Below are 57,671 nucleotides of genomic sequence, written 5' to 3' on the forward strand. Positions count from 1 at the left end.
AGATCCGAATAATAGAGGCCCAGCGTGTAGCGGAACCGATCCTTGCCCGGCGCGACGAGCCGGAATTCCTGGCTCCAGCTGTGCGTGTGGAAGGTGCCGAACTGGCGATTGTCGAGCGAGGCGACCGGGCTTTCGTCCTGATCCAGAATGTCGAACTGGCGGAACTTGTCATAGCCGGTGATCGACATCAGGCTGGCGAAACCGAGATCCAGCGACGCGCGCAGCGACGCCGAATAGTCGTTATAATCGGTGCCCGAATTGATGTTGTTCGTGACCTTCGTGTTGTCTTCGGTCGCGACGATGCCGGGCGCGAACACGGCCGGCGTGTTGGCCGCGACGCCGCGCAGGCGGGCCGCGCCGCCGAGGCGGATGAACGGACGGCCGATCGTGGTCGTGCCGTCGATATAGCCGCCCGAGACCGCGATGTTCAGGTTGTCGGTCGGATCCCAGACGAGCTTGCCCTTCAGCGAGAGCGTGCGGAAGCCGTTGACGCGATCGCCGGTCGTCAGGTTGCGGACATTGCCGTCGAACTTGTCGTAATTGGCGTTGAGGCGGAAGCCCGCGGTCTCGCCGAGCGGACCCGAGACCGCGCCGTTGATTGCATATTCGCGATCGGTGGTGACGACACCGCCGATGCGGCCGGTGAAGGTCGTGGTCGGCGCCTGCGTGATGATGTTGATCAGGCCTGCCGAGGCCGAGCGGCCATAGAGCGTGCTTTGCGGGCCGCGCAGTACTTCGATCCGTTCGATGTCCGAGAGATCGGCGAAGGCGCGGGCGATGAACTGGACGGGGACGTCGTCGATCTGGACCGCGACGCTTTGCTCGACGCTCGGCGAGAAGGCGAAGGTGCCGACGCCGCGGATCGAGAGCGAATTGTTGACCGGCTGCTCGGAGGGCCGGATCAGCAGCGACGGCGTCGCCTTGGTGAGATCGGAGAATTGGCGGACGCCCTGCGCGGCGAGCGCCTCGCCGGTGACGACCTGAACGGCGACGGGCACGTCCTGGACGCGCTGCGAGCGCTTCTGCGCGGTGACGACGATATCGGCACCCCCGGCGGCGGCGACAGGTGCGGCGGTGTCGGTGGGAGCGGCTGCGGTCTGCGCGACGGCGGCGCTGCCAAGAGCGGCCATTCCGACGACGATCAGGCACCGGGCCATGGCGGTCGTGTTCGAAAGAATCATCGTTTTCCTCCCCATGTTGAGCGCCGACTCTGATCGCCGGCTTATCTCGCCCTCTAGATCCGCATTTTCACGCGTTCAAGTGTTGTATGACAACTTTTCGACGCTTGGCCGCAAAACGCCTACGAAAAAGGCGTTCTCGAACGATTTGAATGCCAAATCCAGAACCCCCGTGGCGCTGGCACCACAGGAAGCTGTCTTGTTAAAGTGCGCGCACCGCCGCGACGAACCGCGCCGCGTCGGCGGCGACCTCGGCGGCCGGCTTGCCGGCGCGATAGAGGTTGGAGCCGAGGCCGAACCCATCGGCGCCGACCGCGCGCCACTCGGCCATGAGCTCCGGCGTGATCCCGCCGACTGCGAGCACCTTCGTCTCCTTCGGCAGCACCGCGCGCTGCGCCTTCAGGAAGGCGGGCGAGGCGCCTTCGGCCGGGAACAGCTTGAGCCCGTGCGCACCCGCGGCGAGCGCAGCGAAGCCCTCGCTCGGCGTGAAATAGCCGGGCAGCGAGACCATGCCCGCGGCCACCGTCGCCGCGATCACGGCGGTATCGACATTGGGCGAGACGACGAGCTCGCCGCCCGCCGCCTTGACCTGCGCGACCTGCGAGACAGTCAGCACGGTGCCCGCGCCGACGAGCGCCTTGTCGCCATAGCGCCGCGCCAGCCGCGCGATGCTGTCATAGGGATCGGGCGAGTTGAGCGGCACTTCGAGGATCGTGAAGCCGGCCTCGACGAGCGCATCGCCGACCACTTCGCTCTCGCCCGGCGTCAGGCCGCGCAGCACCGCGACGAGCGGGCAGGCGGCGAAGGCGCGGGCGAAGGTGGCGGTGGGATCAGTCATCGATCATGCTCCAGATATGGTGGATGCCGGCGACGAACGCCGCCTGGCCGTCAATCGCGGTGGACGTGCCGCCGAACGCTTCGATCGCGACCGCATAGAGAGGCCCGAGATTGGGATCCGACAGGATATGGACAAGGCGGCCCGCGACCTCGCGTGCCGCGACATCGGCGCCGATCAGCAGCCCGCTCGTATACGCCGCGCCATCCTCGCGCGCGCGTCGCCCGAGCAGCACCGAAGCGCGCACGCCGAACAGGCGTGAGAGCAGATCGCCGCCCGCTGCATCGGCGATGCCGGCGCGGAAGGCCGGGCCATCCTCGACCGGGCCCGTCATCATCTCGGCAAGGATGCTGTGATCGCGCAGCAGCGCGAACAGCTCGCCGGTCAGCGCGGTCGTGACGCTGGTGATGCGCGCGTCCTTGAGCCCGATCCACTTGTTGTGCGTGCCCGGCTGACAGAACAAAGCGTCGTGCGGGGCGAGGCCGGAGAGGCACGCGCCGACCGCCTGGACTTCCTCGCCGCGCATGACGTCGGCATGATCGGGCGTGTCGTAGGCGACGCCGGGGACGATGAAGAAGCGCTCCTCGGGGATGCGGCCGATGCCTGTCGCGAGCTCGGTGACGCCCGCCGGCGCGATCACATAAGGGATTTCGCGCCAGCCGCGTGTCGATCCCACCATGCCCGCGGCGATCGCCGGCAGATCGCCGAAGCGCGCGCGGATACCCGCCAATTCGTCGGCCCAGCACCCGGCTTCGACGGACTTGATCCCGCGATCGTCGCGCGCGGTAGCGAGGACGCTGCCGTCGGCCGCCATCACATAGACGCGCCGATTGGTGGTTCCCCAGTCGATCGCCAGATAGGCCGCGGCCGGGCTCGCTCCGGCTTTGTCGTCGCTCATCGTCTCGGCCTGCTTCCTGCGTCCTGCATCGCGCCGCCATCCGCTGGACGCGGCGGCAAGGCAACGCCATATCGCTTGCTTTATCGGGACTTGTCATACAAGTCCGCTTCCCAAGCACAAGAGGATGCGGCACGGCATCCACGGCTTGATACAAGCGGACAGGGCGCACGAGCGGCCGCGCCCCGGAGAGGATTTCATGCAGCTCGCCACCCTCGATATCGCGATCGTCGTCCTCTACGGCTTCGCCATCTTCGGCCTCGCCCAATATGTGTCGCGCGACAAGGCCGGGGCGGGTCCCAAGAACACTACCGATTACTTCCTCGCGTCCAAGGAGCTGCCCTGGTGGGCGATCGGCGCCTCGTTGATCGCGGCCAACATCTCGGCCGAGCAGATCGTCGGCATGTCGGGATCGGGCTATGCGATCGGCCTCGCCATCGCCTCTTACGAATGGATGGCGGCGCTCACGCTGCTGATTGTCGGCAAATTCTTCCTGCCGATCTTTCTGAAGAACGAGATCTACACGATGCCGCAATTCCTGGAGCGGCGCTACGGCCCCGCGATCCGGACGTTGATGGCGGTGTTCTGGCTCGTCCTTTACGTGTTCGTGAACCTCACCTCGATCATCTGGCTGGGCTCGATCGCGGTGACCAAGGTCGCGGGCGTCGACCAGAATATCGCGTTGATCGGCCTCGGCGCCTTCGCCTTGCTCTATCAGTTGCGCGGCGGGCTGAAGGCGGTCGCGCTGACCGACATCGTCCAGGTGACGTTGCTGATCCTCGGCGGCCTCATCATCTGCTGGCTGACCTTGCAGCAGATCGGCGCGGGCGCGGGCGTCATCGCCGGCTGGCACAAGCTGGTCGGCGCCGCGCCCGACCATTTCCACATGATCCTGAAGAAGGGCGATCCGCATTATATGGATCTGCCCGGCCTCTCGGTGCTGATCGGCGGCATGTGGATCGCCAATCTCAGCTATTGGGGTTTCAACCAATATATCATCCAGCGCGCGCTCGCCGCGAAGAATCTGCACGAGGCGCAAAAGGGCGTGCTGTTCGCGGCGTTCCTGAAGCTGCTGATGCCGCTCATCATCGTCGTCCCCGGCATCGCCGCGGTGCTGATTTCGCCCGGCCTCACGCGGCCTGACGAAGCCTATCCGGCGATGATGCGGCTGCTGCCGACGGGGCTGCTCGGCCTCGTCTTCGCGGCGCTGATCGCGGCGATCATCGCTTCGACCGCGTCCAAGATCAACTCGATCGCGACGATCTTCACGCTCGATATCTTCGCCAAATTGCCCTCGCAGCGCGGCGGCGCCGGGATCAGCGAGCAGGGCCTTGTCCGCGTCGGGCGAATCGCGGCGGTCACCGCGATCATCCTCGCGGTGCTCACCGCCAAGCCGCTCGTCGGGCAATCCGAACAGGCGTTCCAGTTCATCCAGGAATTCACCGGCTTCTTCACGCCGGGCATCACCGTGATCTTCCTGCTCGGCCTGTTCTGGAAGCGCGCCAACCAGGCGGGCGCGATCGTCGCCGCGGTCGCCTCGGTGGCGCTGTCGTGGCTGTTCAAGGAGATCTGGTCGGATCTGCCCTTTATCGATCGGATGGGGGTCGTCTTCCTCGCCTCGCTCGCGCTGGCGGTGATCGTCTCGTTGGCCACACCCGCCAGCGGCGACTCCGACGTGATCGAGATGGGCGATGTCAGCTATGCGACGCGCACGAGCTTCAATGTCGGCGCGCTCGCCGTGATCCTGTCGCTGATCGCGCTCTACGCGACCTGGTGGTGATCCCGGCTCGGCGCGTCGCATCCGGCTGGACAGCGCGCGCGCCGGCTGGCTAACGGCGGGCATGGCAGTTGTCGCGACCATCATGAATTCGGCCACAGGTCAGCCGATCCAGAAGATGACCTTCGGGCGGATGCCCAAGCCCTGGGCTTCGTTCACGCTGGAAAATGGCGAGCGGGTCACCGCCGATCGCGTCGATGTCGGCAAGCCCGCACCGGGCAAGGTCGTCGTCCCCGTCTCGGTCTGGGTCACGCCGAAGACCTAGCGCTTCGCCGTCCACGCGTCGGCTATCCGAGACCCCGCGGAAAATGCTGGCGAAAAGGCTAACGGTTCGTTAAGTCGTGCGCCTTTGCGTGGCTTAAGGGGTGGGACCATGAAGACTATCATTCGGATCGCGGCGCTGTTCGGCGCCGGCCTGGTGGCATCGAACGCGAACGCCACGCTCCTCGATTTCACGTACACGACCGGGTTCGGCACGCCCGTGTCCGCGAACTTCCAGATCGACATCGCCGATACGGCCAACGTCCTCGGCGGCTACACCGTCCAGTCCGTCGCGGGCACGGTGAATGGGCAGGCGGTCGCGCTGACGCCTTATACGCAGACCTTTCCGGTCTCGAGCGTCGGCAATTACGTCTTCAACGATACGATCTACAAGGTCGGCAGCAGCTACTTCCTGTCGGTCTCGGGCATGCTCGTCCAGACGGCGTCGGCTTATTACAATTTCGGTGAGGGGGGCTTCGCCGATTATGCGGTCCGTTCGACGACGCCGTCGAGCATCGCGCGCGCGAGCATCGGCAGCTATACGCTGCACCTCGCCGCGACACCCGTAGCGCCTGCTGCCGTTCCCGAGCCGGCGAGCTGGGCGATGATGGTTGGCGGCTTCGGGCTGCTCGGCGCGGCGCTGCGCTCGAACCGTCGCCGCGGGACGGCCGCGATTCGCCTCCGCGCCTAAGAAGGCGCTCCGTTCAGGAGGGCGGCGGCGCGCCGCTGTCGATCCGATACACCTGCAACGGGCTCGATCCGGGCAAAGCGATCCGTCTCAGCCAGGGCACGCCGCCGTGCGCGATCGCGGCCGCCAGGCCGCGCGGGGCGAACGCCGCCATCACCGCGAGATCATGATCGCCGGGGCAGAAGGCGAGCAGGGTCGCGTGGCGCCCGAGCGCAACGGCGCGGGCCTCGTCCGGCGATGCGGTGAAGAAACGCAGCAGATCCTCCAGCGCCTGCGGATCGCGATGATAGGGTCCGGTGATCGCGCGCTGATGGCTCGCCGCGATGATCGACGGCCCCTCGCCGAGCGGTGCGATCACAATGGTCGCGGGCAGGCGGTTCAGGATCGCGAAGTCGTCGCTGCTCGCGCAGGCGCGCTTCGGTGGGGCCAACGGCGCCTCGGGCGTGCGCTGCGCGGCGATCAGGCCGCACGCCAGCGCCGGCCCCCAGGGCGAGCAGACGAAGGTCGCGATCGTAATCGTCACGATCCGTACCGACGGCGTGGCGCGCTCGACCGCGCGGACGATCGCGAGCAGCAGCATCATCGCCCCGGGCATCGCCAGCATGTTCGAGAAAGCCGATGCGCGCATGACGAATGCGCCGATGCCGGTCGCGGCGGCGAGCAGCACGATATAGGTGGCGAGTGGTGCGCGGATTGACCTGTCCGTCCGTACCCAGGCCAGCACCGCGCCGGCGAGGCCGACGATCGGCAGCGGCCCCCACAAGGCGAACAATTCGAGCGGCAGCCGCCACAAGGGCATGCCTTCGTTGACGCTGCGATACCAAAGATGCTGGCCGAGCGGGCCGAGCTGCCCGAACGGTCCGGCCATGCAGCTGCCCGCACCGATCCGGTAGAAGAGCGCGTCCGCCGCCGCACCCGCGATCAGGATCGCGATCGCCCAGCCGCGCGAGGCGCGTGCCGCGATTAGGCTCGTCAGCGTCGCCGCGCCCAGCGCCGCGAGGTGGACGGTCGAGATCGCGTCGCAATGGAGTCCCGCGAACGCGGCCGGCCCCTTCACCGCCAGCAGCAAGGTCGCCGCGCCGATCGTGAAGGCGGCGAGAAAGGCCGAGAGCCGGTCGATATCCGCCTTCGTGCCCATGATCGCGCGCAGCCCCAGCCACGCCGCCGCGGCTGCGCCGAACGGTAGCCCCTCAAGTGAAATATGCGTCCACAGTGCCGCGCACAGGCCGGCGATCGCGGCGTTGCGCCGTGCGGGTGCCGCGGTCAGCGCCGTGACGATGCCGAGCCCGGCGACGATCTGCCAGCCATGATGATCGATCCGCATCGGCCTGAGCGCGAACCAGACCGCGGCGCTCATCGGGCAGATCGCGCTCCCGAACAGAGCCAGCGGCGCGGGCGTCCAGCGGCGCGTCAGTGCCGCCACCAGCGCCATCGCACAGCCGAGCGTCAGCATCGGCACCGCGACCGCGGCGAACGTCTCGGCGCTGCGCTCCGTCCCAAACAGCCGCGCGACCGCGATCAGCGCGGCGACGGGCAGGTCGACGAGCCGCGACCAGTGCATCGAGAGGCCCGCGGGCGGATTCATCCGGTGCTGGCTGACATCGAACCAGCTTTGGCCGCCCATCCAGTCGCGGACTTCCACCAGCCGCATGATGTCGTCGGGATCGGGGATGCGGAAGCCGCTGATGGCGCTCCAGGAAAGCGTGACGATCCAGCCGACGGTGACGATCCAGATCAGCAGGATCCACCGCCAGAAGGCGCGCTCGACGCCGGGCATGCGGGGACTAGGCCGCGATGCGCTGCGGCACGACGCGCACGGAATTCAGCGCCTCGCGCTCCCCGTCGGACAAAGGTGCTGCCTCGCGCGTCGCGTCACCCATATGTCCGGCTTCGTGATATTCGGCATCCTCGTTGACGTTCCAGATGTCGTAGAGGCGCTCGCCGGCGAGGATGTTGCGCACGGTCAGCATCGCCGTCATCATGGCATGATCCTGATTGTTGTAGCGATGCATGCCGTTGCGGCCGACGAGGTGCAGGTTCGGGCAGCTTTCCTCCAGCTCGGCGCGGATCGCCGCGACATGGTCGGCATAGCTGTCGTCATAGACCGGATAGGCCTTTTCCTGGCGCACGACCGTGCCGCCAAGTACGAGCCCCGGATCGCACAGGCCGAGCGCGGCCATTTCGCGCGTGGCGAGCGCGACGAGCTCGTCATCGGGTGCGGACCACAGCCCGTCGCCCTCGAAGCAGAAATATTCGAGGCCGACGCAGGCGACGTCGGGTGCGGGCACCATCTCGGGTGACCAGGAGCGGAAATTCTGAATCCGGCCGACCTTCACGTCGGGCTCGTGGATGTAGATCCAATTGTCGGGGAACAGGTCCGCCGAGCGGATCTTGAGCGCGACCGTCAGGAAGTCGCGATAGCGCAGTGCGCCCGCGCGCGGCGCCGTCGCCGGCAGCGGGTGGATCCGCGCGAGCAACTCGCGGATCGGCGCCGATGAGATGACATGCTTCGCCTCGATGACGCGCTCGCCGTCGGGGCCGGTCGCGATCAGCCGCCAGCCTTCGCCGTCGCGTGACAGACGCGTCAGGCTGTGGCCCATCAGCACCGCGTTGCCGCCCTCGACGACGCGATCGCGCGCCGCCTCCCACATCATTCCTGGCCCGCGGCGGGGATAGCGGAAGCTTTCCAGCAGCGTCTTGGTCGCCATCCCGTCATTCGGCATCCGGTTGAGGCCCAGGCTGCGGCGGAGCCCGTCGAGCACGGCCTTGCCGAGGCTCAGCCCCTTGATCCGCTGCGCCGCCCAATCCGCCGAGATCGCGTCGCAGGGCATGCCCCACACCTTCTCGGTGTAGCTTTCGAAGAAGATCGAGAAGAGCTTCGCGCCGAACTGGTTGATCGTCCAGTCCCGGAACGAGCGCACGTCGCGCTTCGGGAACAAAGTCCGGCGCGCATAGCTCGCGATACAGCTCGCCGAACGGAACAGGCCGAGATTCCGCAGCGCTTCGAACGCGCGCAACGGATAGGAATAGAAGCGGCCGTCATAATAGATGCGGCTCATCCGCGGCCGATCGATGAAGTCGTCGGGCAGCAGTTCGTCCCAGAGCTCGACGACTTCGCGGCTCTTCGAAAAGAAGCGATGCCCGCCGATGTCGAAGCGGAAGCCCTCATGCTCCACGGTGCGGCTGATCCCGCCGACATAGACCGGATCGCGCTCGATCACCGAGACGCGCAGGCCCGCCTTGGTCAGCAGATAAGCAGCGGTCAGCCCCGCCGGGCCGGCCCCCACGATCGCGACGTCGACGGGCGAGGAAAGGGCAGGGGATCGCATCGCGCCGGTCTGCCCGCTAACCCATAAAATAGGGTTAACCCGGCGTTCGCATTCCTGCCGCGCGGTCGCCGGCCGGCAGTTCAGCGGAGTTGGCAGATGTCCTTCACGTCCATGTCTTCATAGTCGAGATTCTCGCCCGCCATCGCCCAGATGAAGGCATAGTTGCGCGTCCCAGAGCTCATATGGACCGACCAGGGCGGCGAGATCACCGCCTGCTCATTCTCCATCACGATATGTCGCAGCGCGTCGGGCTGGCCCATATAATGGAAGATGCGGTCGTCCTCGGCGAGATCGAAATAGAGATAGATCTCGCTGCGCCGCTCATGAACGTGCGGCGGCATCGTATTCCAGACGCTGCCCGGCTTGAGCAGGGTCATGCCGAGGCAGAGCGACGCGCTGGAGCAGGTATGCGGCAATACGAGCTGGTAGATGTCGCGCTCGTTCGACGTCTCGAGGCTGCCGCGCTGCATCGTCGCGGCATCCGCCAGCGTCATCTTCTTCCGCTCGAACGCGCGGTGCGCGGGCACGCTCAGCAGATAGAAGCGCGCGCCCTCGCCGGTGAACAGCACGTCGGCAGTCCCCATCGGCACATAGAGCGATTCATATTTGGCGAGCGCGATTTCCTCGCCATCCAGCGTCACCGTGCCGGGACCGCCGATATTGACGATGCCGAGCTCGCGGCGCTCCAGCAAGGGATGGCCCGCCGCGCTTGCGGGTTCGCGCTGGCGGGGCAGCGCCAGCGGGCTCGCGCCGGGAACCGCGCCGCCGATGATGAAGCGCTCGCCATGCGAATAGGTCAGCACCACCTCGCCCGCGCGGAAGATGTCCGAGACGAGATAGCGGTCGCGCAGCTCCTCGTTGGAGACGCACTCCATCATGTCGGGATGCGTCGCGTAGAAGGTCTTTTCGAACAAGGTGTGCGCTCCAGGCTTTAGCGGGCGGGGCGGTCGAGCGCGTCGATCGCGGTCGCGGCGAGCAGGAAGGCGCCGACGCCATAATATTGGGTGTCGGTCGGCAGGACCTTCTCGGGCTGATCGCTCACCTGCTGGACCCAGCCGAGCCGGCCGTCGGGCTGGATGCTCTTCACGAGCGCGCCCCAGCCCCGCCTTGCGACCGGCTCGTAGCTCGCCTTGTCGAGCAGGCCGGCGCGGACGCCCCAGGCCATGCCGTAGGTATAGAAGCCGGTGCCGCTGGATTCGGGCGGCGAGCCTTCGGTGGCGAGCAGCGAGGGCGCCCAATAGCCGTCGGGCTTCTGCTGCGTCTTCAGCTTCGCCGCCATCTCGACGAACAGCGCCTCCAGTCGCTTGCGATCGGCGCTGCCCTCGGGAAGCAAGGGGATCATTCGCGCGAGGCCGGCGAACACCCAGCCATTGCCGCGGCTCCAGAAGAGCTTGTTCTTGGCCTCGTCGCGCTTCTCGAAGAAGCGGCTGTCGCGATAGTAAAGATGCTCGGCCGGATCGAACAGGAAATCGGTCGTCGCCCAGAATTCCTTGAGCGCGAACTCCTTGTAGCGCGGATCGCCCGTCTGGCGGCTCAGCTCCAGCATCGCCGGCGGCGCCATGAACAGAGCATCGCACCAGCACCAGCGCTTGAGGCACTCGGTCTGATCATATCCTTCGGGCGGCTGGTAGAAGGCCAGCGTCACGTGTGCCGGATTGGCGAGAATGAAGTCGAACGCCTTCTTCGTCGGCGCAATCGCCTCCGGTCCCGCGCCGTGCTTGGCCGCCCAGAGATAAGATTGGGTGATGACGAGATCGTCGGCATGATAAGGCCGCCGCGCAGGCAGCCACTCGTTGGCCTTGCCCATCGTTTGCACCGCCTGCGCGATTCGCGGCGGGGCGCCGGCATCGGCAAGCGCGGTCATGCCGACCCAGAACACGGCCTGCTCCCAGGCGCGCGGATTGCGCGTCTCGGTCGTCACCCGGGCGACATGGCCGGAATCGAGCCGGCCGAGCTGCCACTCGGCGAGCTTGGCGGCGAGCGCGAGCGGCGCGGTCTGCGTGGCGGCCGTCGGGGCCGGCTTCGCCATCGCGACGGCGGGAGTCGCTGCGGCGAGCAGCAGAGCCAAGGTGCGTGCGATCATCCGGGATCCTACGAAGCTGGAGCGTCGAAGCGGGCGCGCACGAAGCGCGGGCTGAGCAAATGAAGCGCGATGATCGCGAAGAAATAGGCGCTGCCCGCGACCGCGAAGATCGGGGCATAGCTGTCCGATATGTCGAGCACATAGCCGATGAACTTGGCGATCAGCATGCCGCCGATCGCGCCGGCCGTGCCGCCGATGCCGACGACCGAGCCGACTGCGGTGCGCGGGAAGAGATCGGAAGGGAGCGTCAGCAAGTTCGCCGAAAAGGCCTGGTGCGCAGCGGTGGCGATGCCGAGCAGCAGCACGGCGAGCCAAAGCGAACTCACATTCTGGACGAAGATCACCGGCAGGATCGCGATCGCGCAGACCAGCATCGTCAGCTTGCGCGCGCGGTTGGCCGAGGCGCCCGCCTTCATCATCCGCGACGACGCCCAGCCGCCGGCGACGCTGCCCGCATCCGACATCAGATAGATGACGACGAGCGGCGGGCCGAAGCTCTTGAGATCGAGATGGTAGCGCTTGCCGAGGAAGTCCGGCAGCCAGAACAGGAACATCCACCAGATCGGATCGGTCAGAAACTTGGGCACCGCATAGGCCCAAGTTTCGCGCTTGGTGAAGAGCCTGCGCCACGCCATCCGGCCGACCGGCTCCACCGGATCGCTCTGGATCAGTGCCAATTCGGCGGCGTTGACGTGTTTGTGCTCGGTCGGGCGGCGATAGAGCGCGAGCCAGACAATCACCCAGACGACGCTGAACAGCCCCGTCGCGATGAACGCCATCCGCCAGCCATAAGCGATCGTGATCGCGGGCACGAGCAGCGGCGTGATGATCGCGCCGACATTGGCACCCGCGTTGAAGATGCCGACCGCCAGCGCGCGCTCGCGCTGCGGAAACCACTCCGCGACTGCCTTCAATCCTGCGGGAAAATTGCCCGATTCACCGATGCCGAGTGCGAAGCGCGCGAAGCCGAAGCCGGTGATGCCGCGGACGAAGCCGTGCGCGATATGCGCGACGGTCCAGAAGCCGAAGGCGATCGCATAGCCGAAGCGCGCGCCGACCGCGTCCATGAAGCGGCCCATGAACAGGAAGCCGATCGCATAGGCCGCCTGAAACCAGAAGACGATGTCCGCATATTGGCTCTCCTTCCAGCCGAGATCGGCCTGGAGGACGGGCTTCAATACGCCGATCATCTGGCGATCGATGTAATTGATCGCGGTCGCGGCGAAGAGCAGGGCGACGATCGCCCAGCGGTAGCGGCTGGCGCGGCCCGCAGCGCGCGCGATCGTGGCGTCGGGGGCAATAGGCGGCGTCACGGCCTCGGGCCCGACATCGTCTTCGCCTGCTGCTCATTCCACGCTGGCGCCACAGAACCTCCCGGCGCGAACTGAGGTCGCGTTACGGGATGTTGTAATACAACCTAACGATGTGGGTCAATGTCGGCACTGGCCGCTTTTTACCGCCCGCGCAGGCGCTTGATCTCGCTGAGATGGCTGTGCCGGCTCAGGCTTTCCTGCATGTGGTGTCGCGCCGCCTCGCGCGCCTTGGCCGAGTCCATGCGGACGATCGCGTCGACGAGGGCGTCATGCTCGCCCCGAACCTTTGCCGCATAGCTCGCATGCGCCTCTTCGGACTGGTCGCGCAGATACAGGTTGCGCGGCGGCACGAGGCGAACGCCGAGAAAATCGACCAGTCGAACGAAATAATCATTCTGCGTCGCGCGCGCGATGGCGAGGTGGAAGGCGCTGTCGGCACGCGCCGCCGCCTCGGGATCGTCGCTGACGGCTTCCATCTGACGGAGCGCGTCGCGGATATCGCCGATGTCCGCGGTGGTCCGGCGCGCGGCGGCGAGCGAGGCCATTTCGGTTTCGACGGCGAGCCGCATTTCCAGCAGCTTGATCACGTCGGTCAGCTCGCTCATCTCGTCGCGCGTGACCTGGAAGGCGCGATAGGGCGCGGTCTCAGCGACGAACACGCCGGATCCCTGGCGCGACGTCGTCAGCCCTTGGGAAGCGAGCCGTGCGACCGCTTCGCGCACCACGGTGCGGCTGACATTCTCGGTCGCCGCAATATCCTTCTGGGTCGGAAATCGCGATCCGGGCGCCATCTCGCCGGACGTGATCCGGCTCTGGAGCTTGCGGAACAGGCTGTCCGAGAGAGAGCCTGCACTTCCCGCCACCTGTGTCTCCCCAATGACCTATCGCTTGGCCCTTCCGCGACTTGTATTACCAATTCGACGGATGTAGCCAGAGCCTAACATCGAAGAGCGCACCGGTCGAGAGAACGGGCCAGCGCCGCGGACAGCGAGAGGCCCGGATTCCGTGCATATTCCTTCCCGTTCCCTGCTCGCCTGTCTCGCCGGGCTGTGCGCGATGCCCGCTATGGCCGAGGTCTCCGCGCCCGCGCTGCCGATCCAGCCGCAGGTCTCCGCCGATCGCCCCGATTGGGAAAACCCCGCCGTGTTCGCGATCAACAAGGAGCCGGCGCGCGCGACGGGCTTTCCGTTCGAGAGCCGCGCTAAGGCAATCGCCGGACATCGCACCCAATCGGATCGCTTCCTGCTGCTGACCGGCCTGTGGTCCTTCTCCTTCTCGCCCAATGCCGATGCCCTGCCGAAGGGATTCGAGAAGCCCGATTTTGACGTGTCCGGCTGGAAGCAGATCAAGGTCCCCGCCGACTGGCAGGCCGAAGGCTATGACCAGGCGCGCTACTTCAACATCACCTATCCGTTCCCGGCGAACCGCCCGCTGATTCCGCACGCGACCGATCCGGTCGGCTCCTATCGTCGCGACGTGGATGTTCCGGCGGGCTGGGCGGGGGAGGACGTGATCCTCCATATCGGCGCGGCAGGCTCGGCTTATTATGTGTGGGTCAACGGCCAAAAGGTCGGCTATTCGGAGGACAGCAAGCTGCCGTCCGAATTTGACGTCACGCGCTTCCTCCATCCCGGCAAGAATGTCGTGGCGATTCAGGTCTATCGCTGGTCGGACGGCTCCTATCTCGAGGATCAGGATTTCTGGCGCGTCTCGGGGATCGAGCGCGAAGTGTTCCTGATGGCTGCACCGAAGACGCGCATCCGCGACTTCTTCGTCCATGCCGGGCTCGACGATGCCTATCGCGACGGCAAGCTGGCGGTGGACCTCGCTGTAACCCCGTCGTCCGCCGCGGCGACGGCGCGCATCGTGCTGCTCGACGCGGACGACAAAACGCCATTGCTCACGGCGTCCGCTTCCGTGAAGCCGGGCAAGGCCGAACGAAATGTGACGCTGAACGCCACGCTGCCGAACGTCCGGGCCTGGTCGGCCGAGACGCCGAACCGCTACATGCTGCTGGTCGAGCTGTACGACGCCAAGGGCGCCATCCTGCTATCGACGTATAGCCGGATCGGCTTCCGCTCGGTTGCGATCCGGAATGGACTCGTCTCCGTTAACGGCAAGCCGATCACCATCCGTGGCGTCAATCGCCACGAACATGATCCCGAGACCTTCCACGTCATCTCGCTGGAATCGATGGAGCACGATATCCAGCTGATGAAGCAGAACAATATCAATGCTCTGCGCACGTCGCATTACCCGAACGATCCGCGCCTCTACGAGCTGGCCGATCGCTATGGCCTCTATGTGATGGATGAGGCCGATATCGAGAGCCATCATTATATGGAATGGTCGAACAACCATCCGGCGCTCCGCGGAAAATATCAGATCGGCTTCGATCCCGCCTGGGAAGGCGCGCATGTCAGCCGCGTGATGAACATGGTCGAGCGCGACAAGAATCACCCGTCGGTGATTTTCTGGTCGCTCGGCAACGAGGCCGGCATCGGCCCCAATTTCGCCAAGGCCGCCGCTGCGGCGAAGGCGCGCGATCCGGGGCGGCTGATCTCCTATCTCGGCTGGGGCACGTGGGACGGCGTCGATCAGCATCGGCCCAACGATTATGCCGATATCTACGCGCCGATGTACGACAGCGCCGCCAAGCTCGCCGATTATGCGACCAACTTCAATTATCGCCAGCCGCTGATCGAATGCGAATATGCGCATATGATGGGCAATTCGGGCGGCGATCTGAAGGACTATTGGGACGTCATCTACGCGCATCCCGACAAATTGCAGGGCGGCTTCATCTGGGACTGGGTCGATCAGTCGATGTACCGCAAGACCGCCGATGGCCGTCGATATTGGGGGATGGGCGGGGAGTATGGGCCCAATCCCGGCGGCGAGCTGGAATTCGGCGACGGGCTCACCCAGTCCGATCGCACGCCCAATCCGCAATTGTTCGAGCTGCGCAAAGTCTATGCGCCCGTCCAGTTCGCGGATTTCGATGCGGCGACCGGCAAGGTCAAGGTGATCAATCGCAACGATTTCGTCGATCTCTCGCGCTATGTTCTGAGCTGGCAGATCGCGAACGACGGCGTGATCGTTGCGCGTGGTGATCTGCCGGTCCTCTCTACGCCGGCGCATGGGCAGGAGACGATCGCGCTTACGCTGCCGATGATCAAGCGGGCTCCCGGCTCGGAGCTTCTGCTGACGCTCGTGGCCAAGGCGAAAGCAGATACGACGCCCGCCGTGAAGGCCGGCGCCGTGATCGGCTGGGAGCAGTTCGCGCTCGGCCCGGTCGAGCCCGCTTCGCCAGCGCCGGTTTCGGGCGGCGTCACCCTGTCCGACGCGCGCGGCCAGGTGACGCTCACGGCAGGCGGCGCCGAACTGGCGATCGATCGCAAGACCGGGCTCGTCGATCATTACTCGGCAGGTGATAAGCTTCTGCTCAGCGGCGGCGCGCCCAACTTCACGCGCGCGGCGACCGATAACGATATCGGTACCAAGGTCGTGACGACCCACGCCGTCTGGCAGCAGGCATCGACGGTGCGCAAGATCGAAGCGATCGAACCTCACCGGCTCGCCGATGGACGGGTGGACGTGATGGTGCGGTACGCGGTCGGCGTCGGCCTTGCCCGTTTCGTCACGCACTACACGATGAGCGGGGACGGCGCGCTCGCGGTCGAGGGCGAGATGACGCCACTCAAATCGGACGCGCCAGATCCGCTGCGCGTCGGCCTTGCGTTCCGCATGCCCTTCGCCTTCGACACGCTGGAATGGTACGGGCGCGGGCCGCACGAAACCTATTCGGATCGCAAGACCGGCGCGCCGATCGCGCTCTGGCGCGGCAAGATCGCCGAGCAGAACCACGATTACATGCGGCCGCAGGAAACCGGCAACAAGGTGGATGTGCGCTGGATGGAGCTGAGCCGTCCCGGCGCGCCGGGTCTGCGCGTCGAGGGCGCCGCGCCTCTGTCGATGAACGCGCTCGCTTTCCCCTATGAGGATCTCGCGCGCCGCGCGCCGGGCACGGCGCGAAGCTCGGATATCGTGCCGCACGATCAGGTCTCGCTGATGATCGATGCCGCGCAGGTCGGCGTCGGCGGCGACGATCAGTGGACGAAGGGCGGCCGCGCGCTGCCGCAATATCGCATCCCGCTCGCCCCGCTCCATTACGCATTCACCCTCAAGCCCTTCGACGGCCCCGGCACGACGCCGCAGGCCGCACGCCCCGCCAGCGCCACCTCCAGCCCGGAGATCGTCCAGTGAAGCATCTATTGTTGAGTGCGGCCGTCCTGATGGCGGCCGGAGTGGTCCCCAATGCGGCGGGCGCGCAGGACGCTGCGCCCGTGATGCCGGCCATCACCCGGGCGCTGACCCCGCCCGCCGACAAGACCCCGCGCGCGGCGGTCGAGCTGGCGCCCTATCGCTACGACGACATCCTCTGGGAGAATGATCGCACCGCGCACCGCATCTATGGGCGCGCGCTGGAGGCGTATGAGCCGCCGTCGGGCTCGGGCATCGATGCGTGGGGCAAGAACGTGCCCTGGGAGTTCGCCGAGCGACAGCTGAAGACGGGCGACCAGCATGGTTTCCATGGCGAAGGCGTCGATTTCTACAATGTCGGCACGGCGCGCGGCGCGGGCGGCTTGGGCATCTGGTTCGACAATAAGCTGTGGACCTCGCGCAATTACCGCTCGTACCGGATCCTCAAGAATGGCCCCGACGTCGCCGATTTCGAGGTGACCTATGCGCCTTGGCCGGTCGACGTCGATCGCAAGGTCTGGGAGACGCGGCGCTTCACGCTCCCGCTCGGCACGCAGTTCACGCGGCTGGTCTCGACCTTGTCGTCCGACAAGCCGGGCGAACTGATCGTCGGCGTGGGTATCGGCAAGCGCACGACCCTTGCCGACAAGGATGGCGAGCTGACCGTCGACAAGGCGCATGGCATCCTGAGCTGGTGGGGGCCGGAATCGGGCGATCACGGGCGGATGGGCATCGCGATCAAGGTGGATCCGGCGATGATCGTCGACGTGAAGAGCGATGCCGACAACCAGCTCGTTCTGCTGCGCGTCCAGCCGGGTAAGCCCTTCGTCTATTATTCGGGCTCGGTGTGGGACAAGGGCATCGCCGGCATCCGCACTCGCGCCGCGTGGGACGCCTATGTTGCCGCCGCCCCCGTCGACTTCACGCCGCCTCCCGCCGCCCCACGTGGCTGACGCTTTCAGGCCCATCGGGACGACCATCATGGAACGACGTCAGTTCATTGCCGCTGCCATGGGCGCAAGCGCGCTTGCAACCAGCCTGGGGACGGAGGCTGTCGCGCAGGCGGGCGCGGCCGCGCCCGCAGCCGGCGGCGGCACGGGTGCCGACGATCGCGCTTATATGGTCGATCTACTCCAGCGCATGGCCTCACCCGTGCTCGGGGCGATGGCGAAGGGGCAGCTTCAGGCGCGCTTCAAGCCGGAGGTCAGCCCGACATGGGACGGGCGGCCGATCAAGGTCGCCTATCTCGAATGTTTCGGCCGGCTGATCGCGGGGCTCGCGCCGTGGCTGGCGCTGCTCGATACGGATGATGCGGAGGGCAAGCTGCGCGCGACGCTCCGCGCGCAGGCGGTCGCGAGCTACGCGCAGGCTGTCGATCCGAAGAGCGGCGATTATCTGTTCGGCGCGCCGTCCGAACAACAGCTCGTCGACAGCGCCTATTTCACCAATGCGCTGATCCGCGCGCCCAAGGCACTGTGGGAGCCGCTCGACGCGAAGACCAAGGCGCGCATCGTCAAGGAGATCAAGGGCCTGCGCTCGATCTCGCCGCCCTATACGAACTGGCTGCTGTTCGCGGCGATGAACGAGGCGTTCCTGCTCTCGATCGGCGAGGAATGGGATCCGGTGCGGATCGATCTCGCCGTCCGCAAGATGCTCGAATGGTATGTCGGCGACGGCTGGTATGCAGACGGCCCGCATTTCCATTTCGATTATTACGGCTCCTACGTGATCCATCCGATGATGGTCGAGATCCTCGAAGTGCTCGTGTCGACCAACGCGCATTTCAACAGCCTCAAGAGCAAGGAGCTGCTGGAGCAGGCCAAGAAGCGTATGCAGCGCTACGGTACGTCGCTGGAGCGGATGATCGGTCCCGAGGGCAGCTTTCCGCCGATCGGCCGATCGCTCACCTATCGCACGGCCGTGTTCCAGCCGCTCGGGCTGCTCGCGTGGCGCAAGTGGCTGCCGGACGCGCTGCCGGTGGGACAAGCGCGCGCCGCCACCGTTGCAGCGCAACGTGCGGTCTTCTCGAACCCGACCAATTTCGACGATAAGGGCTATCTGACGATCGGCTTCGCCGGCCACCAGCCGACACTGGCGGACTGGTATTCGAACGCGGGCAGCATGTATCTCGCATCGCTGAGCCTGCTCGCGCTGGGCCTCCCCGCTACCGATCCATATTGGACCGCGGCGCCGGAGCCCTGGACGAGCAAGCGTGCCTTTGCCGGCACGCATTTCGCCAAGGACTATTACGTCGAATATTGAATCGGCCGCCTCCAGGCGCGCGGACCGACCGGGTTCGTTCCGATCGTCCGCGCACTTGGCAGGTCTTAGTCGTTCGCGCTGCCCGGTTCGGCCATCTTGCGATGCTGCTCGGCCAGCACGGCCGCCGGCGTGACATTGGCGACCGCCGCCTGGATCTTGTTCTTCCAGCCCGATACGATCGAGGCCTTGCCGTCCATCAGCGCATCCCAGCCATCCTTGGCCACGTCGGCGGGATCGCTCTTGTTCGGATTCGCGCCGACCGACGTATCGAGCATGTCGCCACGCGCGAAGAATTCGGTCTCGACCGGGCCGGGCATCAACGTCGTCAGGGTGACGCCATCGGCGTCCTTGATCTCGTTGCGCAGGGCATCCGTGAAATTGTCCACGAACGCCTTGCTGCCATTGTAGACGGCCTGGAAGCTGCCCGGAATGAAGCCCGCGATCGATCCGGTGACGAGCACCTTGCCGTCGTTGCGCGCGACCATTGCCGGCAGCACCTTGTGGAGCAAATAGAGCGTGCCGGTGATGTTGGTGTCGATCACGTGGCGCCAATCGGCGACCGATTGATCGAGGAAGCCGTGGCCCAGGCCATGGCCGGCATTGGCGCACAGCAGATCGATCTGCCGCCCTTCCGCCGCCGCGAGCAGGCTGTCGACGCCCTCGATCGTCGAGAGATCGGCCTCGACCGAGCTGACGTTCGTGCCGAACTGCTTGAAGTCCTCGGCGGCCGCATCGACCAAGGGCTCGTCGGCGACGACGAGGATGTCGTAGCCGTCTTTCGCCGCCAGCGTCGCCAGTTCGAAGCCGATGCCCGTCGAGGCACCGGTGATGATTGCAAATTTCGCCATGTCGTCTCTCCGGTTCAGGCAGCGAAGCCGAGGCCGGGCTTCAGCACGACCTTCGTCACTTCATTCTGGTTGTCGTGGAACATCTTGTAGCCCTTGGGGGCCTCTTCGAGGTCCATCCGGTGCGAGATCAGGAAGGTCGTATCGATCTTGCCCTCCATGATCGCGTTGAGCAGGCCCGGCATATAATGCTGGACGTGCGTCTGCCCGGTCTTGAGCGTCAGCCCCTTCTCCATGAAGGCGCCGAGCGGGAATTTGTCGACGAAGCCGCCATAGACGGCGGGCATCGAGACGCGGCCGCCCTTGCGGCAGGCGATGATCGCCTGGCGGATCGAGTGCGTGCGATCGGTGCCGAGGAACATCGACGCCTTGATCTGATCGACGACGTTATCGACGAAGAAGCCGTGCGCCTCGAGCCCGACCGCGTCGATCACCGCATCGGGGCCGATGCCGCCCGTCATCACCATCAGCGCATCGTAGGTCGCCGATTCTTCAAAGTTGATCGTCTCGGCGCCGAACTTCTTGGCCAGTTCCAAACGGTGCGGGAAATGATCGATCGCGATGACGCGCTCGGCGCCCATCAGGAAGGCCGATTGCACCGCGAACAGCCCGACCGGGCCGCAGCCCCAAACGGCGACGGTGTCGCCCGGCTCGATCTGCGCATTTTCCGCCGCCATCCAGCCGGTGGGCAGGATATCGGAGAGAAAGAGGACCTTCTCGTCCTCGATCCCGTCGGGGATCACAATCGGGCCGACGTCGCTGAACGGAATGCGGACATATTCCGCCTGGCCGCCGGCATAGCCGCCGGTGAGGTGACTATAGCCGAACAGGCCGGCCATGGGCTGGCCGTACATCTCCTGGCCGATATCCTGATTGTCGGCGGGCAGGCCATTGTCGCAGGCCGAATATTGATGCTTGCCGCAATGATAACAGGAACCGCAGGCGATCGTGAACGGCACGACGACGCGCTCGCCCTTCTTCAGCGTGGACTTCGATCCGACTTCGACGACCTCGCCCATGAATTCATGGCCGAGGATATCGCCGGCCTGCATTGTCGGGATGTAGTGATCATAGAGATGAAGATCGGATCCGCAGATCGCGGTCGCGGTCACCTTGATGATGCAATCGCGAGGATTCAGGATTTCGGGATCGTCGACGGTATCGACGCGGACGTCGTGCTTACCATGCCAGGCCAATGCGCGCATCTTAAGCTCTCTCTTCCTGAAGTTGCGCCTGCGTGCGCGAGGAGGTGGCGATCTCGCCGGTTTCCATGAGCTGCTTGAAGCGGCGCAGATCGCGCCGCGCCTGGATGGCGGGCTCGCGCTGGAACATCTTGGCGATCAGCTTGCCGATCGCGCCGCCCGGCGGATCATAAGCGATCGTCGCGGTGACGACCGTGCCGCGCGCGCCGGCGTCACGGAACTCGATGCGGCCGCTATTGGCGACATCCGCGCCGGGCTCGGACGTCCACGCCAGCAGCTCGTTCGGCGTGTCTTCGGTCAGACGCGCGTCCCATTCCACCGTCTTGCCGCCCGGGGCTTTGACGACCCAGTGGGACAGCTCGCCATCGATCGGCGAGATCGAGACGACATTGTCCATGAACGTCGGGAGGTTCGTGAAATCGCGCCAATAGGCATAAAGTTCGCTGGCCGGACGGTTGATCGTGACCGCCCGCGCCGTGATCGCGCCGCCCTGACCGTCGATCAGGTCGGTCGTGACGCCGACCGCCGCATCGGAGTGCTTCGACGTCGCGATCGGTGCATCGTCTGTATAGGTGTCCGGCATGATCGTCTCCGCTCGGCTGATGGATTCCGGGCAGTAGCGATCAGCAGGCGTGCATGTTCCGGTCGTTGCCGAGCCGAAATCTAATCAATCGAGTGACTTGATTTCGATCAGCGCGACCGTCCGCAGCGTCGTCGCGGCAGATTGCCGCCTCGATCTAAAGCAGCGAATTGACGAGCCGCGCGATATTTTCGGTCAGTTTGCGGACGGGGGAGCGAAGGCGCCAACGTTCGGGCTCGAGGCGATCGCTGGCGGCGAGATAGCTGCGCTGCACCGCCTCGACGCGGGCGATCGAATCCGCGTCGTACAGCAGCAGGCTGGCTTCCTCGTTAAGCTGGAACGAACGCAGATCGACATTGCTGGAGCCGACCACCGCGAGCCGGCCGTCGATCGTCACATTCTTCGCATGGAGCAGGAAATCGCGGAACATGTTCACGCGGACGCCGGCTGCCATGAGATCCCCGTAATAGGAGCTCTGGGACAGGTTCACGATCCGCTGGTCCACGACCTGCGAGACGATCAGATTGACGGTGACGCCCCGCGCCGCGGCCGCGCGCATCGCGCCGAGCACCTCTTCGTCGGGGATGAAGTAAGGCGTGACCATGATCACGCGGTCCCGCGCCTGATGCAACTGCCAGACGAGCAAGGTCTCGAACCCCTCGAGCGGATACTCCGCGCCGCTCGGCAGCAACTGCGCCTTCGCATCGCCGGTGCCGGCGGCTATGGCGGGAATGGCCTCGGGGGGCTCGCCCGTCTCCAGGCTCCAGTCGCCGCGGACGATCGCCTCCATCGCCGCCACCGCTGGACCCGTCAGGCGCGCGACCAATTCGCGATTGACGATCCCGGGCCGGAAGTCCTTGGCGACGATATTCTGCGAGCCGGCATAGCCGATGCGGCCGTCGATCACGAAAAGCTTGCGATGGTTGCGCATGTCGCGGCGCGTGCGGCCGCGGATCAGCCGGAAGGGCAGTGCTTCCCGGACATCGACGCCCTTCTGATGAAGCAAGGCATTCGTCCCGCGGCGCCAGCGACGTGAGCCCACGGGATCGAACATCACGCGGACCCGAACGCCGCGCGCAACGGCGCGCCCCAGGGCGTCGGCGACGCGCCGGCCGACATGATCGTCAGCGAAGATGTATACCAGCAGATGCACGGACGTCTGCGCATCCTCGATATCCGCGACCAAGCGATCGACGACGGCATCGTAATCGTCGAGCAGTTCGACCGTGTTCCCGCCGGTCGCGGGCATGTGGCCGAGCGTCTCGGCCAGCGCCGCGATCGGTGCCGCGTCGCCCAGATCGGGCGCGTGCAGCCTCATCCGGTCGGCCGTCTCGGCGAAGAAGGGGAGGAGGCTGCGGAAGCGCTGCTTGCGCCAGGCGGGGAAGCGCGGGCTGCCGATCGCGAGGAACAGCAGCAGCCCGGGGACGGGCAGGAAGAAGATCAGCAGCAGCCAGGCGCGCGTCGCCGACGGCGTGCGCCGCAGCGGCACGATCATCAGCGCGCCGATCCTGATCAGCCACTCGGTGGCGTACCAAGCGATTTCCAGATCGAACGAGTAAGCGTGCATCGATAATGCCATAGACCGGCGGGGAGGAGCGCCGCCATCCTTCCGAGTTGGCGAGATTGCGAGCAAGAATTGCCGGTCGCCAGCAGTTAGAAAGTCGAACGTGTGTCCCCGGTATCGATGACGGTCTTTTTCGATGGCGGCTGCCGGCCCAATCCGGGAGCGATGAGCAGCGCGGTCGTCTGCCGCGGAAAGGCCGCGTTCCGGGACGATCTGGGAGCAGGCGACAATAACGAGGCGGAGTGGCTCGCTCTGCTCCACGCCGCCGAGTTCGCCGCGGACACCGGCGCGTCGGACGTGACGTTCGTCGGCGATTCGATGCTCGTCGTAAAGCAGGCGAGCGGACAGTGGCGCTGCCGCAGCCCACACCTCCAGCCATATCTGGATGCATTCCGTATCGCGGTTGCGGGCTTCGCGCGGGTGCATCTGCGGCACGTCGCGCGATCGAAGAACTTGGCCGGGATCGCGCTGGATCGGCGCGGGCTTCCCTGAGACCCGGTAGCGCTTAGGGCGCCGGCGCTACGCCGACGCCCCTCAGTTCGATCAGAACTTGTACTTCACCGTCGCCTGGAAACTGCGCGGCACCTCGGGCTTCACGTTCTGCGAGCCATAGAGCTCGACGAAGTTGGCGCGGAAGTAACGCTCGTTGAGCGCATTCTTGACGTTGAGCTGGAACAGCCAGTGATCCGTCCCATAAGAAACGCCGAGATCGACCAACGTGTAGGACGGCAACCGCAGCGTGTGGGGATAATCGGCCCAGACTTCGGGCACGTGGCTGGCGCTCGCGGTGAGCGCGATGCCGTTGTCGAACGAATAGCTGGCCGTGCCCGAATAGAGATTGCGCGGGATGCCTGGACGCTCGGCCATGCTCTTGTCGGTGAGCGCGATGAGGCCGTTCGGGGCAGCACCGAAGATGAGCGAGGGATCGACCCCGACCGACTGGAAGGTGCCCGCGCCATAATAATAGAAGAAGGCGCCGCCGCCGTTCAGGAAGGAGAGATTGACGACCTTCGTGTGCGTGTAAGCGCCGGTGACGAGCAGGTGACGATCGACCGCCCAGCGGACCTCGCCTTCGATGCCGGTCGTGCGGATCGCCTGGTTCACAGTTAGCGACTGGACCGTATAATCGGTGCGGGTCTGCTTGTAGACCGAGACGGCCGCATAGAGCTTGTTGTCGAGCCAGCTGCCTTTCAGGCCACCCTCGTAGAGCTTCGACGATGTCACCCAGGTGTCGGCATAGACATTGTTGGGATCGACCTCGGCGCCCTGGCCGGTGATGATGACGGACTGTTTGGAGATCGTCCCGTAAGGAGTGAGGCCCAAAGGCAGCTTGTAGTTGGCGCTGGCCGACCAGGACCAGGCGCCCTTCTCGTCCTGCACCGTCCGATAGCCGCGGGCGATGTCCGCCGCCGTCGTCAGCGCGGTCTGCGGCATGTTCACCGAAAAGGCGGTCGCATCCATCCGGGAAAGCACGGCGGTGGAGGTGACGGCGAGGCGATCGTAGCGACCGCCGAGTACGATATCGAGGCCGAAATCGAAGTCGAGATCGGCGAGCGTGCTGAACGACGTATCCCAATAATGGCCCTTGAAGTCGCTCGAATAGCCTGCGCCGTTCTGCGTCGAAAGCAGCCGCGTCGAGTTCGGCGTATAGCCCTGCGTCAGATCGACGCGCCCGAAATATTCGTAGCCGAAATCGTCGGCATGGTTGAAGCGGGTGTAGCGGACCGACGGAGACGCCTGGATCGAAAATTTGCCGAGGTCGGTCGTGAACTTTTTCGATAGGGTCGTCTTGTTCTCGACCACGTAGGAGCGCGCGAATTGCGAGAAGCCATAGGCATTCTCGTTGTCGTTCTTCGTGCCGTCGTAGAAGCTCTGATTCTTGATCTCGAGATCGTTGCCGCCATCCCAGATGATGTCCGCATAAGCGGTGGTGGCGATATTATCGAGGAAGTCGTCGTCGCCGGTCAGCGTCTTGCGACGACTGAGCTTCGCGGTGCCGACGTTGGTCAGCCCGGAATCGGGATAGACGGTCCGCAGGCACGCATTGGTGATGCCGCTGACGAAGGGATTGGCGAAGGGCGGCGTCGTGCAGAAGGCCGAGCCGAACGTCCCCAGACCCAGCCCGCCGTTCGCCGCCTGAGCCTCGGCCTGCGAAATCTTGCCGTCTCCGTTCCTGTCGAGCGGCCGCGCGGTGCCGGTGATATAGGTCCCGTTGTCGATCAGATCCTGCGTGACGCGGTTCCAGCCGCCATTCTGCGTGCCGCGAAAATTATCGTACATGCCGCCGAATTCGACGCGCAGGCTGTTCGTGATGTCCGTGTCGAACGACGCCTGCAACAGGGTCTGGTGCGTGAAGATATTGTCGTAATAGCTGCCTGAATCGGTCAGCTCGCCGTAGAGGCTGTAGCCGAATTCGTGATCGCCGATCTTGCCCGGGCCGACGACATTGCCCGACAGGACGTTCCCGTTCCAACTGCTGCGCGTGTAGCTCAGCTCCGCCTTCGGTTCGGCGAGATAAGTGCCGTTGCTGGCGCGCGCGGATTTGGGGACGAAGTTGATATAGCCGCCGGTCTTGGCGGGGCCCATCAGCGGGGACGCAGGACCGCGGACGATGTCGATCCGGTCGGCAGCGCCGATCGGCGTCGGATAATTGCCGGGATTGTCCAGCCGGCGGATGCCGCGGAAATAGACTTCGCCGGGCGTGCCGCGAATATCGAGCGAGCCGCCGACGCCGAAGAAGCTATTGGTGAAGGTGCCCGGTGCCTGCGCGACCAAATCGTAGATGCTGGTGACGCCGAAGCGCTCGAGCTGCTCCTTGGAAACGGTGGAGGCAGAGCGCGGCGTTTCGACGAGCGTCTTGTCGAAGCCGAAGACACTGCCGACGTCCTTGATCGGGAGCGCGTTCAGGGAGCCGCTGATGACGATCTCCTCGCCGGGCGTATCGCTGGCGCTCTGCGCTGCAGCAGGCGCGGTCATCGCAGTGCACGCCAGCAATCCGGCCGCAATCGCCAAAAGCGGCATTCGGGCGCCGCCCCGCCGCACCGCCGCAAAAGCCGTCGAGTTACCGGAACAGATGCTGCTCATATCTATCGCCCCCTTTTCGAGGCAGACGCGCACAAGTCCCCCGCGCGCTGCCGATCCCCGCTGTTCAGAGCCGGTCGCCGGTTCATCTGAATTATTGCAGTGCGGCAACGTAATGCTGCGGTCGCACAACTGTAAAGAAAAACTTGGGTATGCGGTTTGGCGCGGGAATCGGCGGCAGAATGACCGGCTGACGCACCGATTGAGCGCAAGCGCGGCGCGTTCGCGGCCAGACGTGCGGCGCGGAGAAAAGGCGATTTTCGAGCGGTCGTAAGACGTTGGTCTAATCCCGCCGGCCGGGACGGGGCGGGGTAAGAGCCGCTTAACCGAGAATGTCGCCTGAGAGTCGCGCACGACAATCCTGTCGTCTGGACGTGGCATGTTGAACCGATCGAACAGGTGGGCGATCCGCAATCGCTTCCTCGGCACCGCGATCCTCGCGGCGGCTGTGATCGGCTGCGCTGTGTCGGCAGCGCCCGCGCTCGCCGATCCCACACTCGCGGGGACGCAGATCGCCAATACGGCAAGCCTCTCCTTCCTCGATGGCGGTGCCCCGCTCCATATCTCGAGCAACACGGTCACGCTCGGTGTCGATGTGCTGCTCGACGTCGTCCTCGAAGCCGAACAAGCCTCGATCCGCCCGTCCGGAGACGCGGTCACGCCGGTCGGCTTCGTGCTCACCAATGGCGGCAATGCCGACGAGACCTTCGCGCTCACGGCGACGAACGATCCCGCCTCGACCGCCATCGTCGGGATCGCGACCGACAGCGACGGCGACGGCGTCTATAGTGCCGCCGATACGATGCTGACCGGCACTTCGGTGACGCTCGCACCGAACGAGCATCGCCGGCTGTTCGTGCTCGCGCGCCGCGGCGCCGGCGGCCAGGACGCGACCGTCTCGCTCACGGCGGCTTCGACGACGGGCAGCGGCGACGCCGGCACGGTCTTCGCGGGCGCCGGCGTCGGCGGCGCGGATGCGATCGTCGGGCATACGGGCGGCCGCGCCACCGCGCACACGCTCCTGACGACGCAGGCGACCGGTCCGAGACTGGAGAAGTCGCAGTCCGTGCGCGCGCAGGACGGATCCGATCATGCCGGGCACGGATCGATCATCACCTATCGTCTGGACGCGCATTTCCCCGGCGCGACGGCCGCAGTCGAACTCCGCGATGCAATTCCGGCCGGCACGGTCTTCGTCCCCGGCAGCATGATGCTGGACGGCAAGCCCCTGACCGATGCCGCGGACGGCGACCCGGCCAGCTTCGATGGCAGTGCCGTCCGCATCGTCCTCGGCGACGTGACGGTCACGTCCGTCCGTACCGTCACCTTCGAAACCAAGATTCTTTGAGGAGTTCGTAATGTTGCGTTCGCTTACCATTGCGGCAGTCGCACTCGGCGCTTTCCCGGCCGTCGCGGCGGGCCCGCTCGAAGTGACCTCGCGCGTGATGGTGGAAGCCAAGCAGCGCGCCGACGACGGCAGCACGCGCGTCGCGTTGTTGCCGGCGCGTCGCGTCGTGCCCGGCGATCGTGTCGTGTTCGTCCTCGCCTATCGCAATGTCGGCCGTCAGCCGCTGAGCGATATCGTGCTCGACAATCCGGTGCCCGCCGGGCTCGCCTATCGCGCGCCCGCTCAAGGCTCCGCCGTTCCGGACGTCTCGATCGACGGCAAGACCTATGGCGCGCTCGCCGCGCTGCGCGTTCCCGTCGCCGGCGGCAGCACGCGCGCCGCGACGGCCGAGGATGTGACGAACGTCCGCTGGCGGATCGACCGTCCGATCGCCGCAGGCACGCAGGGTCAGTTCGCATTCCAGGCGATCCTCCGGTGATCCGCCGCCGCGCTCAGAATCAACAGGGAAGGAAGCTTCAGGCAATGTTCGTGAGAAAGGCCATCCCGGCATTGCTCGCCGGATCGGCGGGGCTCTGCTTCGCAGGGACGGCGCAGGCCGCGCCGCAGACGACCGCCGGCACGGTCATCAACAATACCGCATCGGTAACCTACACGGTCAACGGCACGGCGCAGTCCTCGACTTCGACGACCGCGACCTTCGTGGTCGATCGCAAGGTCAACTTCACGGTCGTGACCGATCAGAGCGGGATGACGCAAGTCAATCTCGGCCAGCAGAATGCCGTCACCACATTCAAAGTGACGAACCTGACCAACGACGCGCAGGATTTCCTGCTCGATCCGGATCAGCAGAGCATTTCACTGGGCATCCTGCCCGGCACCGACAATTTCGACATGCTGAACCTGAAGGCCTATGTCGATTCCAACGGCAACGGCGTCTATGACGCGGGCGTCGATACGGCGACCTATATCGACGAGCTCGCGCCGGATGCTTCGGTCGCCGTCTTTCTCGTCGGCAATGTCCCGACCACGCCGACCGCGCAGCTCGCCTTCGATTCGCTGCACGTGATCGTCGCGGCCGGCGGCGCGACCGCGACGAAGGGCACGGCGCTGATCGCGACCGATCTCAATCTCGCCAATGCCGACAATACGGTGGATATCGTTTTCGCCGACGACGACAGTGACGGTACGCTCTATCTCGGCGACATTGCGCGCAACGGCCAGGGCCGGGCCTATTCGGGATACGAGATCGGCACGCACAATGTCGCGCTGACGGTCACCAAGTCGGCGCGGATCGTCTCCGACGGAGTCAATCTCCTCTTTCCGAAGGCGCTGCCGGGAGCGACCGTCGAATATTGCCTGCTCGTCAACAATGCGACGCTGCTGACGGCGGCAACGGGCGTCAATCTGAGCGACGTGGTTCCGGTCAAGACGACCTACGTTCCCGGCTCGATCTCGATCGGACTGCCGGGCGTGCCGGGCATCGCCTGCGTACTCAGCGGATCGGCCGAAGACGACGATGCCGATGATGCGGCCGAGAGCGACGGCTTCACTGCCTCGTTCGATGGATCGACCAAGACGGTCGCCGCGCATCTCGACAGCGTCAACGGCGCCTCTTCCATCGCCGTCGCCTTCAAGGTCACGATTAACTAGGGTCAAGTCACTCACAAACAAGGAGAAACCACTCCGGCGCACGCACTGTGCGCCGGAGGCCGACGTCTCATGCCTTTCGCACGCGCCCCGCTACTTTGCCTTGCCGCCCTGATCGGGCTGGCCACGGCCGCGCCTGCGGCCGCGGAGCTGGTGACGCGCGTCGACAATACGGCGACACTCTCGTTCGGCAGCGCCGACGCGCGCCAGAGTGTGTCGTCCAATACGACATCGCTGGATGTCGACGTCACCAAGCGTCCGACGACGCTCAGCTTCCGATTGCTGCCGCCCGGCTATCAATTGTCCGGCATGACCTGCGAGACATCGCCCAAGTTGCGTTTCGTGCCCGCACCGATCGATCAAGCGACGCTCGAAGCCGCGCCCGTGCTCGAGACGCTCGATATCGACACGCCGATGATCATGGTCCTCGACAATCAGGCCGGCAATCACGATCCGAAGGCTCGCGAGACGAGCTGGATCACGGTTACCGCGGACAATTTCGATATCGTCTTGCCCCTCGTGGAGACGGGCGAGAATACGGGGGTGTTCGCCGGAGGTGTTCCATCAGGCGGTTCGGATCCGGCAACGTCTGCTTGCGATCCTACGCTGACTCGCCGCGCTAGACTGAAGTTGTCCTTCATAGAGGATGACTATAGCCTCCCTTCGACTTTCTCACTGCTGATCGATCCGGCGGGCTATGTGTTCGATTCTGAGACCGGCGCGCTGGTGGACGGCGCCGAGGTGACGTTGCTCGACGAAAATGGCCGGCCGGCAGAGGTTTATGGCGACGATGGCAAGAGCCGCTATCCCGCCACCGTCATCAGCGGCGCATCGGCGACCGACGCGAGCGGGCGCAAATATGTGTTCGCGCAGGGCCATTATCGATTCCCGCTGGTCGCGGCCGGGCGCTATCACCTGCAGATCGCGCCGCCTGGCGGCTATACGGCACCCTCGAAAAAGGATCGCGCGGCGCTCGATCTGCTGAAGGACCCGACCGGCCAGCCTTTCCTGCTCAACGAGGCGTCGTTCGGCGGCACGTTCGAGCTTTCGGACCCCGATCCCTTCTACTCCGACATTCCTCTCGACCGCGCCGGCGAGACGGTCCTGCTGCTGACGAAAACGGCGTCAGTCCGTGAAGCATCGCCGGGCGACTTCATACAATATCGGGTAGTCCTTCAAAATAGAGGGACAGTCCCCGCATACAATATCCATCTGACGGATATTCTTCCGCCCGGTCTGCGATTCGAGCCCGGTTCGCATCGCGGAGCCGAGCCGCCCAAGGTCGGAGGCAATGGCCGGAACCTCGATTTCGAGGTTCCGGTCGTCGCGCCGAAGGCGAGCGTCGAGGTGCGCTACGTGGTGTCGGTCGCACCGGGCGCGCCCGCGGGCGAGGCGATCAACCGCGTGCTGGCCTCTGGCAGCAGTGGCGTCACGGCGAACGAGGCAGCGGCGGCGGTGCGCCTCAAGCCGCTGCTGTTCACCGATGGGTTCACCGTCATCGGCCGTGTGACCGAGGGCGATTGCAGCGATCCGATCGATCACCGCAAGGGACTTGGCGGCATCCGGCTATTGATGGAAGACGGAACCTATGTGGTTACCGATCATGACGGTCTGTACCATTTCGAAGGGGTCCGGCCCGGCCGTCACGTGGTCCAGCTCGATACGGCGAGCGTTCCGGCGAGCCACGAGGCCGTGGCGTGCGACCAGGACACCCGCCAGGCGCGCAGTGCGATCTCGCGCTTCGTGGAGAGCGATGGCGGCCTGCTGAAGCGCGTCGACTTCCAGCTCCGCCCGACGGGCAAGGCCGCGACGACGAAGCAGGCGCTGCCGATCTTGGTGGCGGACGAGGCGACCGCCGCGGGCAATCGCGACTGGTTCGCCGGGCAGCAGCCGGGCGTGGAGATGCTGTTCCCGCAGATCGATCACAATCCGCGCGCGCCGGCGCTCCGCGTGGTCATCAAGCACCTGCCGAGCCAGCACGTGGCGCTCAGGATCAATGGCGTGCTGAGCGATCCGCTCGCCTTCGACACGACCGATACCGATCCCACGGGCACGATCGCGATCTCGCGCTGGACCGGCCTGCCAATCGGCGAGGGCGATAACCGGATCGAGGCGCGGATCCTCGACGCGCAGGGTGCCGTCGTCACCACGATCGAGCGTGTCGTCCACTCGGCCAGCGTCGCGTCGCACGCGGCGATCGTGCCGGACAAGAGCCGCCTGGTCGCCGACGGCGTCACGCAGCCGCTACTGGCGGTGAAGGTCACCAATCGTGACGGCCATCCTGTGCGCGACGGCACGCTGCTGCCGTTCCACGTCGATCAGCCCTATACCGCGGCGGTGGATGCCGAACTGGCGCAGGCGCGCCAGCTGACGGCCGGCGGCCGCGCCACCACGACGGCGCGCGTCACGGGCGACGAAGGCCTGGCATTCATCGCGCTGGAGCCGACCACGCAGGCGGGTTCCGTGCACGCGCAGGTGACGCTCACCGAAGAGAAGATGACCCGCACCAGCGATATCCGCGCGTGGCTGTCGGCATCGGTGAAGGACTGGATGGTCGTCGGCTTCGGCAGCGGCACGCTCGGCTACGACACGCTCAACAAGCATCGCGGCGCGCTCGACGGCAGCGGCGCGGGCGAGAGCGTGCACGATGGCCATCTCGCGCTCTACGCCAAGGGACGGATCAAGGGGTCCTGGCTGGCGACGATCGCCTATGACAGCGATCGGACGCGCGATCGCGATCGCGGCCTGCTGGGCGTGATCGATCCCGATCGCTATTACACCGTCTATGGCGACGGTTCGCGTCAGGGCTATGACGCGCCGACCGAGCGGAAACTATATCTCCGCCTCGAGCGCCGCGAATTCTACGCTTTGTTCGGCGATTACGAGACCGGCCTCACCGACACCCAGCTCGGTCGCTACAGCCGGACGCTCAACGGCGTAAAGACCGCCTATAACGGCAATCACCTGACTTTCACTGCCTTCGGGGCGCACACCGACGAGCTGTATGCGCGCGACGAGATCCAGGGGAATGGCCTCAGCGGCCCGTATCGCCTGTCCGGCCGCGACATCGTGCCCAACAGCGACAAGCTTCGCATCGAGGTGCGCGATCGCTTCCGCTCCGAGCTGATCGTGTCCTCGACGCAGATGACGCGGCATATCGATTACGACATCGATACCGCGCTCGGCACGATCCGCTTCCGCGAACCCGTCCTGACGCGCGATTCCAGCCTCAACCCGATCATCATCGTCGTCGATTACGAGACCTATGGCCGCGGGCGGAAGCTCGTTGCGGGCGGGCGTGCCGCGCTGAAGCTTGCCGGCGACAAGGTCGAAGTCGGCGCGACGGCGCTGCGCGACGAGACGATCACCGTCGCGACGGTGCTGGCGGTCGATGCCAAGGCGAAGCTGGGGCAGGTTGCGGAACTGCGCGCTGAAGCGGCGACCGGCGGCAAAGACGGGCTGGAATCCGGCCGGGCGTGGCTCGTCGAGGCCGAGCACCACAGCCCGTCGCTCGATCTGCTCGGCTATGCGCGCCAGCAGGATCTCGGCTTTGGCGTCGGCCAGCAGAATCTTGTCGAGGCGGGCACGCGCAAGTTGGGGCTGGACGGGCGCCTGCGCCTGACCGAGCGGCTCGCGGTGACGGGCACCGCCTGGCATCAGGACCAGCTGGCGACGGGAGGCGAGCGCGATGCCGCCGATGTGCGGATCGAGCTGCGCCGCGCGCGGGGCACGATATTCGTCGGCAGCCAGCTGGCGATGGATCGCGGCATCGACGGCAAGAACCGGGACTCGCGCCTGCTGACCCTGGGCGGCACGCAGGCTGTCATGGACGGCAAATTGACATTGTCCGGCCAGACGCAGATCGCGCCCGGTGGCGACAAGGACAGCGTGGATTTCCCGATCCGCCACCAGCTTCAGCTTGCCTACCGCGTGACCTCGGATGTCCGCGTGCTGGGCGGTTACGAGATCGCGCAGGGCAAGGATTTCACCGCGCACACGAAGCAGGTCGGGTTCGACGTCTCGCCCTGGGCGGGCGCGAAGCTGATGAGCACGATCAATCAGCAGGGCGTCGGCAATGCGATCGGCGAGAATGGCCAGCGGACCTTTGCCCAATATGGCCTCAACCAGTCCCTGCCGCTCGGCGAGAAGTGGACGGTCGACGCGACCGTGGATGCGAGCAGCACCGTGCGCGGGCGCATCCCCGAAGGGGCCGTCATCAACGCCTTCCAGCCGGTCGCCTCGGGCGGCACGCTGGCGCAGGACGGCACCAACGGCGATTATACGGCGGTTACGATGGGCGCCAATTATCGCGCGCGGCTGTGGTCGTGGAACGGTCGGCTTGAAGTCCGGCGCAGCGACGCCGGCAACCGCATCGGCCTGACAAGCAACGTGCTGCGTTCGCTGGGCGAGGGAAGGACGCTGGCCGGCGCGGTGCGCTGGTATCAGGTCAAGCAGGATGGCGGCGCGACGGCGGCCTATGCCACCGCCGATGTCTCGCTCGCGTGGCGGCCGCTCGACAGCCGCTGGTCGATCCTTGAGCGGCTGACGGCGCGCAACGAACGCGCCGACGCAGGTTTCACCGATCGCAACGTCCTCGGCGTGCCCGCTTATGGCGGCGGCTATCAGGCGACGCTGCGGTTCATCAACAATGTCGCGGTCAATTACCGCAGCGGACCCGAGGGGCAGGGCCACGGCATCGAGGCGACGCTGTATTACGGTGTCAAATGGGTTCGCGGCAGCTTCGGCGCCGACGATTATTCGGGCTTGATCGACGTGATCGGCTTCGATCTGCGCCGGGATCTCGGCCGCAAGTTCGATGTCGGCGTCCAGGGATCGACGCAGCATGCGTGGGAGCGCAAGAGCATCGCCTTCAGCGGCGGGCCGACCGTCGGCGTCTCTCCCGCCACCAACGTGTGGATCACGGCGGGCTATAATGTCGCCGGCTTCCGCGATCGTGATTTCAGCAAGGATCGCTATACGAGGTCCGGTCCGTATCTCACGATGCGGCTCAAGTTCGACCAGCGCACCATCGGTGATGCGGCGAGCACGGTGCTGGGACGGCGATTTTAGGGCATCGCGATTCGCGCATCACCGCGGCGTATCGGAGCCGTTTGCGGGAACTTTGCTTGGACTAGATTGTCCTGCGTAACGATTTTGGTGCGGCTCGGATGTGGCGTGCTCCGGCACCGGCTGTTTGAGGATGTTGATGAACTACGCCAGCCTTGTGGCCGCTCAGCTGGCAATCGATCGCTTCGTGCAGCAATTGCTCGATCTGGTTCGCGCCCGGGATGCGCGCCCGGCGGCGGCGGCGTTTACACTCGAGATGCTGGCGGCGGCGCTGCGCGATCATTTCGCGGTAGAGGATGCCGTCGTTCTGGAAACGATTGCCGCAACGAAAGATGCTCGTCATGCGCTGGCCGCGCAGGCGGCACAGGCCGAACGCGAGGCGCTGAAGACGGATTGGGCGCGCTATCAGGATCGGTGGGCCGATGCGCAAATCGCTGTCGATTGGTCCGGGTTTTCAGCGGACAGCATTGCCCTGCTGGGCCCGTTTCGCGAGCGCATGAACCGCGCAGCCGCGATCCTCTATTCGCTGGCGCTTCACTATGACGTGATCGGAATCGATTGATGAGCGCTCAGGCGATGAGCGGGAACAGGGCCTGCTCTTCATAGCGCATCCGCCGGAGCAGGCGCGCGAGCAGCGCCCGCGCGGAGGCTCGATAAGCGTGCCATCCATCCTGGATCGAGCTTACCGACCATTCGATCATATGCGCCGAGACGGCTGCGTCGAGCTCCGTGTCCAGCCCGTGATAGACGGCGGCATGGGTCTTTGAGAGGCCGGGAAGCTTCATCCGCTCGACGGCCGAATGAACCGAAAGTTCGCGTATCAGCTCCCAGCGCAGCCGCGGGAAGGCCATATCGACCGGGGGCGAGCTTGCCTCGAGAAAGGCTTCGAGCCGGCCGACGATCGCGCGGAGCCGCTCGTGGTCGTCCATCAATCGCGCGATCACTGCTCGTCCTCCGCTGCGATGCCACGCTCTGCGAACAGACTTAACGGCGCCTTTCGAGGACGCGCGAAGCGACGCCTGCTTCGACCATCGTCTGAGCGGTCGGCGATTTGGCGTCAGCTGGATGCGCGGAGCAGGTCGCGGACTTCCTGGGCGAGCCCGATCGGATCGAACGGCTTGATGATGACCCCGGCTGCACCGCGCGAGCGATAATCGGCAACGTCGGCGGCACGGCCCCGGGCCGTCATGAACAAAACGGGCAGCGTTTCGGCGGCATCGCGCTCGCGCAGATGCTCGAGCACCTCCAGTCCATCCATGCCGGGCATCATCACGTCGAGGATCGCTACGTCGGGCAGCCATCCCGTGTCGACGATCTCGAGCGCTTCCCGACCGGACGCGGCGACGCGGACGGACAGGTTCGGATCGAGCCCCAAAGACAAGGCAACGATGTGGCGGATGTCGTCGTCATCGTCGACATACAGGATCGACAGCGTCACGCATCGACCTCGCGCGCGACCCGGGCACGCACGAGCCGGCGCACGGTGGCCTTGAGATCCGGGATTGAGCCGCGCGCCTTGACGAGAACGGCGTCCGCTTGGGCGACGATCTCCGATGCCGTGTCTTGCGCCGAATAGATGATCGTGGGGATCGCTAGCCCCTCGGGATCGACGAGGAAGGGCAACAGATCAAGCCCGGAGCCTGACGCCAGCTGGATATCGAGGATCACCGCGTCCGGCGATGTCGTCTGCAGCAACGCCCTGGCCGATACGACATCCGTCGCGGTAATGATGCGCACTTCCGGCTCCAGCGCGGCCGCGACCACATCCAGCAGATCGCGATCGTCATCGAGATGCAGGACGAGCGGGCGGCGCGAATCCGTGCGCTGCAGCGCGACGCGCAGCGCGGACGACAGGCGATCGGTACCGCCGGCCTTGTCGATCCAGTCGATCATATCGAGCGGTGAGATCTCCTCGCCCTCCGCGAAGGCGTTCGGGGACACGACGATGATGGGCCCGCGGAAGGGCATTTCGCCATCGCGGGCAAAGCGGGTGAAGGCGAGGCCACCGTCGGCGGGAAGGTTCAGATCGACGATGAGCGCGGCATAGTCGCCTCGGCCCAGCGCCGCCCGCGCCTCGGCATCGCTTCCGGCCAGATCATAGGCGCAGCCCTCCTTGACGACCAAAGCGGCCAATTTGCTGCCGGTCGCGTCGTCCTGCTCGCAGATGAGGATGCGCGGGGCATCCACGTCATGCTCGGCGACCGCGCCGATCCGCGGCAACGCGAAGGCGAAGCGCGTGCCGCCGCCTGGCCTATCCTCGAACCAGATCGTGCCGTCATGGCGCGAGACGATCTCGCGCGAAATCGCAAGCCCGAGACCCGTTCCGGACGAATGATGGCTGGTCGAGGCTCGCTCGAACCGGCCGAATATCCGGTTTCGGAACGAGACCGGGATGCCGGAGCCCCGATCTTCGACCGAAACCACCGCGCGCCCGCCCGGATCGATCGCCACCGACAGGTCCACCGTCGATTCCGCGGGCGCGGCGCGGATCGCGTTCGACAACAGATTGGTGATCACCTGCAACAACCGATCCGGATCTCCCGAGACCAGGACCGGACGGTCCGCCTGATGGCAATCCAGACTGACATCGTTGCCGCGCGCCAGCCCTTCGCTGCCGGTACAGGCCTGATCGAGCACGAGGCGCAGATCGATCGGCTCGCGGACCATGTGCAACTGGCCGGTCTCGATCCGATCGATATCCAGCATGTCGTTGATCAGTCGGATCAGGCGCCGCGAATTGTTTTCGGCAATCTCCACCAGGCGTGACGCGCTTTCGGGCAGCGCGCCGGCGCTGCCTGCGCGCAGCAGTCCCAGCGAGCCGACGATGGACGTCAACGGCGTGCGCAGTTCGTGGCTGACGGTGGACATGAGATCGTCCTTGACCCGCTCGACCCGCTTGCGCTCGGAAATGTCGCGCAGCGACACGACGATATGATCGCCGCTCGGCAGGCTCATGACGCCCATGGCGACATCCACGGCGATGGAATGTCCGTCGCGGTGCAGGACCGTGCGATCCGCGAGGAACGAGCGCCCGAGCTGTCCCTCGCGCAGGTCGAGGCGCTTGTGAAAGCTGCCTTCGCCCGGCGCGATATCGATGATCGATGCGATGTCGCGCCGCTCCAGATCCTCGCTCGCGAAGCCCAGCATCGCGGTGGCGGCGGCATTGATGCGCTCGATCGTCCCGCTCGGGTTCAGGATCAGGATGGCGTCGATCGTACTGTCGAGGATGACCTCGTTCCGCTCGGCCGCCTCGAACGCTTCGACCAGGGCCGCAAAGCGCTGGCGATGCAGCCGCCATCCCGCAAAGAGGAAGGTCAGCAGGATCGCAATCCCGCCAACGCAGACGAGCACAGTGGCCTGCTGGAGCGCGGTGCGCTGGGCGAGATAGGCTGTCCCGCGGTCGTGCGACAGCGCCGCTTCGCGATCGATCATCGCGCCGATATTGCGGCGAAGCTCGGCCATGACCTGCTTGCCCGAACCGGTCGCGACGCTGGCGACCGCCGCGCTGCGATCACCACGCTCGGCCGCCGCGATCGTGCGATCGAGCTCCGAGAATTTCGCGGCGACGAGCGCCGTGATCCGGCGCGGATAATCGCGCGAGACATCCGCGTCGTAGTGATCCCGCATCGCTGCGAGCTGTCGCATGACGGCAGCCCGCGCCGGCGCATAGGGCTTCAGGAAATCCGGATTGCCAGTCAGCAGGTAGCCGCGCTCTGCCGCCTCGGCCCCTTTCAGATTGGACAATAACAGGATCTGGTCGATCCGCCGGTCGTACGAGGCAGCTGCGAGCGTGCGAAGGCGCTCGGATCTCCGAAACTCGCTCTGCAGCACCAGCAAGGCTGTTCCCAGCACGAGCGGAACGAGAAGAGCGATCAGGATAGAGCGCCACGCACGCGGCTCACGAACATAGAGTGCCGACCAACGTTCGCGCTGCGTCACCGCGTTGGCGCCTCATCGACTTCGAATAACGGCCGCACTGCCAGCAGCGCCTGCGTCCGATTGGACACTCCGAGGCGCCGGAATACCGCCGTGAGATGCGCTTTCACCGTTGCCTCGGTGACGTCCAGATCGCGCGCGATCTCCTTGTTCGATCGGCCATCGGCGAGCGCGAGCAGCACCGCATTCTGCGCCGGTGAAAGATCGGCGATGCGGGCGCGGGCGGCCGCGATCGTCGGGCTCGCCGCGATTTCGGACGGAAAATAGGTGCCACCCGCAACGATCCGCTTCAGGATTGCTGCAATCTCGTCGATCGGCCGGCTCTTGAAGACGAAGCCGGCGGCTCCGAGCGCTTTGGCGGCCTCGACGAGCGACGCCTCTTCGCGCGACGTGATCATCACGATCGGAACGTGCGGATCCTGATGCTGCAGCTTCAGAAGGCCGGAATAGCCATGCGCATCGGCGAGCTGGAAATCCAGGAGGATCAGCCGAAACGCAGGCTTGGACTGCATCGCCACCATGGCGTCCGCAATCGAGGCCACGCCTACGACCGTGGCGCCCGGCAGCGTCGCCCGCGCCGCAAGCGACAGCCCCTCCCGCGTCAGCGGGTGATCGTCCACCACCAGGATGCGGCCGCTCATCCCAAACTCCTCTTGCAGCGCAGCAATAGTACTGCGTCAACTTTGACGGCCTTGGAGAACGAGAATAGACCTGAGCCAATGTAAAGGCAACCAAACTCAAATCGGACCTATTATATGGTCAAATCCGTCCCGTTTCCTCTTGCGATGATTGTCGATGGCTCGGCAGTGAACCGAGTTTTTGCCAGAAATGCGCTGAATCGTGCGGGTTGGAGGACGATTGAAGCGGTCGACGGCCTGGAAGCATTGGTCTCGCTGAATGAGACCCCTTCGCTGATCATCATACCCGCCAATATGGATGGAATGAGCGGGCGCGAGTTTGCCGCGGAATTGCGCGGCCGCCATGATGCCTTCGCCAGTATCCCGATCATCGCGCTCATCGCGACGCATGTCGGCAATGTCGGCCTTCTCCACGATCTCGGCTTCGACGATGTATTGGCAAGGCCCTATACTGCGGCCGAACTGGTCGCCGTTGCCGAACGCTGGCGCCCGGAAGGCATGCCGCCGGGGCCCTTGCGTCTCGAGCAGGTCTTCGGAAGCATCGAAATGGCCTCGATGATCGCGGGTCTGCGCGATCTGCTGGAAGCGGCGCTGGACGGACTGGACAAGGATGATGCGGCCGCCGTCGCGCATCGGGTCGCGGGCATCGCCGGCATCCTGGGCTTTTCCGATCTGGGGCGGGACTGGCGCTTGCTCTCGGAAGGCAAGGGCCCGGCGACGGCGACGCTGAGACGGCGTACACGGCTCGCCATTGCCGAGATCGATCGCAATTTCGAACTGAAGCGATCGGACAAGGATCTCAACTGAGCGAAGCAGACGCTTGAGCGTCGGGCTTATCCTTCGGTCTAATCCTCGCAACGGTCCGGAGGCCGATTAAGCGATTTTCAACGATGGCCCCGCACGGCAATCGGATGCGTCTGTACGGACTGGGTCTTTCTTCGCCGCGTTCGGCGCTCCGGGCGTTCGCGCTGGGGCTTGTGGCGGCGATGGCGATCGTCGCCGGGCCGGCTCGTGCCTGCGACGTCGCGACGCCGATCGCCACCAACGTGGGCACCTTCTCGCCGGCCGCGATCAAGGCGAGCGCGCCCTTCGCCAAGACGGGTGCGGGGTTTTCCTGCTCCAGCTTCAGCGTCCTGACGGTGCTGAGCGGTAATTTCCTGAAGGCGACCGTCGCAACCGGCACCCAACTGAAGCTGACTTCGGCCGCGAGCGATATCGTGACCTACAAGCTCTTCGCCGACAGCGCCGCGACGATCGAGATGAAGCCCGGCGTCGATGCTTATTATATGAACGGCGTCCTTCTCAACCTGCTCAATCTGCTCGGTGACGGATCGATCAACGTCCCCGTTTACTTCAAGCTGGCAAGTGCGGCAGCTGTCCCGCCGGGCATCTATACCGGCAGCTTCTCGGTCACCTGGACCTGGAATTTCTGCAACGGCATCGCCGTGGCCGGGCTGTGTGTGGGGACCACCGATTCCGGGACGAAGGCCGGCGTCGTCAACGTGACGCTGACCGTCGAGCCGAAGCCGCCGGTCATCGGCCTCGCTTTGGGCCAGCCGACATGGGACGGGGTGAACGGAACCAACAAGCCGAAGGCGATCCCCGGCAGCAAGCGGCGCCTGATCCTGACCGTGACCAATCCGGACATCGTCGCGACCGAGGCGGATGCGGTGCAGATGCTGCTGCCGACGCCGGCCGGAATGGTGATCGCGCTGGACGGCGACGGCACGGGAATGGGTGCGGTCGTCCAGCCCAGCGAGGGCAGCCCGGCGTCGGGCCTGATGCTGACCTATGCGTCTCCGAGCAGCACGAGCGACCAGATCGATTTCTCGTCCGACAACGGATCGAGCTGGAACAGCTATCCGGTGGCCGGCAATCCTTCCTCGCAAGCGAGCGTCACGACCGTCCGGGCGCGGCCGCTGGGCAGCATGGCGGCGCTTTCATCCTATACGGTGACGATCCCCTACAGCGTGAAGTGAGCGGTGCCGCGGTCGGCTCGGTCGCTGAATCGCCATCGGCGGATCTCGGAAGACGCCGATCCCAGGTCGGCAGCGCCTGCGACCTGCGCTAAGAATGCCGCAAAATCGGGAGAGGCGCGATGATGCGGGCGATCAAACATCTGGGGTGGCTACTTGGCGCGGTATCGGCTGCGGCCGCGGCAGCACAGACCGGGCTGCCCGGCGGCGCCATCAACCGGAATCTCGGTGAGATGGATTACGGCGTCTGCCGCGGCACCGATCCGGCCTGCTTTCATGACTGGCCACGCGCGCCGGCGACCAAATATCGGATCCTGGTGTTCACGCGGACGGGTGCGTCCCGGCACGCCAATCTCGGCAAGGTATTGCCAGGCGGGCTCAACCCAGCGCTCGGCGAGGACAATGTCGTGCAGCGTGCGATGTTGCGCATCGCCGCCGAGAATGGCTGGGACATCGACTATACCGAAGACGTCGCGCAGATGACGAGCCTGACCGGCTATAATGCGGTCATCTTCCTCTCGACCTCGCGCGATATTCTTGATGATGCGGCCAAGACGGCGCTTCGGCAATATATGCGGGCGGGCGGGGGCTTCGTCGCCGTCCACAACGCCTTCGGCACGCTCTACAACTGGCCTTATTACGAGGGGCTGCTCGGCGGCGCGAACTTCTACGATCATGCGCCGGCGCGAGACGGCGATGTCGTGATCGTCGATGGCAAGGACACCTCGACCAGAGGCCTGCCGTCGCGCTTCCGCTTCCATGACGAATGGTACAATCTCGTGCCCTTCCCTACGCGCGTCCGCTTCCTCGCGACCGTCGACGAACGGTCGCTCCCGATCCCGGCCGTCGCCGACACGCCGGCGGCGGTGGTCGCGACGATGGGGGCACCCGGCGCCCGGCTGCCCGCCGAGATCGTCCGTCCACGTTACCCGTCCGTGGTCGGCAGGCACCCGGGTCACGGCACCTTCCACCCGCTGGCGTGGTGCCAATATTATGACGGTGGCAAGGTCTGGGCGACGACGCTGGGCCATGACGCCAAGGCTTTCGAGAAAAACGGCCAGCCGGGCGCCGCCGAGTTCCAGGCGATGCTCATCGGCGGCATCAAATCGGTGATGGGTCAGGCGCCCTTCTGCCGCTAGGCGATCGCGCGGCCGTATTCGAGCCAACGCGACCATTGCGAAAGCGATGCTGCCCTATTACGCGGCCGTAATAGCCGCAGTATTCGGCGCAAACGCCACAGGATATCGGATCATGACGCGTCGCTCGGCCCAGGCGCTCTTCCCCCTGGCCATCGGCTTCTTCGTGCTGATCGTCAGCGCCTGCGTCTCCATCTGGCTTTCGGAGCGTCAGGAGACCGCCACCAGCTGGGTGCGCCACACGCTCGAGGTCGAGAACCGGCTCAACGTGGTGCGCCGGCTCGTGCTCGACGCGGAATCTGGACAGCGCGGTTTCCTGCTGTCGGAGCGCGCCGCTTATCTCCAGCCCTACGAGGCCGCGACCGAGCGCCTGCCGACCGAGCTGGAGGCGCTGCAATTGGCGACCGGCGACAATCCGGTCCAGCAGGCGAATGTCCGCGCACTCAAGCAGGCAGCTCAGACCAAGCTGTACGAACTCGGCGGGAGCATCGAGCTGGTACGGCTCGGCCGGCCAGCCGAAGCGGTAGCGGTGATGCGGACCGACGTCGGGCGGCGCTACATGCTCCGCTTCGTGACGATCCTCGAGCGGATGGCGGCGGAGGAGGATCGGCTGCTCGCCTTGCGGACGGCCTCGGCTGGCTGGGCGACGATCGCGTCGCGCGCAGCGCTGCTGCTGAGCGCCTGTCTGGTCGTGTGGCTGGCGATCTTCTCGGTGCGCGAAGGCGCGCGCCGCGTCCAAGCGCTGGAGATCACCAACGAGCGGCTCCGCCAGGAAGCGCTGGCGCGGCAGAGCGCGCAGTCCGAAGTCCGCCAGTTGCAGAAGATGGAGGCGGTCGGCCAGCTCACCGGCGGCATCGCGCACGACTTCAACAATATGCTCGCGATCATCATCGGCAGCCTCGACATGGCGCGCCGCCGGCTGACGGGCCAGGAACATCCCAAGGTCGCAAAGTTCATCGACAGTGCCATCGACGGCGCAGAGCGCGCCGCGACGCTGACCTCCCGACTGCTGGCTTTCTCCCGGCGACAGCCGCTCGAGCCCAAGGTGCTCGATTGCAACAAGCTGGTCGCCGGGATCTCCGAAATGCTTCGCCGGACGCTGGGCGAGCGGATCGAAGTCGAAACGGTGCTGGCGGGCGGGCTGTGGCGCGTGTGCGCGGATCCTGCCCAGATCGAAAGCGCGCTGCTCAATCTGGCGGTCAACGCCCGGGACGCGATGCCCGGGGGCGGCAAGCTGACGATCGAGACGGGCAATGCCGAGCTCGACGATGCCTATGCCCGCGCACACGAGGAGGTGACGGCCGGCCATTATACCGTCCTGTCCATCTCCGACACGGGAAGCGGCATGACGCGCGAGATCATGGAGCGCGCCTTCGATCCTTTCTACACGACCAAGGGGGTCGGCAAGGGCACCGGGCTCGGCCTCAGCCAGGTGTTCGGTTTCCTCAAACAGTCCAGCGGCCACATCAAGATCTATTCCGAGATCGGCCACGGGACGACGGTGAAGCTCTATTTCCCCCGCTACGTCGGCAAGGACGACACGCAGGACGTGGCCGCGGCACCCGAGCAGACCCCGCTGGGCGATCCGGATGAGATCATCCTCGTCGTCGAGGACGAAGCCGCGGTCCGCAAGGTCTCGGTCGATGCGCTGCGCGAGCTCGGCTACACCGTGATCCACGCCTCGGACGGGTTCCAGGCGCTCGACAAGCTATCGGCGCATCATGGCGTGAAATTGCTGTTCACCGACATCATGATGCCGGGGATGACGGGGCGGCAACTCGCCGACAAGGCGTTGGCCGATCATCCGGAGCTGAAGGTCCTCTACACGACCGGCTATACGCGCAACGCGATCGTCCATAACGGGATGGTCGATTATGGCGTGGCGCTGCTGCAGAAGCCGTTCGCGCTGCAATCGCTGGCGCAGAAGGTGCGCGACGTCCTCAACTCCTGAGATAGGCGCGCCGGCGCCGGCGATCGGACGCGCCTATTTCTGGACGACGTCGTGGTTCATCGGCGCGAGCTTCGACAGCAAGCGGTTCTGGGCCTGGAAGGGCACGCGCTCCGCACGCATCGCCTGCTGAAGCAGGACGACCAGCCGGTTCATGTCGCCGCGCTGGACGCCGAGATCCTTGTGCGCGGCGATCATGTCGCGGCCCGAATAGGCGCAGCCCGCATCGAGCAGATAGCAGAATTGCTCGAACAGCGTCCGGCTCAGGCGGACCTTGTCATGGCCTTCGAAAATCTCGCCTATGACGGGATCGGCATAAGCGGCGGTGAGGGTGCGATCGATGATGCGGCGGATGCCGTCCTGCCCATGAAACGCCTTCGCCATGCCTTCGCCCGCAAAGGGCGACGCCCCGGCATTGGCCGCGGACGGCGTATAAGGATCGACCGCATCCTCGCCGGGCACGGCATAAGGCACGGCCTGAAGGAACAGGAGGGCGATGACGATGCTCTGCATGATCGAAATCCGGTGACGTGGTACTAGAAGGCGGCTTGCAGCTGCACGAACGCACCGCGCTGGCCCTTGACCGTCGCGACCGATCCAAGATCGGTATAAGCGACCGTTGCGGTGAGATTGTCGGTCAGCGCATAAGCGATGAAGGCATCGAACCAGTCGTCCTCGCGGGCAATGCCGAGATTGTCGGGCTTGCGGCGATATTCGCCGCCGATCGCGATCCGGCGCGACAGCTGCCACGCGGCCGAGCCTTCGAACTGGAGCGTCGCGGCGCGCTGCTTGTCGCCGCCGAAGCCAAGCAGGCCCATCTGGTTCGCCTTGGTCAGCCGCGCGGTCGCGCTGAGCAGGATGCTGCGCGACAGGAACAGGCGGCTGACGGTCGCATAATAATCCGCGCCCGAGGCGTGCTTCGCGCCGAGCGCGTGGACGATCGCATCGTTGTTGCTCGTCTTATACTGTGCGCCGATCGCGATGGCGGGAAGCGCGTCATAGACAAGATCGCCGGCGAGGCGGACCTTCGCCCCAAAAATGTCCTGCGCGAACCTGTAATTCGCGCCGAGGCCGAGCAAAGCGCCGATCCGGTTCGTGTCGAAGCGCTGGTGCGCGTAGGACAGTTCGATCCGGTCGCGGAAGCCCAGAGCGGCGCCGGCGCTGGCATAATCATAGTCCTTCACCGGAACGACCGTCGCGTGGGCTGACAGGCCGATCCCATCCGAGGTTTCGTTGCCGGCGATCACCGCCCAGGGCGTGAGGCCGCCGCCCGCGGCGCCGTCGAGCGACGAGATGCCGTTGGTCAGCAGCAGCTTGCCGCCGTTGCGAAGCGGCCTGGCCGCAGCCGGGCAGGACAACAGCGCCAGAGCGGCGACGCAAGCGGAAGCGAATCGACGAGCCATGATGCGGTTTCGATGCACGATCAGGGTTAATGATCCGTCATCCGCGGTCTCGCCGCGTCGTTAACAGCTTGTTGACGCCTGCCGCTTACCGCGTGCGTGATGCGTATCCCGGTTCCTGCCTTGCTTCTGTTTGCCCTGTCCGCTCCGGCGTCGGCCGGCAGCCTCGATCTGCGGATCGTCGATCAGGCGGGGAAGCCCGTTCCCGATGCAGTGGTCACGGTCTATCCGGCCGGCGGCGTGCCGCGGGGTGGGTTCAGCTTCACGCCCGGACCGGTGATGACGCAGGAGAATATCGCCTTCGTGCCGCACGTCCTGATCGTGCCGGTCGGCGCGACGGTGCGCTTCCCGAACCATGACAAGGTGCGCCACCACGTCTATTCCTTTTCGAAGCCGGCCCGGTTCGAGATCAAGCTGTTCGGCAAGGACGAGACGCGCAGCTACACCTTCACCACCGCGGGCACGGTGGCGCTGGGCTGCAACATCCACGATCAGATGAGCGGCTTCATCAAGGTGGTCGACACGCCCTTCGCCGCCAAGACCAATGCCGCGGGGCAGGCGAGCATCAGCGGGCTTGCGCTGGGGACCGCACAGGTGACCGTGTGGCACCCGAGCCTGCGCGCGAAAGACAATGAGCAGAAGTCGGTCGTGCCGATCCCGGCCAGCGGCGCGGTCGCGCGGACGGTGACGCTGATCTTGCCTGCGCTCCGGTGATGCGGACGCGGCTGCCTTTCCCGACGAGCCGTTGGGCGATCGCCTTGTCCTCGCGCCTGACGGTCAAGCTTGTCCTGTTCTACGGAGCGATGTTCGCCGCCGCGGCTTTGCTCTCCTTGTGGGGGACGCGCGAGGCGATCCGCGCCAATGCCGAGCAGACGATCATCCGCGAGATGACCGTCGGCAGCAGCATCTTCGATCGCATCGCGGCGATGCAGATCGAGCAACTGCACCGCGCCGGCGAAGTGCTGGGCAGCGACTTTGGCTTCCGCGCGGCCGCCGCCACCGGCGACGCGCCGACGATCGAATCCGCGCTGGACAGTCTCGCCGGTCGGCTCAAGCTCAACCATGCGATGTTCGTCGCGCAGGACGGCACGATCACGGGCAAGCCGGGGGGCTTCACGCCACGGGATCGCGAGCGGCTGATCGCGGCGCTCAACGAAGGCAGCGAGACGGGCATCGCGCGCTGGGCGGGCGAGCCGCACATGGTCGCCGCCGCACCCGTCAAGGCGCCGATGCTGATCGGCTGGGTCGTCTTCGCGCGCGACATGAACATGGCCGACCTGCGCGCGCTGGCGCAGCTCTCGACCGCCGACCTACATCCGCGGATCGAGCCGCTCGCGCAGGTGCCGCCCAATTTGCGGCCGATCGGCGGGCGCGTGGCGGCGCCCGTGCAGATGACGGCGGATGGCGAGCGCATCCTCGTCCAGGCGCGGCCCGTCCAGAACTTCGGATCCGGCGACGCGCAGCTGCTGGTGCTCGAATATAGCCTGACCCAGGCGATGCAGAGCTACATGCCGATCCTGTGGTCGCTGCTCGTGTTCGGGCTGCTGGGCCTGCTCGTGGCGCTGTGCGGGGTGGTGATCGCGTCGCGCAGCCTGACCCGGCCGATCCTCGCGCTCGCCGCCGCCGCGCGCCGGGTCAGCGAGGGCGAGCATGTCGAGGTGCCGGTCGAGACGCAGGACGAGATCGGGCTGCTCGCGAGCAGCTTCAACACGATGGTGCGCGATATCGCGACGCGCGAGCGGCAGATCGCGCATATGGCCTTCCATGACGGGCTGACCGGGCTCGCCAACCGCACCCTGCTGCGCGAGCAATTGGCGCTGTCGTTCCAGAGCGGCGACCGGCGGGGCTTCGCCTTGTTCTGCCTCGATCTCGACAATTTCAAGTCGGTCAACGATACGCTCGGCCATCCCACCGGGGATGCTCTGCTGTGCGAGGTAGCCGCGCGGCTGAGCGCGGCCTGCCCGACGGGCTTCGTCGCGCGGCTCGGCGGCGACGAATTCGCGATCATCGTCCGGCGCGACGGCACGTCCGAGACGATGGTCGCGCGCGCGCTGATCGCGGCGCTGGCCGAGCCGTTCGCGGTCAACGGCCATCGCATCGTCGTCGGCACGAGCATCGGCATCGCGCGCGCGCCGCAGGACGGCGAGGATGGCATCGCTTTGCTCAAGAATGCCGATCTCGCGCTGTACCGCGCCAAGAATGACGGCAAGGGCAGCTTCCGCTTCTTCGAGGCGGCGATGGACGCCGAGGCGCAGGAACGCCGATCGATGGAGATCGATCTCCACGAGGCGCTGCGCAACGGCGAGCTCGAACTCTATTTCCAGCCCTTGTTCGGGCTCTCGCAGAATCGCGTGACCGCGTTCGAGGCGCTGCTGCGCTGGAATCACCCGACGCGCGGCATGGTCTCGCCGGTCGATTTCATTCCGCTCGCCGAGGAGACCGGGCTGATCCTGCCGATCGGCGAATGGGTGCTGCACGAGGCGTGCCGCGCCGCGCGCACCTGGCCCGATCATATCCGCGTCGCGGTCAACGTCTCGCCCGTCCAGTTCCGCAGCGCCTCGCTCAACAGCGTCATCCTGCAGGCTCTGGCGTCGAGCGGGCTGCCGCCGCAGCAGCTGGAGCTGGAGGTGACCGAGAGCCTGTTCATCGAGAATGTCGAGGCGACTTTGGCCTCGCTCCATTCGCTGCGCGCGCTGGGCGTGCGGGTCGCGCTCGACGATTTCGGCACGGGCTATTCGTCGCTGAGCTATCTGCGCAGCTTCCCGTTCGACAAGCTCAAGATCGATCGGAGCTTCATCATCGATCTGCAGGCGAACAATGGCGCGACGGCGATGATCAAGGCGATTACCGGCCTCGCCGATGCGCTCGGCATCGAGACGACCGCCGAGGGCGTCGAGACGATCGACCAGCTCGATATTCTGCGCAAGCAGGGCTGCAGCCAGATCCAGGGCTTCTATTTTAGCCGTCCGATCCGGGCCGGCGCGGTCGCCGATCTGATCCGCGAACTCGATTATCAGGAGCAGGCCGTCCAGGCCGCCTGACAGCCGCCGTGCAGGCGTGCGTTGCCATTGGCGGCGTCTCCGCCGATGAAGGGGCATGATCGCCCCCTCCCATCCCGCCAGCGCCCTCGAGGCGCGCATCGCCGCCGATCCGCGCTATGTCGCGCTCGTGCGCGATCGGCAGCGTTTCTCGTGGACGCTGACCGCGATCACCGTGATCGTCTATAGCAGCTTCATCTCGCTGATCGCATTCGACAAGCCGTTCATGGCGCGCTCGATCGGCGGGGGCACGACCAGCATCGCCGTGGTGCTGGGCGCGGCGATGCTGATCGGCACGATCGCGATCTGTGCCGTCTACGTGCGGCGCGCCAACGGCGAATATGATGCGCGCCTCGCCGCTTTGCTGGCGGAGCTGGCGGCATGATCCGCCGGCTGATGCTCACCACGGGCCTTACCGCGCTGCTGGGCTGGACGACGGGCGCGAGCGCGGAGATTACCGGCGCGATCACGCAGCAGCCGACCAACTGGACCGCGATCGCGATGTTCGGGGGCTTCGTCGCGATCACCTTGTGGATCACCGGCATGGCCGCGCGGCGGACGCGCACCGTCTCCGATTTCTATACGGGCGGGGGCATTACCGGCTTCCAGAACGGGCTGGCGATGGCGGGCGACTATTGTTCGGCCGCCTCCTTCCTCGGCATCACCTCGCAGATCTTCAACGATGGCTATGACGGGCTGATCTACGCGATCGGCTTCCTCGTCGGCTGGCCGATCGTGCTGTTTTTGATCGCCGAGAAACTGCGCAACCTCGGACGCTTCACCTTCGCCGACGTCGCCTCCTACCGCTTCCTGCAGGGGCCGGTGCGGAGCTTCTCGGCGGTCAGCACCTTGCTGGTCGTCGCTTTCTATCTAATCGCGCAGATGGTCGGCGCAGGGCAGCTCATCCAATTGCTGTTCGGCCTGCCCTATCTCTACGCGATCGTCGCCGTCGGCGGGCTGATGATGGTCTATGTCCTGTTCGGCGGCATGCGCGCGACATCGTGGGTGCAGATCATCAAGGCGGTGATGCTGCTCTGCGGGGCGACCTTCCTCGTGCTAGGCGTGATGGCGCATGTCGGCTTCTCGTTCGAAGCCCTGTTCGCGCGCGCGGTTGCGGTGAAGACGCGGGTCGCGCTGGAAAGCGGCCTCCCGCCCGGCGAGGCGGCAGCCAAGGGGCGCGCGATCATGGGGCCGGGCGGCTTCATCAAGGATCCGATCTCGGCGCTGTCGTTCGGCTTCGCGCTGATGCTCGGTACCGCCGGCCTGCCGCATATCCTGATGCGTTTCTTCACGGTTCCCGACGCGCGCGAGGCGCGCAAGTCGATCCTGTGGGCGACGGTCTGGATCGGCTATTTTTACGCTTTGACCTTCATCCTCGGCTTCGGCGCGATCGTGATGATCTCGTTCAATCCCGAATATGTCGATGCGGCCGGCGCACTTCGCGGCGGCAACAACATGGCGGTGATGCACCTCGCCCATGCGACCGGCGGCAACCTGTTCCTGGGCTTCATCTCGGCGGTAGCCTTCGCGACGATCCTCGCCGTGGTCGCCGGCCTGACCCTGTCCGCCGCCTCGGCGATCAGCCACGACATCTATGCGAGCGTCATCCACAAGGGGGCCGCCGATCCGGTCAAGGAATTGCGCGTCTCGCGGATCACGACGATCCTGCTCGGCATCGCCGCGATCCTGCTGGGGATCGTGTTCCAGAAGCAGAATGTGGCGTTCATGGTCAGCCTCGCCTTCGCGCTCGCCGCGTCGGGCAATTTCCCGGTGCTGGTGATGTCGCTGCTGTGGAAGGGCTGCACGACCAAGGGCGCGGCGTGGGGCGGGGCGATCGGGCTGCTCAGCGCGTTCGTGCTGACCGTGCTGTCGCCCGTCATCTGGGTCGCGGTGTTCCATTTCGACCAGGCGGTCTTCCCGTACAGCTCGCCCGCGCTCTTCTCGGTGCCGGCCGCCTTCCTTGCGATCTGGGCGATCTCGGTGACGGATCGTTCGCCGCGCAGCGCGATCGACAAGGCCGGCTATCCCGAACAGCGGCTTCGGTCCGAGACCGGCATCGGTGTCCACAGCCCTGCTGCGCACTGAGCCGCGACGCCTCCGCTTGATGCGGAGGCCGGTGCGGTGCAGGAGGCGGCATGAACCTCCACACGCGCGCCGTCGTCGCTGCCTCCGCTTATGCGATCGTCTCGAAACACAAGGCCGCCGGCCTGTTCGATCATGCGGCCGGCCGCCATCTGAAGATTGCCGCCGAATGCCGCGGCGATCGCCTGCAGGGCTATGACGGGGAGCGCGAGGTGTCGTTCGGCGGCACGCTGCCCGATCTGTACGATCAGGGCGACAAGGCCTTCATCGCTTACCAAATCGAGGGATCGACGGTTCGAGGCTTCGATCGCGGATCGACGACATCCTTCGTCGCTAACGTGACCGCCGAGCTCGTCCAGCTTTACGATCATAAAGAGAGCGCGTGGTTCGCGTTCACGGTCCAGAGGGCCGATCCGGAATAAGGCGAGCGGCGGCCGCCCCGCCGTCAGCCGCGGTGGCGCAGCTCGGACAGATCGAGCTCGCGCGTCAGCTTGCGCGCGGTTTCGCTGCCGATCCGTTGCGCGCGGACGAGGTCCAAAATCGTGCCGCGCTCGGCCTTCACGCCGACCAGGCGGAACTCGCGAACGAGCTTCTCCTCAGCGCGCGTCGCGTCCGACAATCCCTGGCTGCGGCTCTCGATGCGCTCGCGATAGAGGTCCATGACCCGCGTGCCGGCGGTGGCGTAGCGATCCGCCTCGCCATGATCCTCGGCCAAGGCATGCTGGCGCTCCTCGATGGCGCGGATCGCCGCTTCGGCCGCGGCGACGCGCGCGGCATCCTCTTCCGCCTGTTTCGATGGCTCGGGCGGCATGGTCAGGCCCTTCAGCAGGACCGGCAGCGCGACGCTCGCCAGCAGCAGCGAGACGATGATCACCCCGGCGGCGAGGAAGATGGCGAGATCGCGCGCCGGAAAGGGCGTGCCGTCATTGAGGACGAGCGGGATAGTCAGGACGCCGGCCAGCGTGATCGCGCCGCGAACGCCCGCGAACGACATCGCCGCGATGAGGCGCCAGCCGGGCGACGTCGCGACGGCACCGCGATTCTGTTTGCGCAGGATCGTCAGCCGGAGCGAGACCCAGACCCAGGCGAACCGCAAAGCCGCGAGCCCGGCGACGATCGCCAGGACATAGGCGCCGAGCCACCAGGGCGAGGCATGACCGGTGATCGCGACCGTCCGCGTCGATCCGGCGAGGATCGCGGGCAATTGCTCGCCGAGCACGACGAAGATGATGCCGTTGAGCGAGAACTGGATCGTGTCCCACACCGAATTGCGGCGCATCCGCGTGACCGCCATCGCCTGGCGCGAAATCTCGGCGAAGGTCATCGTCACGCCCGCGCTGACCGCGGCGAGGATGCCCGAGGCATGGAGATGCTCGGCGAGCAGATAGGAGCCGAACGGGATCAGCAGGCTGACGAGGATCTGAGAGCCCGTATCCTCGCCCCAGCGCGCCGTGACCCACGCCTTCGCGCGGCTGACGACGAGCGTCACCGCCACGCCGATCAGCAGGCCCGCGCCCGCGACCCAGACAAAGTTCAGCGCCGCGGCGCCGGCGGAGAAGGTTCCCGTCAGCGCCGCGGCGATCGCGAAGCGCAGGCAGACGAGGCCCGAGGCATCGTTGAGAAGCGATTCGCCCTCGAGGATGTGCATCATCCGCTTCGGAATAGGCACGCGCGACGCGATCGCCGAGACCGCGATCGGATCGGTCGGCGAGACCACCGCGGCGAGCGCGAACGCGACCGCCAGCGGCATCGCCGGGATCATCCAGTGGATGAACACGCCCATGCCGACGATCGTCATGAGGACGAGGCCGAGCGCCAGTTCGACGACGGTCGCGACGTCCTTCAGCAGCGCATCCTTCGGGATGCGCCAGCCGTCGAGGAACAGCAGAGGCGGCAGGAAGAGCAGCAGGAACAACTCGGGATCGAGATCGACGCGGTAGGAGGTCGACAGGCCGATGCCCGCGCCCAGCAGGATCTGCACGAGCGGAGCCGGCAGCGACACCGGGACCATCCGCGCGACCGCGCCGCTGACGACGACCGCCAGCAGCAGGATGAGCACGATCGATACGCTGTCCAAATCTTCGCTCCGGCCTGCAGGAGCATGCCAATTAGGGAGCGAAGGGTGCCCGGGGCAACCCCGGACCCGAAACCAGCGCTACGCTTCGCGCAGGAAGCGGCGCCTGACGGGGATCAGGGCGTACCCCGGCGGCACAGCGTCATCAGCCGATCGATGACCTGATAAGAGGCGAAAGGCGCGTGCATCCAGGCATAAGGGCCGGGTAGCGACGGGGCGGCCTGGCCGCCGACGAACAGCACCGGAAAGGGCAGGGTCTGCGCCATCAGCGCGACCCCGGCTTCGGGCGTGAGATCGACCGCGACGCAGCCGACGATCGACGCCAGATCCTCTTCGGGCACGAGCGTCGCCAACTCCTCGGGCACACCCGTCGCGGTGACCAGCGAGACCCCGCAAAACTCCAGGGACCGGCGAATATAAGCCGCGTTGAAACTGTCCTGCCCCGACAGGAGCAACACTTTTCCCGGGAACATGCCTGTCGGCCAAAGCATCTCGAATCTTCCTCCCTTGCAACGCAAGGTTTCAGGCAGTGGACGGCTAGGCCGCAGCCAGTTCCGCAGCGGATGCAGGAGCCGCCGAACGTGCGATCGCCTTCTCTCCCTGACCGGCGCTTAACCGCTTATACGCCGCGAGCGCCTGACCGACCACCTGATCCATATTGTAGTAGCGATAGGTTGCAAGCCGGCCAACGAAGGTCACGTCCTGCTGGGCGATGGCGAGCGCTTCGTAGCGCTTGAACAAGGCCTGGTTTTCGTCGCGCGGGATCGGATAATAAGGATCGCCGTCGGCGGCCGGATATTCGAACGTGACGCTTGTCTTGCTCGCCTGCTGGCCGGTCAGATGCTTATATTCGGTGACGCGCGTGTAGGGCACGTCTTCCGACGGATAATTGACCACCGCGACGTCCTGCAGCCATTCGCGATCGTGCGTCTGATGCTCGAAGCGGAGCGAGCGATAGGGCAGCTTGCCGAAGCGATGCCCGAAATATTCGTCGATCGGGCCGGTGAAGACGAGATGATCGTGCGGATAGGCCAGGCGCGCATCTCGATAGTCGACGCCGAGCAGCAATTCGATGTTCGGATGATCCAGCATCCGCGCGAACATCTGCGTATAGCCTTCGGCGGGCATCGCCTGGAAGCTGTCGGCAAAATAGCGATCGTCGCAATTGGTGCGGGTCGGCACGCGCGCGGTCACCGCCTTGTCGAGTTCGGACGGGTCCATGCCCCATTGCTTGCGCGTATAACCGCGGAAGAATGTCTCGTAGAGTTCCTGGCCGACCGCGGAGATGACGACATCGGCCGAGGTCCGCACGACATCGACGGGCTCGGCGCGCGAGGCGAGGAAGGCGGCGGCATCCGCGTCGGTCTGGAGATCGAGCCCGTACAGCAGGTTCAGCGTGGTCCGGTTGATCGGGATGGGCACGAGCATGTCGCCGACGCTGGCGAGCACGCGATGCTCGTACGGGCGCCATTCGGTGAAGCGCGACAGATAGTCGACGATGTCCCGGCTGTTCGTGTGGAAGATGTGCGGGCCATATTGGTGGATCAGGATCCCCGCGGCATCGACGACATCGAAGGCATTGCCGGCGATATGCGGCCGCCGATCGACGACGAGCACCTTTTTGCCCCCATCGCGCGCGAGCCGCTCGGCCATCACCGCGCCGGCGAAACCGGCGCCGACGATCATCACGTCATAATGCGGGCCCGGCGCGGCCGGCCACGTCGTCGGCGAGACGATCGGCTGGACATGGTCGGCCAGCTCGATCGCGGCGGCGATCAGGTCCGCCATCGCCCGGTGCGTGCGATCCCACGACATGGTCGCCAACAGCGCGTCGGCCTTGGCCAGCCACGCGCCCTCGGCGCCGAGCGCGAGCGCCTCGTCGCACGCCGCGATGAAGGCGTCGGGCGTATCGGCGATCTTCACCGCGTCGATATCGGCATAATGGCGGATCACGTCGACGATCGGCGTCGATACGACCGGCAGCCCGCCGGCCAGATATTCGGGGGTCTTGGTCGGGCTGATGAAGCGCGTCGCCTCGTTGATCGCGAACGGCATCAACGCCACGTCCCACGCGCGCAGATAGCGCGGCAGATCGGCATAGGCCTTGTTGCCGAGATAGTGGATGTTGGCGCGGCGCGGGAGATCCTCCTCGCCGATCTTGACGACCGGGCCGACCATCACGATCGACCAGTCCGGGCGGGCATCGGCCATCGCCGCGAGCAGCGCCAGGTCCATCCGCTCGTCGATCACGCCATAGAAGCCCAGACGCGGGTGCGGCATACCGGCCATGTCGCCGGGCTCGTCGATCGCGGAGCGCGCCTGCGCGAAATGCGCGACGTCGACGCTCGAGGGAAAAGCGTGAATGTTCGAGTGGCGATCGCGCTTGGCCTCGTACAGGCTGTGGCCGCCCGTGAAGACGATGTCGGCCTGCGCGAGCAGCCGTTCTTCCAGCGGGAGCAGGCTGGCCGGCGCGCCGCGGAAGTTGGCGAGCTCGTCCATGCAATCATAGACGACGCATTGCGCAGGCATGCTTTCCGAGAAGGGAAGCATCATCGGCGTATAATACCAGCGGATCAGCGGCCCCGACCAATCGCCGACGAACGTCTCCAGCAATTGGCGCAAGACGAGTTCCTCGTCCGCGGCGCCGTCCGGCAATTCGGGCGTCGCGACGATGACGCCGGTCATGGGACAAAGCCGGACCGCAAGACGCGCCACGGTCAAATCGGCGACGATGTTCGGCTCTTCCCAAAAGACGATCGTCCCTTCGGTGGCGAATCGCCCCATCAGATGCTGCGGACGCTGCAGCACGAAATCCCAACGCAGGTGGCTGAAGCACAATAACAGGAAATCACCATCATCGTCCGCTGCCTTCCACTGATTTATCGTGGAAATGCCAGCGTGATCGGACAATTGCATGGAGGCCCCTGAAATAAATTTTGGTTAAAACAGAATTCGAACTACAAAAGTTCCTAATGATTACAATTATAATATGTTATGATGCGTCGATTTTTGTTCTGATAATTTTGCCATCCCAAATCGTTACGCCCTCATATTCGATCGTAGGATCAGGAGTTTTTCGCGGATGTCCGATCTCGAATTATGGGGAGGCCCCGAATGCACGATCAATCGGGTCGGCCCGCGCTATGGCGATCAGGTGCGCGAGAGCGGCCACGACGTCCGCTTGAGCGATCTCGATCGCTTTGCCGAGCTCGGGCTCAGTGCGATCCGCTACCCGGTCCTGTGGGAAAGCGTCGCGCCGGACGATCCGGCCTGCATGGACTGGCGCTGGGCCGACGAGCGGCTGGCGCGGCTGCGCGCGCTCGAGCTCCGTCCGATCGTCGGGCTCGTTCATCATGGCAGCGGCCCGCGCCGCACCGATCTCCTCGCGGACAGCTTCGCGCCGGGCCTCGGCGATTATGCCGGGGCCGTCGCGCGGCGCTTTCCGTGGATCGACGAATATACGCCCGTGAACGAGCCGGTGACGACAGCGCGCTTTTCCGCGCTCTACGGCCATTGGTATCCGCACCAGCGCGACGAGCGCGCCTTCTGGCGCGCGCTGCTGAACCAGATCGACGGGACGCGGCTGGCGATGCGCGCGATCCGGATCGTCAATTCGGACGCCAAGCTGCTCCAGACCGACGATCTCGGGCGCACCTATGCGACCGCCGCGGTCCGCGACCAGGCGGCATTCGACAATGTCCGCCGATGGATGAGCTGGGACTTATTGTGCGGCCGGGTCGTCCCGGGCCATGCTTTGTGGGCCCGCCTGTGCGGATACGGATTCGAGCCGCGCCTGCGTGCGATCGCGGATGATCCCTGTCCGCCCGACACGATCGGCGTGAACCATTATCTCACGAGCGACCGGTTTCTCGATCATCGCGTGCAGCGCTATCCGGAGCGCAGCCGCGGCGGGAGCGGCGACCGGCCTTATGCCGATACCGAGGCCGTGCGCGTGCTCCAGCCACCACCGGCGGGGCTGGAGGGCGTGCTGCGCGAAGCCTGGCGCCGCTACGGCATTCCGCTGGCTGTGACCGAGATCCACAATGGCTGCACGCGCGAGGAGCAGATGCGCTGGATGGCGCAGGGCTGGGACACGGCCCGCCGGCTTCGCGACGAGGACGTCGATGTCCGCGCCGTGACCGCCTGGTCGCTGATCGGCAGCTATGGCTGGGATACGCTGCTGACGCGGCCGGGGCGCTACGAGCCGGGCGTGTACGAGATCGTCGATGGACAGCTTCGCCCGACCGCTCTGGTCGAGCTTCTCAAGCGCCTGCCGCGCGACGCGACGCTGCCAGCGGCTGCCACCGGCCATGGCTGGTGGCAGCGCGACATCCGCTTCCAGCATCGCCCGATCCCGCGTCCGGCGCCGTTTCGCGCCTTCGGCCGGGCTGCGGCCCGAGTTGCTCCCGATATCCTCCTGATCGCCGGCGTGGATGAGGCGATCGGAGTGGAGCTTGCGCGCTGCTGCCACGAGCGCGGCCTCGCCTGCCATTTCGAGGAGGCAGGATCGCTGCGCGACGCAGCGCCCTGGGGGGCGATCTGTTCCGAGGCTTCGCTCTTCCGCGTCTCCCGGGCATGGGGTGTCCATGAGGTGCCGGTTCTGGCCTGCGTGCCGGGGCTCGATGCGGCCGCCATCCACCGATTGCTCGACCGCCTGATCGATCTGGCGAGTCCGGCCCAGGTGAATGCCGCAGCCTAAGCCAGATGACATATTCAGGGCGGGCGCAGAACGCGTCCGATACGGCAACACGCCGCTCCGCAAAGGCAGGTCGATGCGGCCGAGCCGACCCCAGCGCGTTAAAGCCCCGCCGCTCGCTATGACCGGTCGCAGCGACATGGAGCCGGCGGATGGCAGGACGACCCTGGAATTACCGGCACGACGATCTCGCGCTGCGGGGTGAGCTTTACGAGCCGGTCGGCACGCCGAATGGCCGTGCGGTGCTCGTGGTGCACGAGGCCGACGGGATCGGGCAGAATGTCCGGAGCCGGTGCGAGTTGCTCGCGTCGCTCGGCTATGTGGCCGCCGCCGCGGACATGCATGGCGGCGGGCAGGTGCTGGCCGCCGAGGATATTCCTGCGGCGCTCGATCGCTTCCGGAGCGACCCTGCGCTCGTGAGGGGACGGGTCGGCGCCGCCCTCGAAGCGCTGTTCGAGACGACCGGATTTCGGCCGTCCGCGGTTGCGGCGATCGGCTATTGCTTCGGCGGCTTCGCGGTCCTGGAGCT

Annotated in this window: 47 protein-coding genes (2 of these 47 running past the window's edge); 24 read left to right on the forward strand and 23 right to left on the reverse strand. The window is 65.8% G+C overall.

Features of this window, described 5'->3' with window-relative positions; genetic code table 11:
- From Q4F19_RS15480 to Q4F19_RS15490, 3 genes are all read right to left on the reverse strand, one after another.
- A protein-coding gene (locus tag Q4F19_RS15480; RefSeq protein WP_303544228.1) for a TonB-dependent receptor crosses the window boundary here: on the reverse strand, positions 1 to 1,181 show its 5' portion. It extends 1,084 nt beyond the left edge of the window; the window shows 1,181 of its 2,265 coding nt (coding positions 1-1,181); its start codon is at positions 1,179 to 1,181; the stop codon falls past the left edge of the window.
- A 199-nt stretch (positions 1,182 to 1,380) separates the two neighbouring features.
- A complete protein-coding gene (locus Q4F19_RS15485) occupies positions 1,381 to 2,016 on the reverse strand; it encodes a 2-dehydro-3-deoxy-6-phosphogalactonate aldolase (RefSeq protein WP_303544232.1) in 636 nt (211 codons plus the stop codon).
- The gene (locus Q4F19_RS15490; RefSeq protein WP_303544235.1) at positions 2,009 to 2,911 is read right to left on the reverse strand and encodes a 2-dehydro-3-deoxygalactonokinase; all 903 of its coding nucleotides are present in this window, start codon (positions 2,909 to 2,911) and stop codon (positions 2,009 to 2,011) included. The genes Q4F19_RS15485 and Q4F19_RS15490 overlap by 8 nt, the downstream gene beginning before the upstream one ends.
- Positions 2,912 to 3,107: 196 nt before the next feature.
- On the opposite strand from Q4F19_RS15490, the gene Q4F19_RS15495 reads away from it, so the two are divergent.
- From Q4F19_RS15495 to Q4F19_RS15505, 3 genes are all read left to right on the forward strand, one after another.
- Positions 3,108 to 4,688 (forward strand): sodium/sugar symporter, encoded by a 1,581-nt coding sequence (locus Q4F19_RS15495; protein ID WP_303544239.1) that lies wholly within the window; start codon positions 3,108 to 3,110, stop codon positions 4,686 to 4,688.
- 61 nt (positions 4,689 to 4,749) lie between these two features.
- Positions 4,750 to 4,950, forward strand: a complete 201-nt coding sequence (locus tag Q4F19_RS15500) for a hypothetical protein (protein WP_303544242.1) — start codon at positions 4,750 to 4,752, stop codon at positions 4,948 to 4,950.
- 108 nt (positions 4,951 to 5,058) lie between these two features.
- Complete coding sequence (locus Q4F19_RS15505; protein WP_303544244.1) at positions 5,059 to 5,637, forward strand: PEPxxWA-CTERM sorting domain-containing protein; 579 nt, start codon at positions 5,059 to 5,061, stop codon at positions 5,635 to 5,637.
- Between the two features lie 13 nt (positions 5,638 to 5,650).
- Here Q4F19_RS15505 and Q4F19_RS15510 read toward each other — a convergent pair whose 3' ends face one another.
- From Q4F19_RS15510 to Q4F19_RS15535, 6 genes are all read right to left on the reverse strand, one after another.
- Entirely contained in the window at positions 5,651 to 7,411 is a 1,761-nt protein-coding gene (locus tag Q4F19_RS15510; protein WP_303544247.1) for a hypothetical protein, read from the reverse strand.
- 7 nt (positions 7,412 to 7,418) lie between these two features.
- Positions 7,419 to 8,963 carry an NAD(P)/FAD-dependent oxidoreductase gene (locus Q4F19_RS15515; RefSeq protein ID WP_303544250.1) on the reverse strand — a complete coding sequence of 515 codons (1,545 nt, stop codon included), beginning with the start codon at positions 8,961 to 8,963 and terminating at the stop codon, positions 7,419 to 7,421.
- An 80-nt stretch (positions 8,964 to 9,043) separates the two neighbouring features.
- Entirely contained in the window at positions 9,044 to 9,877 is an 834-nt protein-coding gene (gene kduI, locus Q4F19_RS15520; RefSeq protein WP_303544253.1) for a 5-dehydro-4-deoxy-D-glucuronate isomerase, read from the reverse strand.
- Positions 9,878 to 9,894: 17 nt separating this feature from the next.
- Complete coding sequence (locus Q4F19_RS15525; RefSeq protein ID WP_303544255.1) at positions 9,895 to 11,046, reverse strand: glycoside hydrolase family 88/105 protein; 1,152 nt, start codon at positions 11,044 to 11,046, stop codon at positions 9,895 to 9,897.
- An 8-nt stretch (positions 11,047 to 11,054) separates the two neighbouring features.
- Complete coding sequence (locus Q4F19_RS15530; protein ID WP_303544258.1) at positions 11,055 to 12,359, reverse strand: MFS transporter; 1,305 nt, start codon at positions 12,357 to 12,359, stop codon at positions 11,055 to 11,057.
- Between the two features lie 140 nt (positions 12,360 to 12,499).
- Positions 12,500 to 13,222, reverse strand: a complete 723-nt coding sequence (locus Q4F19_RS15535; protein ID WP_303544261.1) for a FadR/GntR family transcriptional regulator — start codon at positions 13,220 to 13,222, stop codon at positions 12,500 to 12,502.
- 202 nt (positions 13,223 to 13,424) lie between these two features.
- Between Q4F19_RS15535 and Q4F19_RS15540 the strand changes: the two genes are divergently transcribed.
- The 3 genes from Q4F19_RS15540 to Q4F19_RS15550 are packed head-to-tail and all read left to right on the forward strand — an operon-like array spanning position 13,425 to position 18,884.
- Positions 13,425 to 16,625 carry a glycoside hydrolase family 2 TIM barrel-domain containing protein gene (locus tag Q4F19_RS15540; RefSeq protein ID WP_303544431.1) on the forward strand — a complete coding sequence of 1,067 codons (3,201 nt, stop codon included), beginning with the start codon at positions 13,425 to 13,427 and terminating at the stop codon, positions 16,623 to 16,625.
- Complete coding sequence (locus Q4F19_RS15545; protein ID WP_341850196.1) at positions 16,622 to 17,575, forward strand: DUF4861 family protein; 954 nt, start codon at positions 16,622 to 16,624, stop codon at positions 17,573 to 17,575. Before Q4F19_RS15540 ends, Q4F19_RS15545 begins: the two co-directional genes overlap by 4 nt.
- A 28-nt stretch (positions 17,576 to 17,603) precedes the next feature.
- Positions 17,604 to 18,884, forward strand: coding sequence for a DUF2264 domain-containing protein (locus Q4F19_RS15550; protein WP_303544264.1), 1,281 nt, complete (start codon positions 17,604 to 17,606; stop codon positions 18,882 to 18,884).
- Between the two features lie 65 nt (positions 18,885 to 18,949).
- On the opposite strand, the gene Q4F19_RS15555 is transcribed toward Q4F19_RS15550, so the two are convergent.
- The 4 genes from Q4F19_RS15555 to cls all read right to left on the reverse strand — a co-directional run bounded on the left by Q4F19_RS15555 (position 18,950) and on the right by cls (position 23,078).
- Complete coding sequence (locus Q4F19_RS15555) at positions 18,950 to 19,732, reverse strand: SDR family NAD(P)-dependent oxidoreductase (RefSeq protein ID WP_303544267.1); 783 nt, start codon at positions 19,730 to 19,732, stop codon at positions 18,950 to 18,952.
- A gap of 14 nt (positions 19,733 to 19,746) precedes the next feature.
- Positions 19,747 to 20,934 (reverse strand): zinc-dependent alcohol dehydrogenase, encoded by a 1,188-nt coding sequence (locus Q4F19_RS15560; protein WP_303544269.1) that lies wholly within the window; start codon positions 20,932 to 20,934, stop codon positions 19,747 to 19,749.
- Between the two features lies 1 nt (position 20,935).
- On the reverse strand, positions 20,936 to 21,514 hold the full coding sequence (locus Q4F19_RS15565) for an SRPBCC family protein (protein ID WP_303544272.1): 579 nt from the start codon (positions 21,512 to 21,514) through the stop codon (positions 20,936 to 20,938).
- A 154-nt stretch (positions 21,515 to 21,668) separates the two neighbouring features.
- Positions 21,669 to 23,078, reverse strand: coding sequence for a cardiolipin synthase (gene cls / locus Q4F19_RS15570; RefSeq protein ID WP_303544273.1), 1,410 nt, complete (start codon positions 23,076 to 23,078; stop codon positions 21,669 to 21,671).
- 117 nt (positions 23,079 to 23,195) lie between these two features.
- Here cls and Q4F19_RS15575 point away from each other — a divergent pair, with 117 nt between their 5' ends.
- Entirely contained in the window at positions 23,196 to 23,567 is a 372-nt protein-coding gene (locus tag Q4F19_RS15575) for a ribonuclease HI family protein (protein WP_303544275.1), read from the forward strand.
- Between the two features lie 51 nt (positions 23,568 to 23,618).
- Here Q4F19_RS15575 and Q4F19_RS15580 read toward each other — a convergent pair whose 3' ends face one another.
- Positions 23,619 to 26,051, reverse strand: a complete 2,433-nt coding sequence (locus Q4F19_RS15580; protein ID WP_303544278.1) for a TonB-dependent siderophore receptor — start codon at positions 26,049 to 26,051, stop codon at positions 23,619 to 23,621.
- Between Q4F19_RS15580 and Q4F19_RS15585 the strand changes: the two genes are divergently transcribed.
- From Q4F19_RS15585 to Q4F19_RS15610, 6 genes are all read left to right on the forward strand, one after another.
- Positions 25,993 to 26,430 carry a hypothetical protein gene (locus Q4F19_RS15585; protein WP_303544281.1) on the forward strand — a complete coding sequence of 146 codons (438 nt, stop codon included), beginning with the start codon at positions 25,993 to 25,995 and terminating at the stop codon, positions 26,428 to 26,430. The genes Q4F19_RS15580 and Q4F19_RS15585 overlap by 59 nt on opposite strands.
- A 105-nt stretch (positions 26,431 to 26,535) precedes the next feature.
- A complete protein-coding gene (locus tag Q4F19_RS15590) occupies positions 26,536 to 27,504 on the forward strand; it encodes a hypothetical protein (RefSeq protein WP_303544283.1) in 969 nt (322 codons plus the stop codon).
- A gap of 10 nt (positions 27,505 to 27,514) precedes the next feature.
- Positions 27,515 to 27,982, forward strand: a complete 468-nt coding sequence (locus Q4F19_RS15595; protein ID WP_303544286.1) for a hypothetical protein — start codon at positions 27,515 to 27,517, stop codon at positions 27,980 to 27,982.
- A 44-nt stretch (positions 27,983 to 28,026) separates the two neighbouring features.
- The gene (locus Q4F19_RS15600) at positions 28,027 to 29,154 is read left to right on the forward strand and encodes a hypothetical protein (RefSeq protein WP_431312413.1); all 1,128 of its coding nucleotides are present in this window, start codon (positions 28,027 to 28,029) and stop codon (positions 29,152 to 29,154) included.
- Between the two features lie 69 nt (positions 29,155 to 29,223).
- The gene (locus tag Q4F19_RS15605) at positions 29,224 to 34,221 is read left to right on the forward strand and encodes a hypothetical protein (protein WP_303544291.1); all 4,998 of its coding nucleotides are present in this window, start codon (positions 29,224 to 29,226) and stop codon (positions 34,219 to 34,221) included.
- A 100-nt stretch (positions 34,222 to 34,321) separates the two neighbouring features.
- A complete protein-coding gene (locus Q4F19_RS15610) occupies positions 34,322 to 34,780 on the forward strand; it encodes a hypothetical protein (RefSeq protein WP_303544295.1) in 459 nt (152 codons plus the stop codon).
- 7 nt (positions 34,781 to 34,787) lie between these two features.
- On the opposite strand, the gene Q4F19_RS15615 is transcribed toward Q4F19_RS15610, so the two are convergent.
- The 4 genes from Q4F19_RS15615 to Q4F19_RS15630 form a co-directional block, all read right to left on the reverse strand.
- A complete protein-coding gene (locus tag Q4F19_RS15615) occupies positions 34,788 to 35,147 on the reverse strand; it encodes a hypothetical protein (RefSeq protein WP_303544298.1) in 360 nt (119 codons plus the stop codon).
- A 128-nt stretch (positions 35,148 to 35,275) separates the two neighbouring features.
- Positions 35,276 to 35,656 (reverse strand): response regulator, encoded by a 381-nt coding sequence (locus Q4F19_RS15620; RefSeq protein ID WP_303544301.1) that lies wholly within the window; start codon positions 35,654 to 35,656, stop codon positions 35,276 to 35,278.
- Positions 35,653 to 38,157: an ATP-binding protein gene (locus Q4F19_RS15625; RefSeq protein WP_303544304.1), complete on the reverse strand. Its 2,505-nt coding sequence runs from the start codon at positions 38,155 to 38,157 to the stop codon at positions 35,653 to 35,655. Before Q4F19_RS15625 ends, Q4F19_RS15620 begins: the two co-directional genes overlap by 4 nt.
- The gene (locus tag Q4F19_RS15630) at positions 38,154 to 38,795 is read right to left on the reverse strand and encodes a response regulator transcription factor (protein ID WP_303544306.1); all 642 of its coding nucleotides are present in this window, start codon (positions 38,793 to 38,795) and stop codon (positions 38,154 to 38,156) included. Before Q4F19_RS15630 ends, Q4F19_RS15625 begins: the two co-directional genes overlap by 4 nt.
- Before the next feature lie 144 nt (positions 38,796 to 38,939).
- Here Q4F19_RS15630 and Q4F19_RS15635 point away from each other — a divergent pair, with 144 nt between their 5' ends.
- The 4 genes from Q4F19_RS15635 (at position 38,940) to Q4F19_RS15650 (ending at position 43,855) form a co-directional block, all read left to right on the forward strand.
- Positions 38,940 to 39,599, forward strand: a complete 660-nt coding sequence (locus Q4F19_RS15635; RefSeq protein WP_303544437.1) for a response regulator — start codon at positions 38,940 to 38,942, stop codon at positions 39,597 to 39,599.
- A gap of 83 nt (positions 39,600 to 39,682) precedes the next feature.
- The gene (locus tag Q4F19_RS15640) at positions 39,683 to 40,771 is read left to right on the forward strand and encodes a spore coat protein U domain-containing protein (RefSeq protein WP_303544310.1); all 1,089 of its coding nucleotides are present in this window, start codon (positions 39,683 to 39,685) and stop codon (positions 40,769 to 40,771) included.
- Between the two features lie 119 nt (positions 40,772 to 40,890).
- Positions 40,891 to 41,907, forward strand: coding sequence for a ThuA domain-containing protein (locus tag Q4F19_RS15645; protein WP_303544312.1), 1,017 nt, complete (start codon positions 40,891 to 40,893; stop codon positions 41,905 to 41,907).
- Between the two features lie 112 nt (positions 41,908 to 42,019).
- On the forward strand, positions 42,020 to 43,855 hold the full coding sequence (locus Q4F19_RS15650; RefSeq protein WP_303544315.1) for a CHASE3 domain-containing protein: 1,836 nt from the start codon (positions 42,020 to 42,022) through the stop codon (positions 43,853 to 43,855).
- A gap of 33 nt (positions 43,856 to 43,888) precedes the next feature.
- Here the strand turns inward: Q4F19_RS15650 and Q4F19_RS15655 are convergent, their stop codons facing one another.
- Both Q4F19_RS15655 and Q4F19_RS15660 read right to left on the reverse strand, forming a co-directional pair.
- The gene (locus Q4F19_RS15655) at positions 43,889 to 44,365 is read right to left on the reverse strand and encodes a group I truncated hemoglobin (protein WP_341850197.1); all 477 of its coding nucleotides are present in this window, start codon (positions 44,363 to 44,365) and stop codon (positions 43,889 to 43,891) included.
- A gap of 23 nt (positions 44,366 to 44,388) precedes the next feature.
- The gene (locus tag Q4F19_RS15660) at positions 44,389 to 45,255 is read right to left on the reverse strand and encodes a DUF3034 family protein (RefSeq protein ID WP_303544318.1); all 867 of its coding nucleotides are present in this window, start codon (positions 45,253 to 45,255) and stop codon (positions 44,389 to 44,391) included.
- A gap of 99 nt (positions 45,256 to 45,354) precedes the next feature.
- On the opposite strand from Q4F19_RS15660, the gene Q4F19_RS15665 reads away from it, so the two are divergent.
- The 5 genes from Q4F19_RS15665 to Q4F19_RS15685 are packed head-to-tail and all read left to right on the forward strand — an operon-like array spanning position 45,355 to position 50,794.
- Positions 45,355 to 45,966, forward strand: coding sequence for a cupredoxin domain-containing protein (locus tag Q4F19_RS15665; RefSeq protein ID WP_303544443.1), 612 nt, complete (start codon positions 45,355 to 45,357; stop codon positions 45,964 to 45,966).
- Positions 45,966 to 48,293: a putative bifunctional diguanylate cyclase/phosphodiesterase gene (locus Q4F19_RS15670; protein WP_303544321.1), complete on the forward strand. Its 2,328-nt coding sequence runs from the start codon at positions 45,966 to 45,968 to the stop codon at positions 48,291 to 48,293. Before Q4F19_RS15665 ends, Q4F19_RS15670 begins: the two co-directional genes overlap by 1 nt.
- 55 nt (positions 48,294 to 48,348) lie before the next feature.
- Positions 48,349 to 48,675 carry a DUF485 domain-containing protein gene (locus Q4F19_RS15675; protein ID WP_303544324.1) on the forward strand — a complete coding sequence of 109 codons (327 nt, stop codon included), beginning with the start codon at positions 48,349 to 48,351 and terminating at the stop codon, positions 48,673 to 48,675.
- Entirely contained in the window at positions 48,672 to 50,375 is a 1,704-nt protein-coding gene (locus Q4F19_RS15680; protein ID WP_303544327.1) for a cation acetate symporter, read from the forward strand. The genes Q4F19_RS15675 and Q4F19_RS15680 overlap by 4 nt, the downstream gene beginning before the upstream one ends.
- Positions 50,376 to 50,425: 50 nt before the next feature.
- Positions 50,426 to 50,794 carry a hypothetical protein gene (locus Q4F19_RS15685; RefSeq protein WP_303544329.1) on the forward strand — a complete coding sequence of 123 codons (369 nt, stop codon included), beginning with the start codon at positions 50,426 to 50,428 and terminating at the stop codon, positions 50,792 to 50,794.
- Between the two features lie 23 nt (positions 50,795 to 50,817).
- On the opposite strand, the gene Q4F19_RS15690 is transcribed toward Q4F19_RS15685, so the two are convergent.
- From Q4F19_RS15690 to glf, 3 genes are all read right to left on the reverse strand, one after another.
- On the reverse strand, positions 50,818 to 52,449 hold the full coding sequence (locus tag Q4F19_RS15690; RefSeq protein ID WP_303544332.1) for a Na+/H+ antiporter: 1,632 nt from the start codon (positions 52,447 to 52,449) through the stop codon (positions 50,818 to 50,820).
- A gap of 113 nt (positions 52,450 to 52,562) precedes the next feature.
- Positions 52,563 to 52,937 carry a hypothetical protein gene (locus tag Q4F19_RS15695; RefSeq protein ID WP_303544335.1) on the reverse strand — a complete coding sequence of 125 codons (375 nt, stop codon included), beginning with the start codon at positions 52,935 to 52,937 and terminating at the stop codon, positions 52,563 to 52,565.
- A gap of 46 nt (positions 52,938 to 52,983) precedes the next feature.
- On the reverse strand, positions 52,984 to 55,362 hold the full coding sequence (glf, locus tag Q4F19_RS15700) for a UDP-galactopyranose mutase (RefSeq protein ID WP_303544337.1): 2,379 nt from the start codon (positions 55,360 to 55,362) through the stop codon (positions 52,984 to 52,986).
- 166 nt (positions 55,363 to 55,528) lie between these two features.
- Between glf and Q4F19_RS15705 the strand changes: the two genes are divergently transcribed.
- Positions 55,529 to 57,145 (forward strand): family 1 glycosylhydrolase, encoded by a 1,617-nt coding sequence (locus Q4F19_RS15705; protein WP_303544340.1) that lies wholly within the window; start codon positions 55,529 to 55,531, stop codon positions 57,143 to 57,145.
- Positions 57,146 to 57,294: 149 nt separating this feature from the next.
- Positions 57,295 to 57,671: the 5' portion of a dienelactone hydrolase family protein gene (locus Q4F19_RS15710; RefSeq protein ID WP_303544342.1), read on the forward strand. It continues 334 nt past the right edge of the window; only the first 377 of its 711 coding nucleotides appear in the window; the start codon lies at positions 57,295 to 57,297; the stop codon falls past the right edge of the window.

Origin of the sequence: Sphingomonas natans (assembly GCF_030546695.1) — a bacterium.
Taxonomy (GTDB): Bacteria; Pseudomonadota; Alphaproteobacteria; order Sphingomonadales; family Sphingomonadaceae; genus Sphingomonas_I; species Sphingomonas_I natans.

Excerpts from the sequence above, each read along its gene's own strand:
- Q4F19_RS15565 (WP_303544272.1), bottom strand. The coding sequence starts at position 21,514 with ATGCCGGACACCTATACAGACGATGCACCGATCGCGACGTCGAAGCAC.
- glf (WP_303544337.1), bottom strand. The coding sequence starts at position 55,362 with ATGCAATTGTCCGATCACGCTGGCATTTCCACGATAAATCAGTGGAAG.
- Q4F19_RS15635 (WP_303544437.1), top strand. The coding sequence starts at position 38,940 with ATGATTGTCGATGGCTCGGCAGTGAACCGAGTTTTTGCCAGAAATGCG.
- Q4F19_RS15645 (WP_303544312.1), top strand. The coding sequence starts at position 40,891 with ATGATGCGGGCGATCAAACATCTGGGGTGGCTACTTGGCGCGGTATCG.
- Q4F19_RS15580 (WP_303544278.1), bottom strand. The coding sequence starts at position 26,051 with ATGACCGCGCCTGCTGCAGCGCAGAGCGCCAGCGATACGCCCGGCGAG.
- Q4F19_RS15600 (WP_431312413.1), top strand. The coding sequence starts at position 28,027 with ATGTTCGTGAGAAAGGCCATCCCGGCATTGCTCGCCGGATCGGCGGGG.
- Q4F19_RS15630 (WP_303544306.1), bottom strand. The coding sequence starts at position 38,795 with ATGAGCGGCCGCATCCTGGTGGTGGACGATCACCCGCTGACGCGGGAG.
- Q4F19_RS15650 (WP_303544315.1), top strand. The coding sequence starts at position 42,020 with ATGACGCGTCGCTCGGCCCAGGCGCTCTTCCCCCTGGCCATCGGCTTC.
- Q4F19_RS15575 (WP_303544275.1), top strand. The coding sequence starts at position 23,196 with ATGACGGTCTTTTTCGATGGCGGCTGCCGGCCCAATCCGGGAGCGATG.
- Q4F19_RS15680 (WP_303544327.1), top strand. The coding sequence starts at position 48,672 with ATGATCCGCCGGCTGATGCTCACCACGGGCCTTACCGCGCTGCTGGGC.
- Q4F19_RS15505 (WP_303544244.1), top strand. The coding sequence starts at position 5,059 with ATGAAGACTATCATTCGGATCGCGGCGCTGTTCGGCGCCGGCCTGGTG.
- Q4F19_RS15515 (WP_303544250.1), bottom strand. The coding sequence starts at position 8,963 with ATGCGATCCCCTGCCCTTTCCTCGCCCGTCGACGTCGCGATCGTGGGG.
- Q4F19_RS15640 (WP_303544310.1), top strand. The coding sequence starts at position 39,683 with ATGGCCCCGCACGGCAATCGGATGCGTCTGTACGGACTGGGTCTTTCT.
- Q4F19_RS15590 (WP_303544283.1), top strand. The coding sequence starts at position 26,536 with ATGTTGAACCGATCGAACAGGTGGGCGATCCGCAATCGCTTCCTCGGC.
- Q4F19_RS15485 (WP_303544232.1), bottom strand. The coding sequence starts at position 2,016 with ATGACTGATCCCACCGCCACCTTCGCCCGCGCCTTCGCCGCCTGCCCG.
- Q4F19_RS15685 (WP_303544329.1), top strand. The coding sequence starts at position 50,426 with ATGAACCTCCACACGCGCGCCGTCGTCGCTGCCTCCGCTTATGCGATC.
- Q4F19_RS15655 (WP_341850197.1), bottom strand. The coding sequence starts at position 44,365 with ATGCAGAGCATCGTCATCGCCCTCCTGTTCCTTCAGGCCGTGCCTTAT.
- Q4F19_RS15540 (WP_303544431.1), top strand. The coding sequence starts at position 13,425 with ATGGCCGAGGTCTCCGCGCCCGCGCTGCCGATCCAGCCGCAGGTCTCC.
- Q4F19_RS15595 (WP_303544286.1), top strand. The coding sequence starts at position 27,515 with ATGTTGCGTTCGCTTACCATTGCGGCAGTCGCACTCGGCGCTTTCCCG.
- cls (WP_303544273.1), bottom strand. The coding sequence starts at position 23,078 with ATGCACGCTTACTCGTTCGATCTGGAAATCGCTTGGTACGCCACCGAG.
- Q4F19_RS15705 (WP_303544340.1), top strand. The coding sequence starts at position 55,529 with ATGTCCGATCTCGAATTATGGGGAGGCCCCGAATGCACGATCAATCGG.
- Q4F19_RS15555 (WP_303544267.1), bottom strand. The coding sequence starts at position 19,732 with ATGGCGAAATTTGCAATCATCACCGGTGCCTCGACGGGCATCGGCTTC.
- Q4F19_RS15510 (WP_303544247.1), bottom strand. The coding sequence starts at position 7,411 with ATGCCCGGCGTCGAGCGCGCCTTCTGGCGGTGGATCCTGCTGATCTGG.
- Q4F19_RS15605 (WP_303544291.1), top strand. The coding sequence starts at position 29,224 with ATGCCTTTCGCACGCGCCCCGCTACTTTGCCTTGCCGCCCTGATCGGG.
- Q4F19_RS15615 (WP_303544298.1), bottom strand. The coding sequence starts at position 35,147 with ATGGACGACCACGAGCGGCTCCGCGCGATCGTCGGCCGGCTCGAAGCC.
- Q4F19_RS15670 (WP_303544321.1), top strand. The coding sequence starts at position 45,966 with ATGCGGACGCGGCTGCCTTTCCCGACGAGCCGTTGGGCGATCGCCTTG.
- Q4F19_RS15560 (WP_303544269.1), bottom strand. The coding sequence starts at position 20,934 with ATGCGCGCATTGGCCTGGCATGGTAAGCACGACGTCCGCGTCGATACC.
- Q4F19_RS15585 (WP_303544281.1), top strand. The coding sequence starts at position 25,993 with ATGACGATCTCCTCGCCGGGCGTATCGCTGGCGCTCTGCGCTGCAGCA.
- Q4F19_RS15525 (WP_303544255.1), bottom strand. The coding sequence starts at position 11,046 with ATGATCGCACGCACCTTGGCTCTGCTGCTCGCCGCAGCGACTCCCGCC.
- Q4F19_RS15695 (WP_303544335.1), bottom strand. The coding sequence starts at position 52,937 with ATGCTTTGGCCGACAGGCATGTTCCCGGGAAAAGTGTTGCTCCTGTCG.
- Q4F19_RS15660 (WP_303544318.1), bottom strand. The coding sequence starts at position 45,255 with ATGGCTCGTCGATTCGCTTCCGCTTGCGTCGCCGCTCTGGCGCTGTTG.
- Q4F19_RS15500 (WP_303544242.1), top strand. The coding sequence starts at position 4,750 with ATGGCAGTTGTCGCGACCATCATGAATTCGGCCACAGGTCAGCCGATC.
- Q4F19_RS15675 (WP_303544324.1), top strand. The coding sequence starts at position 48,349 with ATGATCGCCCCCTCCCATCCCGCCAGCGCCCTCGAGGCGCGCATCGCC.
- Q4F19_RS15495 (WP_303544239.1), top strand. The coding sequence starts at position 3,108 with ATGCAGCTCGCCACCCTCGATATCGCGATCGTCGTCCTCTACGGCTTC.
- Q4F19_RS15490 (WP_303544235.1), bottom strand. The coding sequence starts at position 2,911 with ATGAGCGACGACAAAGCCGGAGCGAGCCCGGCCGCGGCCTATCTGGCG.
- Q4F19_RS15665 (WP_303544443.1), top strand. The coding sequence starts at position 45,355 with ATGCGTATCCCGGTTCCTGCCTTGCTTCTGTTTGCCCTGTCCGCTCCG.
- Q4F19_RS15550 (WP_303544264.1), top strand. The coding sequence starts at position 17,604 with ATGGAACGACGTCAGTTCATTGCCGCTGCCATGGGCGCAAGCGCGCTT.